Genomic DNA, 56,271 nt, shown 5'->3' on the forward strand with positions numbered 1-56,271 from the left:
GTCTAAAGCAGTGGCTAGCTCTATGGCAAGCTCTGTCTTACCACTTGCGGTGGGGGCGACTAGGGCTAGGATCGTGGGGGTGTGGGGGGCAAAAGTGGATTCTAGGGGCTTGCTTTGAGACATAAGCTAGGACTTTTCGTATTGGGCTTTTTGACTGATACTTAGCACAAGCCCTATGGCAAGGCAGTTTGCTAGCATAGAGCTACCCCCATAGCTAAGAAACGGCACGGCAATGCCTTTTAGCGGGATAAGCCCAGCTACGCCTAGGGCGTTTATGATAAAGCTCACGCCTACAAGCATAGATACCCCTATGCAAAAGAGATAATACACATCATTTTGCACGCGATTGGCGATTTTAAGCACGCGAAAGACTACAAGCATTAGCAGCCCCACACACACGCAAAGCCCTAGGAATCCTAGCTCTTCAGTAATGCCTGCTAGCACCATATCAGTATGCACCTCACTTAAAAACCCTAGCTTTATGCTGCCATTGCCTAGCCCCTGCCCTAGCAAGCCGCCATTGTGTATGGCATTGGTAGCGTGGTAGATTTGGTAAGGCTCTGGGAGATTCTCCACGCGCAAATACTGCTCAAACCTCTGGGGCAAAATCGCTAGCACAGAGTCTTGGGCGTTTGCCCACCATAGCTTAAGCCGTAGAATCCTATGCGGCGATATAGCGATAAATATACTAGCAAGCACAGAGCTTACAAGCAGCAAAATCCCAAATAGCCCCACGCTCCCACCAGCAGCGATAAGCATCACCACAAGTGTGAGAGCTAGCAGCACCACCTGCCCCAAGTCATTTTGCAGCACGGCAATAAGCAGCACCGCGATAAAAAATACAGCGATATAAGGCAAGATCACTAGGATTTCTTGCGTGATTGTGCGCTTGTGATTATCGACAAACTTGCGTGAGAAGCTCCACGCTAGGAAAAATACAAAGCCGATCTTAAAAAACTCGCTTGGCGCGATAGAGATAAAGGGCAGGCGTATCCACCGCTTCGCCCCGCCCGCGGAAGTCGCTAGACTCTCTGGCAAAAATGGCATAAGCAGCATAAGGATAAATGCCACAAAAAAGAGCAAGAACCCAAACTTTAAGAAGTATTTTTCTGGGGGGATTTGCGCGATCATCCACATAAGCAAAATCCCAAGCACAGCACTCGCAAATTCTCTTTGGAAAAAGTGTGATGTGCCATAATGATAAGCAAGTGTGGTGTAGGCAGGCAGAGAGTAGCTCATCACCACGCCGATAATCACCAAAGCACTGACATAAAAAAACAGCTTTGTATCTGCGCGAGAATCCATACATAATCCTAGTGAAAAGTAAAAGTGGATTCTAGCTAAAAAAGGATTAGTCAAGCTTTAAGGCTTGGGGTAGTGTGGGTGGCTACAATGTTTTACAAAAAGTGCGATGTAGTAGAATTAGTAGTGCATTCAAGCGTGCGTAATGCACACATAAAGGAGCTGTATGCAACACCCACATATCCGGTCGTTGATGATGTATCTAGGGCTAGCTTTTGTGCTGCTTTTGGTCGTGGCAAGTGTGGCAAGTGGCTTTAGTCTCTCAAAGCCAAAAACACGCGATCTCTCAATCCCAGCACATTGGTGTGCCAAAGGCGATGGCATAGCGTGCTTGTATGTCGCCCAGAATCTACTCTTTGGCGATAAAAAGTCAAGCGATCTTATGCGTGCTAGGGCATTTTACTCTAGGGCTTGTGTGCTTGGGGTTAGCAATGCGTGCTATGAGCTTAGCAAGCTTCAAGCCTATCCTGCTACGATGTATGCACGATATTGGCGACTATGGGAGAGAGAAGCAAGCTTGCCCAACGATCTTTATGGCGGTCTTTATGGCACAACAAGCACGCATTACAAAAGTGGATTCTAGTATGGATCGCCACGCCTTGCTACCGCACCGCTGGCGATAACAAAGAAAGTCGCCTACTTTGTCATTGCGAGTCTTTCGGTAGTAAGGCGCGGCGATCCATAAGCTACGCTAGCAGAATAATCGTTCCTAGAATCCACTTTTTACAATTAGATTCTAGGTTTGTTTTATGGATACTAAAGAAGCTGCGCTTTGCCACGCCGACTTCATCGGCTCGCGAGTGAGAGAAAATGGGCTTTTTCGCAAAGCCTGTTTTACTTCAAAAAGCTTGGTTTGCTTTACAAAACCTGCTTTACTGCCACACGATTCTAAGAGTTGCGGTGGGGCTGCGGTAGCTTTGCGGCTTATGGTAAAGGTTAGCGAACTCGGCGTTCGTGCCTTTGCCATAAGCCGCAACACTGCCGCATTGCTCACCCAAGGCTGAATCGCCTACCCCTAGAATCCACTTTTAAGAGCTCATCTAGCTATCAGCCTGCAGCACTTTTGCTTGTTTGAGTCTTTGGCGTAGGTTGGCGAAATTTTCTACACCAAAGATGATAAACACACTTATCATAATGCTACAAACGATCATAAATACCCAGATTTTATTGCTATTAAGGCTTTGGTGGTGCTTGATGATCTCTGTGGAAGTTATGCTATATCCTTTTTGTGAGAGTCTTTCTTTGTCAAGGTGTATGTAGTGCTTGTTGATCGGTCTTTGCGTTGGGTCTTCAATGTAGTGTGGTATATCAGCAATCTTGAAAAATCCATTGCTAATAAGCATTTTTGCATAGGCTGCTTGCTCTTTGTCCTTAAAGGCTGGTAGCAGTGCGGCAAGGGTTGATTTGACCTCTTGGGTAACGGGGTGGGATTCTAGGGCTTGGATAATTGCAGGAAGCGGATTATCGTGTGTATAAAAAACAACATAGATAGAGAAAAATGGTGTCGCAAGGTGGCTGCGAAAATCCGTGATTTTGTCTTCTTGTGCGAATTGCGCAAGTGTGTCTTGGATCACTTTGTCTGCTATTTGGATTTGTTTAGTTCTGTTGTATTGTATAAAGCCATATTGCAATGCCTTTTCTTGTGTGCTACTTTGTGAGTCGTGGTAGAGTGCGCGCTCTTGCTTGATGGCTTTGATTTGGCTTTGCACCCAAAATGCACCTAAAATCAAGCAAACACACAAAGAAATAAAAAAAAGCTTTTTACGCTTGATAAACACCGCCACAATGGCAAAATCATCATAATATCTCATAGCAATGCTCCTTGGAAAAAGTAATAAAACGGATATAGACTTGCCTCTGGATAGGAGAAAAATAGCTCCATAGCTCTAGTCTCAGGGTGATCGCCTGAAAACAAATAGTTATACATAAGCTTAAGAAAGTAAGGGAAGAAAAATACTAGTGTGAGATGAAAAAAATGCCTAAAAACAACAAAAACAATAAAGCAAAACAATGTATCACACACAAGCATCATACTCCTGCCCGGGATAATGTTTGTGATATATATGACAAATGCTATAACAATCACGACCCTAAAGCGTTTAAGCAGTGTGTCATTAGGCGTGATGACAAAGAGTGTGAAAACAATGCAGAGCATAATGATGCTTTTCATAATGTTGGTGTAGATGAGATAGTAGGGGTTGTAGCCATTGGCATTGACATAATGGAGAATGTATTCCACTATTCTGCTAGGAAAATGTTTATATAAAAATGTCGCACTCTCCACTAGATGTGTATTGATAAAAGAAGCCCCTATAATAAACGCGATAAAAAATGCCACAAAGACAGCTAGCGTGAGCCTAGGAAAATAGTATGCAATATAGCAAAGGGCGATAATGCCAATGGAGCTTAGGTGAAAACTAGCTGCGATAATGAAAAAGAGCAATTTTATGTGCATAGGCTTAGCAAAAAAGCCATAGAGCAAAAATATGCTTGCAAGCCCCTGTCGAGTAAGCCCAAGTGTCTCCATAAACACGCCGATATACAAGCTAAAGGCGATCAATGCGGCTTTTTGTTTATCTGTAACAAAATTTTGCCCATAGATTTCAAGCCATATATACATCAATGTGGTTGCAAATAATGCAGTGCAAAATAGGACATATTGCGGCGGAAGCTTTGGCAGCAATATCGAAAGGAGCTTATAGAATATAGGCAGTCCAACTTCATAGCCCCCACCCCATAGTGTCATAGCCCCAGAGAGTCCATCATAGACATCAAGATAGTTTTGATAATAGCGCGAAAAATCATCATCAAAATCTGTGGCGAGATTAAAATACAAGCGACTTGCATAAATTAGCGCGATAGATAAACACAGCGTTATGCTAAGTAAGATTCTAAAATTTTTAGGAATATATGCAGAAAAACCGACCATAATAAATAGCCCAAATATATAGGCATAAAATGGCGTAAATGGCAGCAAAACAACAGGAAGCAAAAATAGCGCAGTGCAATAAAGTGGCAATGCACAGCTAGAATAGAAGCCACTAGGATTAGAATCGTGTAGATATGCTACTTGGCTATTAGATAGCTTGAACTTAGGAGAAGTGTTTCCCCCCCCCCCCCCTCATCTCCACGAGATTTATATATGCGTAAATTTGCAATAAGAGCTCGTAGCATTTCTAATTAAATCTCCATTTCTAGCGACTAAGTGTGATAAAAGTTATATGTTGGTTAGGTGGCGGAGCGGACGGGGCTCGAACCCGCGACCCCCTGCGTGACAGGCAGGTATTCTAACCGGCTGAACTACCGCTCCATTTTGCGCTTCATATCTGCGCCTTACATTGTAGCTCAATATGAAAGTTTATCATCAATGGTGGTCGCTACAAGACTCGAACTTGTGACATCCACCTTGTAAGGGTGGCGCTCTACCAACTGAGCTAAGCGACCAAACACTACACAAATAAACTAAAATAAGAATAGCAAGAGAGAAAAAGTGGTGACCCCTAGGGGATTTGAACCCCTGTAGCCACCGTGAAAGGGTGGTATCCTAACCACTAGATGAAGGGGCCACTACTTAATCATACTGGTGACCCGCGTTGGATTCGAACCAACGGCCCATTCCTTAAAAGGGAATTGCTCTACCAGCTGAGCTAGCGGGTCAAAATAAAAAGCGAGATTATAGGGTTTTTATCATTGTTTGTCAAGAGTATTTTACATTGTGTTTAAATATTTAATGAGCATTTCTAGGGCTTTGGTCGAGGCTTCAAGCTGGATATATTCTCGGGCGGTGAGATGATAGGAGATAGTGGTTTGCGTGTAGTCAATGGGGTGGTGCTTGCTAGCTAGATTAAGATTATTGGTTGCGAAAAAGTGCTGCTCTATCATAGGCGGCTTGCCGGCAGCTTGCACGCCTAAAAATACCGACCCAACAGGCTTTTGCACACTTCCGCCACTAGGTCCTGCTACGCCAGAGCTAGCTATGGCAATATCTGCGCCACATTGCTTTAAGACTCCGCGTAGCATTTGCCCTACCACCGGCTCACTAACTGCGCCAAAATCTCGCAAATCATCGTGTGCCACCCCTAAAATCCGCTCTTTAATCACATTAGCATAGCTAGTAATCCCCCCAACAAAGACACTAGAAGCCCCAGCAATACGCGTGAAGCGATAGCTTAGCAGCCCTCCAGTGCAGCTCTCTGCGGTTGCTAGGGTGAGATTTTGCGCTGTAAGTCTCTCTAGCGCGATAGATTCTAGGCATTCTCCAAGGATTACACCCTGCTTGAAAAACCCTTTCACCCACAGCTCAAATGCATCGATATGCGCCTGCTTGCCTTGCAGAAGTGCATAAGAGCCTTTGTCTTCCCAGATGAGATGCAGTGTGTCAATCATCTCTGCACAAAGCACCCTAGCAGAATCCATATCTATATGAAGAAACATAATCATCTTGCTTGCTGCAGCGTCCATTGTGATCCTTTGTGAGTTGTGGGATTTAAGAAGATAGGATTCTAGCAAATTTGCTTAAAATTTTTAAAGTATCTTTCAAGTTAATCCCATATAATAGTAGCTTTACATTTGCTTAAGGAGTGGCTATGCAGCAAGGCAAAAAAGAGTCCAAAAAGGCAATCACCATTCGCCCAGAGTCCGACAAATCTCGCGCCAAAGAGATCTATAAGAAAAAGAATGGACGCTTGCGCGAGGAATTTTATCTCAAAGAGATAGAGAAGCTTCAAGTCGAGCTACTGAAGTTGCAAAATTGGGTCAAAAAGACCAATCAAAAAATTGTCATTATCCTAGAGGGGCGCGATGCAGCGGGCAAAGGCGGGACGATCAAAGCTCTCACAGAGCATTTGAATCAACGAGGATTTCGTATCGTGGCGTTGCCAAAGCCCACAGAAATTGAAAAAACGCAATGGTATTTCACACGCTACATTAGCACACTGCCAAGTGGAGGGGAGATTGTGTTTTTTGATAGGAGCTGGTATAACCGCGCGGGTGTGGAGCGTGTAATGGGCTTTTGCACGCAAGAAGAATATAAGCAGTTTATCTATCAAGTAAGCAATCTTGAGCAAATGCTCATCTCTAGCGGGACGATGATTTTCAAATACTTCCTTGATGTGGGGCAAGATGAGCAAAAGCGCAGAATCAAGCGCAGGAAGACTGATCCGCTTAGAATGTGGAAGCTAAGCCCGATTGACTCTAAGTCCCTTGACTTATGGGATGAATACACCTCCGTATTTGAAAAGATGTTTTCACGCACACATACGCCTTTTGCACCTTGGATCATTGTAAATTCTAATGACAAAAAGGCTGCTAGGCTCAATATCGCACGCGATTTGCTTAGCAAGATTGACTATGAGGGCAAGGATCCTTCGGCTGTGTGTATGCTCCCAGATCCTGCGATCTTGCACCCATACTCTCAATCTCCACAGGTATAGCTAGCCTAGATCAAAAGTGGATTCTAGCCTAGAATCCACTTTTGCAATCTCTGCCCACATCTCGCGCAATCCACTCGCGCCACACCTTAGCGGCATAATACTTTTGCCACATAGCAATCCACTCACGCCACTCTCTTGACTTGTTTTTTTTTTTTTTTTTGTTAGAGTCTCAAGCCGCATTTTTTTTGCGAGTTATTTCATAGGAGATACCAATGACACAATCAGTAGCACTAACAGAGCTAGTGAAGTTTGATGATACGAGCTTCACGCCAAAAGAATCCAATGTCTTAATTGAGAAAATCATAAGCGGGCTAAATCTACCTGCCCCTATCGCAGCAGAATTTAGACGCAAGATGGGCGCGCTCTTTGAGACGACAAAAATTATAGGCGGCAAGCTTGTCTATATCGGCAGGATTGTTTGCATAAAGCTTTGGGACTTTATCTGCCAGAATCCAAATATGGCACTAGGCACGCTTATTGGCGCGCTATTTGGGCTGTTTCTTAGCGCGGTGCCGCTTATTGGCGGGATTTTGGCACTACTATCGACATTTCTTGGAGCGACTATCGGCAGCTATCTTGACCAGCTGCAAAAAGGTGGCACACAAGTAGATGGCACGCTTTCTAAGGTGCTTGTAGGCGCGACAAATGCGACAAAAGAGTTTTTCAAGCTTATTAGAGAAATTTTAGCGGCGTTGAAAAACGACTTCAAATAACGACAAAGGAGACAAAATGGCTGAACTAAAAGCAGGAGATCTAGGACTCACGCCAAGAAATACGCAGTGGAAAGACAACTACAAAACGCTTGTTATGTCTAAAAATATTAAAACACTTATTAAGATTCTTAGCAAAGCAAGTGCTGAAGAGCGAAGCTACTACTACAATGAGGCTTACTCGGCAGTTTTTCACAAATCATTAGGCGATCAAGTAGGGGTATTGGAATACGCAGGAGCGACAGCAGCAATAGGGCTTGGCGGAGTAGCTGGAGCAGGAGCTGCTGCGACACTAGGGGCGACTACGACAAGCTGGGGGCTCTTTGGCGTTACGCTATTTACTACAATCACTGCTGCGCCTGTGGCATTGGTAGCTGGAGCAGCAGCAAGCACAGCAGCTATCGGCTATGGTGCGTATAAGCTTATAAGCAGCTCGGCAAAAGATAGGGGCAAAGAGCAAAAGACTGATGAATTCATACAGCAAGGGCAATTTGAAGTGCAGCCCACAAGAATGCTAAACTCTTTCATCTTTCCAGCGGCTGATGAGATAGTAAGTGCTTATGAGTTTTTACAAACACAGCATAATCCAAATTGGCAGGAGTTTTTGGAGCTATTTGACTCTGCTATCCTTGATCCAACGCTAGTAGAAGAAATACGCAAAAGCGATAAAGACAAAGAGCTAAGGCTATCTGCGCAATTGCGTGGGCAGTTTATCGCACACACCAAGCGATATTTAAACAATGTCAAAAGCCAATACAATCAAGAAAACAGCAAGCTTATCTCCGCTTGTGTGGCGTTTATGGAGATCAATAATGAATTTGCCCTCCCGCGACTTGTGCAAGAAGAGCGAAAAGCACTCATCGACACTATCCGCAAAGGAGATATTCCCATCAGTCAAGAGGCAATAGCGTATGAAGAGTTTTTAGCCCTCTTTAGTCTGTATAAAATGCTTTTAAACCACCCGCAAAACTCCAAAGAGCAGCAGCAACTCCAGAGGGCAAAAATGCACGAGCGAGCAAGAGAGCTTGGCGATATGGCGGAAAAAGTCTTTGATAGCATAGTGAATGATACGCGTATCATCAAGCTTGATCACACCAATTATCTGCGCTATTTGCGAGAAATCATCGATGTGCTAGAGGCTGAACAAGCGCGTGCGTTTATTGAGACCTTGCTTAAAGATCTAGCGGCGTGTATGCTTATTGACAACAAGTTAGAATCCTATGAGCAAGAGCTTTTGCAAGGCATTATAGATTCTACGCATTTGCAAGGCACAGATCTTACCACCCTACTTGAATCATACAAATAGCTCTAGGGCTGCTCCAAGCCCTAGCTAGATACGCAGTAGGCGGCTTGCCATCTGCGTGGCAAGCCAGCGCAAAGCTTCTTTAGTAACAGCGCAAAGCAATCCATAGCATTAGAATCCACTTTAAAAAAGTGGATTCTAGATCAAACACGGATTCTAGGGGGCGTTATCAAAGATTTGCTAGAATCCTACTTTGGCATCAAATTTAAACTTAAGGATTTTCTATGCAAAGCAGCTTTGATACGACACTAATCCACGGGGGTGCTACCACAGATCCACACACAGGGGCGGTAAATACGCCCATTTTCCAAACCTCCACTTACGCTCAAGATGAGCTAGGTAAGCACAATGGCTATGAATACTCTCGCACCAAAAACCCCACAAGAGATGGGATTGAGAGCCTTATTGCCGAATGTGAGGGCGGGAAATATGGCTTTGCCTTTGCCTCTGGTATGGCGGCTCTTGGCACGATTTTAAGCTTATTTAAAAGCGGTGATTCTATCATCATCTCACAAAATGTCTATGGTGGGACTTTTAGAATCTTAGATAAAGTCTTTAAAAACTTTGGCATTACCTATAAAATCACAGATACAAGGGATTTAGACACACTCAATGCTGCGATCACCCCTGAAGTCAAAGCCGTGCTGATTGAAAGCCCGGCAAACCCACTTCTAAGCGTTACGCCTTTGGCAAAAGTAGCCGAGCTTTGCCGACAAAAAGGTGTGCTAAGCATTGTGGATAATACCTTTATGACGCCCTATCTGCAGCAGCCCTTAAGGCTAGGCATTGACATTGTGGTGCATTCTGCGACAAAGTATCTTGGCGGACATAGCGACCTTGTAGCCGGGCTTGTGGTGGTAGATGATGAGGGCTTGGCTGAACGCATAGGATTCTTGCAAAATAGCATTGGTGGAGTGCTTGCGCCATTTGATAGCTTTTTGCTTATCCGTGGCATGAAAACGCTAGGCTTACGAATGCAGCGACATTGTGAAAACGCCCTGTTTTTAGCGGAGGCTTTAAGCGAACACAAAGCGGTTGAAAAAGTGTATTACCCCGGGCTACAAAGCGATAGTGAATATGAAGTGCAAAGCTCTCAAGCGCGTGGTGGCGGGGGAATGCTAAGCTTTATCCTAAAGCCAGAATATGATTATAGGATCTTTTTTAAATCCACGCGTATTATCGTTTTAGCTGAAAGTTTGGGGGGCGTGGAGAGTCTGCTCTGCCACCCTGCGAGTATGACTCACGCCTCTATCCCTAAAGATCTGCGTGAATCTATGGGGATAGCTGAAAATCTTATCCGCCTATCCGTTGGCGTTGAATATAGCAAAGACCTGCTTGAAGATATACATCAAGCGATTGAAAAAAGTCGTGTGTAACATATAGCCTTGATATTAGATTCTAGCCACTTGCTTTTAGATTCTTTTTAGAATCTACTTAGCACTCTTTGCCCTATTACACTTTACGCACAGCATTTGACAATTTTCTTTCTCCGTTTTTCCGCCTTTGCTCCAAGGGATTATATGATCTGCCTCCATTTGCTCAATATCAAGCTTTTGCTTTTCGTGTGGGCATTTCACGCCTTTTATATGTCCATCACTATTGGCACACACGCCCCCTTGCTTCTCATACACCGCCCTTTTTACACTATCGCTAAACGCCCTTAGACTTAAATGCTTTTCATCACCACTTAGCAAGTATGGATACACACCCTTTTTACTTCCCACCTCATCATCTTGCATAAGCTCTATAATTTTAGATTCTAGCTCTTTAGCATCTAGTGGCTTATCTTTATATGTATTATAGAAAAACCCCCATTCTAAGCCTTTCATCTCTTTGCGATATTTTTCAAACTTCATCTCCACCCAGTCTATCACCTTTGCAAAATACTCCCACAGCCCATCAGCATTTTTAGAATCCTTAGCATTTTTAGCCATATACTCGCAAATCTTTTCATCTTTCCTAGAATCCACTTTCCAAGCAATAGCACTCTCTAAAAACTCCTGCCGCAATGCACTGCCACTTAGATACTTAGCTCCCCTTTGCACTGCTAGTCCATTAGGCTTAGAAAATCGTCTCTTTGCATCACTTAGCCACACACTCGCATATACTGCATTTCTTAGCTCTTGGCTAGTTAGTGTCTCTCCTGCGATATTGATAGTCTTAAACCACTCTAGCTTCTCGCTCTCACTCCCCTGACACACATACACATCAAGCTTGTAGTCTAAAAATTTCTCTTGCAAGTCTTTGGATAAAGTATGAAAATACTGCGATTTATCATTCCACTGGATAGAAAAGCTCCCTTTAATATATTCGCATATACTTATAGTCCTTTGCTGTCCATCTAGCACTTCATATTCACACTCCGCACTAGAATCCACATTTTTCACCCAATACATTATATTTAAAGGAAAGCCCTTTAGTATCGTATCTATCACGGCATTTCTTTGGGCTTCTTTATACACAAACTCCCTTTGATATTTGGGGCGTATGTTAAGCCTTGCTACTCCGCTAGAATCTGCATAGGCGACTATTTGGCTACTCTCCTCATCTCTTGTATAGCCATTTGTTAGCTCTTTTATTTTGATTTCTGTTTTGTCTATTTGCATTGTTGCCCCTTATTACATTTTTTCAAATTCAAGTTTTCTTAGCTCATCGACTTCGGCGATTTTGCGGATTAGGATTCTGGCGTAAATCTCTCTGCCGTTAATGCTAAATCTCTTACCATAATTTGGGTTGTCTGCCACATATCTATCAATGCCCACTATCTCAAACTGCTTAGGATTATGTTTATCTAAGAAAGTTATCGGCACGCCCATAATGCCATCATAATCTAGCGGAATCTCAATGGTTTTATCCACATTGATAGCGTCATAATTATCATACTTTGGGTATTGCTCTGGATTCTTTTTGTAACTAGCGATAGTCTCTAAAATTTCATTGCGTTTTTTGTGTGTTAAATTTGTGAACCAACAAATATTGCCAAAACTTCGCCACTTCTGCCCATTTTCATCAATCCAAAATCTATTGCTTCTTTCTTCATAGTAGTTTGGCACTTTAAAAGCAGCATAAGATAAAGTCCTGCCCAGCCACAGCTTATTTTCTTTAATGAGTTTAAAAATTTCTTTATAGGTAATAGCGTTTTGATTTCCCAATATCACAAAATTTAATTCTTTCCCACTCTCTTTTTTCTTTTTCTCTCCATACTCAACTAACTGTGCGACATACTCACGGAAGAGTGAAAAAGGCGGATTTGTTACCACAATATCTGCAAGTTTAAGCAGCTCTATGCAGTCTTTGCTTCTAAAATCCCCTGCATTATTTAGCCCTTTATCTTCAGTTATCTCAAAAAGTTTTGGGTGCTTGGGGGATTTCGTGCTTTTTTGTGTGGATTCTTTGGGCAGTCCAGATTCTAGCTCGGCTCTAAAGTTTTCAAAAAGCTTGTGTTTATTAGCTTCAAAGGCTTTTAGTGTTTCTTGTGATTGTGTTTGGCTATTAGAGAGAGAGAGAGAGAGAGAACGGCTTCTACATCTTTTAGTGGGTGCATTGATGATAAAACTTTATCTACATCATCAATGGAGTGCTTTTGTGGGTTTATCAGCTCATCTTTTATCACATCATCTCTATGGATTTTGATCGCATAGGCTTTTTTGGGGGAATCTTCTGTGCTTACTTCTCTGTAATTTTGACTTTTATAGCAAGTGGTAATGAGAGCCTTTAAGTCAAGCCATTTGAAATTTTTGAAAAAGTATTCAAAAAAGGCACTTTGCAGTGGGTCATCGCAGTTGCAATAGACAATTTTATCTTTGAAATGCTCTTTGTAGTGTTGCAATTCATTTTCTATATCGCTTAGTTGCGTGTAGAACTCATCTTTTTTATTTTTCTTGGCATCGTGGAGATTGGTGTTAGCTACTTTTGTTTTTGCCATTGTGTAACCTTAAGTTTGTTTGCGTAAATCGTGTAAAAGTGGATTCTATCTTGTTTGTTTTAAGTTTTGCTTTATTGCATTGATATTTATCATACAATTAAAAATCTTATTTACTATCCCCCCACAAAGCCTAATCCTAGAATCCGCGTTTTGCGTATGGATCGCCACGCCTTGTTGGCACAAGGCTCGCGATGACAGATAGGGAGTTGGCTTACTAGAATCCACTTTTTGTGATTATGCGTTTTATTGTCTATGGATTACTAAAGAAGCGCGGTTGCGCCTTGCTTATGGATTGCCACGCTCGTTTCACTCGCTCGCAATGACGATAAAAGGTGTTTTCACAAAGCCTGTTTTACTTCAAAAAGCTTGGTTTGCTTTACAAAGCCTGCTTTACTGCCGAACGATTCTAAGCATTGCGGTGGGGCTTTGCGTGCTTTGAAAAAATTTAGGGCAGGAGCTATCTTGGCGATAGTGACTGCCCTAAATTTTTTCAATGGCGTGAATTGCTCACTCAAGGCTGAATCGCCCACCCCCTAGAATCCACTTTTTGTGCGTTTGCAAAAGTGGATTCTAGGCACTGCACTATGCCACTTATGCTATAATCGCGCGCTTTAAGCTTAGACACTTCAGCAAGCATTCAAGGAGAGATTATGCTTGATTTTGCGTTTATGTGGGAGCATATCGGGCTTTTTACAAGCGGCGTGATCCTGACACTTGAAATATCACTTTGCGGTATTGCCCTAGCTATCATCATCGGACTTGTGTGTGCTTGCGTGCTTGTGGAATGTGAGCGTGAGATCGCCCATAGTAGCAAGATAAAAGCCTTTTTCCTGCGGGCTTTACACGCGCTTATCACAAGCTATGTCGAGCTTGCGCGAAATACCCCCTTGCTTATCCAGCTCTTTTTCCTCTACTTTGCTTTGCCAAAAGTTGGCATAACGCTCTCTGCCTTTACTTGCGCGACTTCAGCACTTGCATTTCTAGGAGGCGGATATATGTGCGAGAGCTTTCGCGCAGGACTTAGTAGTATCCACAAAGCCCAAGTAGAATCCGCCCTTAGCATAGGGCTATCGCGCTTTGGGATACTGCGCTTTGTAGTCTTGCCCCAAGCCCTAGGTGTAGCCCTGCCCGGGATCACGGCAAATGTCATCTTCCTCATCAAAGAAACTTCTGTCGTTGGGATTTTGGCACTAGCAGATATTTTATACATTAGCAAAGATATTATTGATCTATATGGCAAAACTTACGAGGCATTGAGTATGCTGCTTATCGTATATATCGCGATACTTTTGCCCATATCGCTAGCAGCAAGCGCGCTAGAAGCGCATTTGCAAAAACGACTATAAGGATAGCTATGGAAGTGTTATTTGCTGGGAATAATCTTTTGCGTTTATTACAGGGGCTTGGGGTGAGCTTTTCTATCGCGCTTGTGGCGATTGCTTGCTCGATTGTCATTGGCATAGTTGTGGGGTTTATGATGCTATCGCGCTTTATGATCTTGCGCATAGCCTGCAAGCTCTATTTAGAATCGGTGCGCATTATCCCTATTCTAGCCTTGCTGTATGTCTGCTACTTTGGCTTGCCGCAACTCCTCCATATAAGCCTATCAAACATCGCCGTAGCGGTGCTAGTCTTTAGCTTCTGGGGTGGAGCGGAGATGGCAGATCTCGTGCGAGGGGCATTATCAAGTGTCGATAAACACCAAAGAGAATCCGCCCTATCCCTTGGGCTATCGCCACTGCAAGCACAGATTTTCATCATCTTGCCCATTGCTAGCAAGCGACTTTTGCCCGGGCTTATCAATCTCTTTACCCGTATGATTAAGACAACCGCTCTTTTGCTTTTCATCGGTATTGCCGATATGCTACAAGTCGGTCGCCAGATCATCGAAGCCAACCGCTCTATCCCCACTGCGGCTTTTAGCGTATATGGCGCATTACTTGTAGGGTATTTTGCGATGTGCTTTCCGCTCTCACGCCTAGCCAAATCCCTAGAAAATCGCGCCAAAGCCTAGAATCTAAAGGATCACTAAATGCTTCAAATCACACATTTATGCAAATCTTATGGCAATCACCTAGTCCTAGATGACATCACGCTAAAGCTTGAGAAAGGCTGCGTGCTGACCCTGCTAGGACCTAGCGGCTGCGGCAAATCCACGCTTCTGCGCTGTATCAACGGACTAGAATCCACGCAAAAAGGCGAGATCTACCTAGAATCCAAGCAGATCAACACCAAGCACACAGACTACACAAAAGTGCGCCAAGACATTGGTATGGTGTTTCAAAACTATGAGCTATTCCCACACTTAAGCGTAGAAGAAAACATTATGCTAGGACCCATAAAGGTGCAAAAACGCGCGCGCGATGAAGTGCTAGACCAAGCCAAAAGCCTGCTAAAGCGCGTAGGACTAGAATCCAAATCACGCTACTACCCCAAGGAGCTAAGCGGCGGGCAAAAGCAGCGCGTAGCGATCGTGCGGGCATTGTGTATGAACCCAAAGCTTATGCTCTTTGATGAAGTAACCGCCTCGCTTGATCCAGAAATGGTAAGAGAGGTGCTTGATGTGATATTAGAGCTAGCAGATTCTGGTATGACGATGATGATCGTAACGCACGAAATGGGCTTTGCCAAGGCGGTGAGCGATAAAATCGTGTTTTTGGATTATGGGAAGATCGTGCAAGAAAGCACGCCTAATGAGTTTTTCACCAATCCTGCCACCGAGCGCGCACGCAAATTTCTCCATACATTTGACTTCAAGCGCAAATCCCACTAACGCAGCCTAGCAAGAGCTGGATTCTAGCCATATTTACCAAAACTCGTTACAATCCGCTCGCCTTTAAGGCAGTAGCGTAGCTTATCCCCTCCAAAGCTGCGCTACTTGGGCTACTGCACCCCCCTCCAGCAGTAGCCCTTCTCTTTCACTCTTTGCAAATCTTTATCCATTATTTAAACTATTTTTGATACGATACGCCCCACAATAGCTATCCAAAGGAATACTATGCTAGAAGTCTTGATGATAGAAGATGATGTAGAGCTTGCAGAGATTTTGAGCGAGTATCTCTCCCAACACGACATAAATGTAACAAGCTATGATGAGCCCTACACTGGTATGAGCGCGATCAATGCCAAGCATTTTGATCTATTGCTGCTTGATTTGACTCTGCCTAATCTTGATGGACTTGAAGTGTGCAAGCGAGTCGCCAAGCAAAAAAATATCCCCATTATCATCTCTTCAGCCCGCAGTGATGTCGATGACAAAGTGCGGGCATTAGAGAGTGGGGCTGATGACTATCTGCCAAAGCCCTATGACCCCAAAGAGCTTCTAGCTAGGATCCAATCACTCCTGCGCCGCTACAACAACAAACCCCAAAAAGATGAGATCAAAGAAGCAAGCCCAACTTTCCGTATCGATAAAAATAGCCGTGAAATCTACTTCCACGATAAAAAGCTTAGTCTCACTCGCGCAGAATACGAGATTTTGACACTGCTCATTAGCAAAAAGGGCAATGTCTTTACCCGTGAAGCCATCGCCATAGAATCCGAATCCATAAACCCAGAAAGCTCTAATAAAAGCATTGATGTGATCATCGGGCGACTGCGTGCCAAAATCGAAGATGACCCCAAAAAGCCAAAGCATATCATCTCTGTGCGTGGCGTGGGCTATAAGCTTGAATTTTAAACGCCACGCCCCTACTCTATGAAACACTCAATATTTTTTAAAATCTCTATGCTATTTTTGTTTGCTATGGGGAGTTTTTTTGCCTTTTCATTTTACTTCTTAAAATTTCAAGCCGAGCGATATGATAATACTAATGAAAAAGAAAAATACGAGAAAATCAGCATTGTCTTTAACCGCATAATCTCCCAAGAAAACAACCTTGAAACCATACAAAACTACCTAAAAGAAGTGGGCTTTATACAAATCAACGACAATCGCTTGCGACAAGCCATTATCCAATCAATCCCGATCCCCTATGACACGCCCGGGATCTTTCTGCGATCTGTGGAGATCCAAGATGATTTGCTGATCTTGGTCGTGAGTGAGGGCGAAGTGTATTTATATAAGGATTCTATGCGTAGTTTTTATGTTAATTACTACTTAGTCATTTTAATAGGATCAGTGATTTTGGTGCTACTTTTTGCCCTAGTGATACGCTCACTGCTACCGATGATTTATCTACGCAGACAGATTAGGAAATTTGCCAAAGGCGATGTGCAGGTAGATTGCAGGATCCCACAAAAAGATGAGATAGGTGAGCTTGCAAACGAATTTCACAAGGCGATTAAGCGCATAAATGCGCTTAATAATTCTCGCACGCTTTTTTTGCGCTCCATTATGCACGAGCTAAAGACCCCCATCACCAAGGGCAGAATCACTGCTGAAATGGTAGAAAACCCCACACAAAAGCAACGCCTAGTCTCTGCCTTTGATCGGCTAAATTTCTTAATCGATGAATTTGCCAAAATCGAGCAGCTCTCTTCGCACAATTACAATCTCCAAAAAAGTGAATTTAGCGTGCAAGAGCTTGTAAGCTATGTAGAAAAAATGCTTCTCATTGATAGGCTAGAATGCTCTCCCATAGCAAACCACTGCCCCAATGACCTAATCAAAGCTGATTTTGATCTCTTTGCAATGTCAGTAAAAAACCTCATCGATAATGCCATTAAATACAGCACCGATGGCAAAGTATCCCTAGAATCCGATGGACGCAATCTCATCATCTCCAACTACGGCGCACCACTTACAATGCCCTTTGAAGACTACTGCAAGCCCTACTTCAAGGACTCTACCAAGCCTAGCTCGCAGGGCTTTGGACTTGGAATGTATATCATCAAAAACACCCTTGATGCGCAAAATTTTAATATCACTTACACGCATAGTGATAGGGTCAATAGTTTTACTATCGAGGGCTGCATTATCGAGAGTTTTTGCCCTCTGCCTATCCACCACACTTAAGGAGTCATTATGTGTCCATCAAAACTAGCAGATTTTAAAGAAAAATGCGCGGTCGTTGGCGTGTATAATGCGCCAAATGCCAATATCCTAGCTTACTATGGGCTATTTGCTATGCAGCACAGAGGGCAAGAAGCCAGCGGGATAGCCGTAAGCAATGCCCAAAAAATCTCCCTATATAAAAACAACGGACTTGTAACCCAAGTCTTTGAGCCAGAGATTTTGGCAAATCTCACGGGCTTTGCTGCTATCGGGCATAATCGCTACTCCACCGCAGGCGAAGATAGTATCAATGAGTGCCAGCCTATTTTCGCTCGCTATTCCCTTGGGCAAATCGCTATCGCCCACAATGGCAATCTCACCAACGCCGATATACTGCGCGATGATCTCACCATACAAGGCTCAATCTTCCAAAGCCACCTTGATACAGAAGTGCTAATCCACCTAATCGCCAAATCCCAGCGTGCCACGCTAAGTGAGCGCATTATAGAATCCATCCGCCAAATCGATGGGGCATTCGCCCTAGTGATTTTATCGCGCACCAAGATGTTTGCTATCCGTGATCCCTATGGCTTGCGCCCCTTAAGCCTAGGCAAGATAGAAAATGATGATGGCACGCAGGGCTACATTGTGGCAAGTGAGACGAGTGCTTTTGATCTAATCGGTGCGCAATTTGTGCGCGATATTGAGCCCGGAGAAATGCTAGTCTTTGAAAAAAGCGCGACAAACCCCACCTACAAATCCTATCACTACAAAGCCCCCACACCATTTCCCTGCGTGTTTGAATATGTGTATTTCGCGCGTCCTGATAGCGTGGTATTCTCGCGCAATGTCTATGAAGTGCGCAAAAATCTCGGCAAGCAGCTAGCAAAAGAGCATAAGCTCAAAGCTGATATGGTGATCCCGGTGCCAGACTCTGGCGTGGCAGCAGCCCTAGGCTATGCGAAAGAAAGTGGCATAGACTTTGAGCTAGGCATTATCCGCAATCACTATGTAGGGCGGACCTTTATCGAGCCAACGCAACAAGCAAGGGAGCTAAAAGTAAAGCTTAAATTAAATCCCATAGCCGGACTCATCAAAGGCAGAGATATTATCGTGATTGATGACTCTTTGGTGCGAGGCACCACAAGCAAGCAGATCATCAAAATCCTGCGCCAAGCCGGTGCGCGTAAAATCTACCTACTAATCTCCGCGCCCCCCACAATCGCTCCTTGCTACTATGGCGTAGATACCCCAGAAAAAGAGCAACTCATCTGTGCAAGCCATAGCTTAAAGGAAGTGCAGAGCTTCATCGGCGCGGATTATCTAGGCTTTTTATCCCTAGAAGGCTTGCAAAAAAGCATAGAATCTAGCGCGGTAGTAGGCAAGCCAAAGCAAGAAAAGCTCTCCTACTGCCAAGCCTGCTTTGATGGCTGCTATGTGGATTCTATCTATAAGCGATAATCCCAGCGATGCTAGAATCCACTTTTGACTCTGCGCGCTCTCGTAGCCTAGAATCCACTTTTGACCAATCCCAAGTCTCGCCACACACACTCTCGCAAGCTAGAGAGCTACTAACACTTGGGCGATATTTCAAGGCACGCTTTGGGCAGCGCGTGCGTAAAATCCCCATAACCCTGCAAGGCTTCACCTGCCCTAATATCGATGGCACGCTGGCTAAAGGCGGCTGCATCTACTGCTGTAATGAGAGCTTCTCGCCAAGTGCGATCAAAGTGCCAAAAGTGGATTCTAGCCCCACAATGCGCCCAAATCTCTCCACAAACCCCTTGCTACCTAAGCAGCTAAGCCAGCTAGAAGAGCAATTTTTGTGGCATACAGAATTTCACAAGCGCAAATTTAGCGTGCAAAAATATATGGTGTATTTCCAATCTTATACCAACACCTACGCGCCTTTAGAGACCTTGCAAGCACTCTTTAGCAAGGCTTTGGGCTTTGCTAATGTCGTGGGGCTAAGTATCGGCACGCGCGTGGATTGTGTGGATTCTAGGGTGCTTGCTATGCTAGGGAAGTTTGTCAAAAATGGCGCGGAGATCTGGCTGGAGTATGGGGTGCAATCAGTCTTTGATGAAACTTTGCGCAAGATCAATCGCGCCCACACAAGCAAGGGGATCAAAGAGCTATTTGCTGCAACAAGAGCAAATGGGATCAAAGTATGTGCGCATTTGATCTATGGGCTGCCTGATGAGAGTAGCGAGATGATGCTACACTCTTTACAAAAGGTGCTTGAGTGGGGGATTGATGGCATTAAAATCCACCCGCTCTATGTCATAGAAGGCACACCTTTAGCGCGTATGTATCACGCTAATCGCTATATCCCAATCGACTTAGAATCCTATGCGGATTTAATCATCAAATCTATCCAAATGCTCCCGCCTGAAGTGGTGATCCACCGCATTAGTGCTGGTGCGCACGAAGAGAGCCTGCTCGCACCTAAATGGTGCTTTGACAAAAATATCCAAATGCGCCTTTTGCGCGAGAGACTGCGAGAGATCGGCGTGGAGTATTAAGCCTAATAATCCATTTCAAGTAGTCCGCAAATACTATGGATCACAAGGATATGTGCTTCTTGGATTCTAGGGGTGTTATCGCTTGGGATTACGAGATTTTCACTAAGCTCATTCATCTTGCCTCCACCCTTGCCACTTAGCCCCACGCAGTAGCACCCAAGCCTTCGCCCTACTTCAAAGGCTTTTAGCACATTAGCAGAATTCCCGCTTGTGCTAATACCAAAGAGCGCGTCCCCTTTGTGCGCAAGTGCTTCGACTTGACGAGAAAACACAAACTCAAACCCATAGTCATTGCCTATGGCAGTGAGTGCTGAAGTATCTGTGGTGATAGAAATCCCAGCCAAGGCTTTGCGCTCCTTTTTATACCGCCCACTAAGCTCCGCGGCAAAATGCTGCGCATCTGCTGCGCTGCCACCATTGCCAAAGGCGATAATTTTCCCGCCAGAATCCAGCACCGCCTTAAGCTTCCTTGCTACTTGCTCGATTTGTGGCTGTAATGCAAGCGTGGCTTGCAGTGTGGCGATACTCTCAGTGATTTCATTATGGATAAAGCTCTGCATAGATTCTCCTTAAATAGCTCTATAAAGATCGGATTTTTTCAATAATACTTGTGCTAGATCTGCCTTGCACAAACTCTATGAGCTTGACTTCTTTAGCAAACTCACTGCCTACAACCTCTTTGCCCACATAGTCCGCACCTTTTACAAGCACAGCAGGCTTAATGAGCTTAATAAGCTCTAAAGGCGTGTCCTCTTCAAAGATCACGACAAAATCCACGCACTCTAGCCCAGCTAGCACTGCGGCGCGATCTTCTTGGGGGATTATGGGGCGGCTCTCGCCCTTTAGCCTTTTTACCGAGCTATCACTATTTAGCCCCACAATAAGCAAATCCCCAAGCTCCCTTGCCTTTTGCAAATACGAAATATGCCCCGCGTGCAAAATATCAAAGCAGCCATTGGTGAATATGATCTTTTTCTCGTGTAGGCTCTTTAGCAGTGCGTGTAACTCTTGCTGGCTGATGACCTTAGAATCCGCATATACCCCATCGTGCAAAAAGCTTATAATCTCACTCAAGCTTGCGCTCGCACTACCGATCTTGCCGATCACCACCGCCGCAGCCGCATTGGCAAAATCACTTGCTTGATAAATATCAAGCCCACTACTAAGCCCAAAGGCTAAGGCGGCTATAACCGTATCGCCAGCCCCTGTTACATCATAGACTTCTTTAGCAATGGTAGGGGATTTGACTAGGCTATCATCACGCAAAATAGCAATCCCATCTTCACTAAGTGTAACCAAGCAAATATCAAGCTTGCATAGGGCTTGGAGCTTTTTCATCGCAGCTTTTAGGCTTGTATCATCAGTGATTTGTATCTGTGTAGCAAGGCTTGCTTCAAGCTTATTGGGCGTGAGTAGTGTGGCGTTTTTGTATTTGGCATAATCGCTCCCCTTTGGATCGACAAGCACAAGGCGATTGCAGCTTCTAGCAAGGGTGATGACCCGCTTTGTGAAGCTTGGAGTAAGCAAGCCCTTAGCATAATCACTCACAATAATCGCATCAAAATTATGTAGCTTATGGCATAGCAGCTCAAATAGCTCATCTTCTAGCTGGGGCGTTATGGGGGCGGATTCTTCCCTATCGACACGCAAAACTTGCTGATGAGAGATTAGAATCCTACTTTTTTGCGTGGTGGGGCGGTTAGTTGGGATAATGTAAGAGACATCAATCCCTAGCCGATCTAGCTCGCCAACAAGCCATTTGCCTAAGCTATCATCGCCGATGATCCCACACATACTCACCCTTGCCCCAAGGGCGTTAAGGTTTGCCCCTACATTGCACGCCCCACCTAGGCGATTGCTCTCGGTCTTGACATTGACTACTTGCACAGGGGCTTCTGGGGAGATTCTATTACACGACCCCCAGATATAGTGATCTACCATCAAATCCCCTATGACAAGGATTCTAGGGGTTTTATTATGCAGTCTTAGCATAGCAAGTCCTTTGCTTGAGATAAGGCATAAATTGCCTGTATATAGTCTTTTATGCCATCTTCTAGGCTATATGCTGGGGTATAGCCTAGATCGTTGGTTGTTTGCGTGATGTCTGCTTGGGTGTGGGTTTGGAAAAATGTGTAAGGGTTTTTGATATATTCAAGCGTGAAATCCCCTAGGGGTGCTAGATTTTTATGCACACTTAGGGCAGCTAGCTCCTTGCGCAAAATCGCAATAATGTCATTAAAGCTACGGCTTACCCCAAAGCCCACATTATAGATCCCGCCTTTTTGCGCATTCATCGCTAGCACATTTGCCGCTACCACATCATCGATATACACAAAATCTCTCATCTGCTCACCAAACTCAAAGAGCCTAACACGCCCAGAATGTATCGCCTGTAAGCCTAGCTGCAAAATCATCGAAGCGGTTTTGCCCTTGTAGCATTCTCTCCTGCCATAGACATTGAAGTAGCGTAGCCCCACGATTGGCGTGCTTGGGGCATCTGCTAGGATTTTACGCACGCTATTATCCATAAGCAATTTTGAGTAGCCATAGATATTTTCTGGATTCTCGCCAGAGCCTATGATATTTGGGGCAGGCGTGTTGCCATAAGTGCCTGCCGAGCTTGCATAAATCATCTTCGCGCCCTTTTGTAGCGCGATATGCAAAAGCTCTAAAAACGCGTGGTGATTGGTCTCTATCATTAGCTTTTGATTGCTTACAGTGGTATCGCTTATGGCAGCTTGGTGGAAGACATAGTCAAAGTGGATTTTCTCTAAAATCTCTAAGCCTTTGGTAATATCAAGGGCTAGCACATCGCCATTAAAGCCTAAGAGATTTTTAAAATGCCCTAGCGAAGTGGGATTCCCACTTGGGAAGCACTCGCCATCGCGGAATTTATCTAGCACGATTATGCGTGTATCTTTATGATGAGCTTGGAAGTAAGCAGCAAGTGAGCTGCCGATAAAGCCCGCGCCACCGGTGATAAGGACGCTCTTGCCAGCTAGATCAGGGAGCAAATGCTCGGGGATTTTTGGATTGGGGATAGACATTTTACACTCCTATATAGAAAGGATAGTTTGCATACTTTCACAAATTGCCAAGGTGTTTGGGATTATGTGGAGATGATCGATTTTGGCGAAGCGTTCTTTAGGGAGCTTGCCTACAAGGAGTTTATGGCGGATCCCACCTGCTTGCCCTGCTTGCATATCAGTGATCTTATCACCGATGATAAAGCACTCAGTAAGCTTTAGATCATAGTCCTTTTTGGCTTGGTCTATCATACCAGCTCTAGGCTTGCGGCATAGGCAGTCTTCTTCTTCTGTATGGGGGCAGAAGTAGATACTATCAAAGCCAAATCCAAGCTTCTTTTTTAGCTCATTTTGCATATATGTAGTGATCGCGCGGAAATCATCTAGCGTGTAGTATCCCCTGCCTATGCCGCTTTGATTCGTTATGACAAAAAGCAAGAACCCCTGCTCCTTGCAAAAGCGCAGCGCGTCAAAAATACCATCATTAAAGACAAAGTCTTCTTGCCTATACACATAGCCTAGATCTTTATTGATCACGCCATCTCTGTCAAAAAACACCGCCTTTTTCATCACACTCCTTTAGCCCTGCATTATAGTAATGCCTGTATAAATATTCCATAAACCAAGCCCTAGCATCGCCACAAGACTCGCCCAAAATGCCTGCTTTTGATAGGCTTGAAGCACGCTAGCTAATGTGCCTAGCCCTAGCATACTAGGCAAGCTCCCTAGCCAAAACACCCCCATCACACACACCGCCCCCATCACGCCACTAAGCCCTAAAATCTGCTCATTTAGCGTATAAAGAGCGAAAAAATACACCAGCCCACAGGGCAGAAAACCATTTAGCACCCCAATGCCAAAAAAGCTCCATAAAGAGCGCGAATGCAGCAATGTGCCAAAAGCCCTGCCAAGCCACCTAGAATCCACTTTTGGCTCTAAGAAGCGCAAGATCCTTGGGAAAAAGCCATAGCATAGCGCGTAGATGATAAGCAGCACCCCCACAAGCACGCTCGCCCACTCACGCCACACATAGCTTAGAGCAAATGCCCTGCCAAGCAGCGCAAAGCCTATGCCAATGCACTCATAGCTACACAATCGCCCCACACTATATGCCAAATGCCCCACCCAGCTAGGCTTTTTCATCTGTGTGAAAGCTAGCACAATGCCTCCGCACATACCCACGCAATGCCCCAAAGACAATGCCAGCGCACTAGTAAATACCAAAAACAGCGGGATAAAAGTGGATTCTACTAGCTCCATTGCTAGATCTGGCTAGACCATTCGCTTGACTAGATCGCGCCTATCAAGCCCCTTTTTCACACTTGCTTCAAGCTCTTTGGCTATGCTAGGGTTTAGGTTGCTCATATCATCAAGCGTTTGTAGCACGAGATCTGCTTGGACATTTGGGTGCTTGCTAAGGCAGTAGAGGAAAAATCGCTTTTGCGTGGTGGTCATCGCTAGCTCATCATAATGCTCAAACATCTTTGCCACAGCTTGGGCTAATTGATCATTTGAGCTAGAAGAAAACTCAAGCGGCAAAAGCATTGTCTCAAAATTGATGATCTCATACTCATCACTAGAATCCCTTGCAGGAGCGGGCTTGCTAAAACGCGCTACGACAATAATGCAGGCTAAAATCACAAAGATAAACAAACTAAGATAAAAGAGCAGTTCTTCCATATACTCGACCTTACACACCTAACTTTTCATAATTTTGGTAGAATTTTAGCTTATTTTTTGTCGTTTTACTCGCAACATTACGCGTGTAGCATAGCCACAAAGTTTTACCAAATAGGATAGATAATGACTGCAAAAAGCCACCTTAGCCCTGAGAGAATCCAGCTTCTACAAGAGCTAGCACGCACTTATGGCACACCGCTTTATGTCTATGATATGGAGCAAATCAAGCGCAATTTTCTTAGCTTTAAGCAAGCCTTTAACGCGCGTAAATCGCTTATTTGCTACGCATTGAAAGCAAACTCCAACCTTAGCGTCCTGCGCCTTTTAGCCGAGCTTGGCAGCGGGGCAGACTGCGTGTCGATCGGCGAGGTCAAGCGCGCACTGCTAGCTGGAATCCCTAAGTATAAAATCATCTTCTCTGGTGTGGGCAAAAAAGATGATGAGATAAAAGAAGCATTGGAGCTTGGGATTTTGTTTATCAATGTGGAGTCGTTTGAGGAGCTAAAGCGTGTAGAGGCGATAGCTAAATCGCTCGTGGATTCGGCTTTGGGTAGTCATTCCGCAGATTTTGGGGATTTGGAGGCAACCGCAGACCATCAGTCTAGCTCTGCCCCCAAAACAAGCGAAGCGGTGCAAGGCGAAGCCGAAGCAGGTTTCTTTAGTAAATCCCCAAAAAACTACGCAAGCCCCACCGCAATTCCTAGAATCCTTAAAGAAGAAAGCCAAGCCGAGTGTGAAACCTCCTGCCGCGAGCAAACTGCCCTAGAATCCACTTTTTCGCAAAGCCCCACCGCAATTCTTAGAATCCTTGAAGAAGAAAAACAGGGCGGTTTGGAAAAATCCGCCGCAAATAAAAAAGTGGATTCTAGTGGCAACGCCCAAAATGTGAGCGAGCCACAAAGTGCAAAAACTGAAAGTGCGTTTGATAACCACGCCGCAGGCGGCAGGATTTTTGATGAAAAAGTGGGGTTGTGCAGTGGCGAGCAAGGAGATAAGACTTGCGGTCTATCGACGCAGCGAGCCACAAACTCCCCACTTTTTCGCAAAAAGCCAACGCCAGAAACACAAAAAGCCAGAATCTCTATCCGTGTCAATCCCAATATCGACGCCAAAACCCACCCCTACATCTCCACAGGCTTACACGAAAACAAATTTGGCGTGGATATGGAGAGTGCCAAGCAAATGTATCTCTACGCCCATAAATCTGCATTTTTAGAGCCTGTGGGGATACATTTTCACATAGGTAGTCAGCTCACAGATCTAGAGCCACTCACCCAAGCTGCGCGTAAGATCGCCGATCTTGCGCGCAGCTTGCTAGCCCTAGGGATCAACTTGCGCTTTTTTGACATCGGCGGAGGGCTTGGGATACGCTATGAAGATGAAAAACCCATTGATTTATATAGCTATGCGCAAGGCATTTTAAGCACGCTTAGTGGCTGTGATTGGACTATTATTTGCGAGCCGGGCAGAAGGATTGTGGGCGATAGCGGGCTGCTGCTTACGCGAGTCATTAGCCAAAAGCTCACAGAGTCAAAGCGATTTGTCATTGTCGATGCGGGTATGAATGATCTTGTGAGACCGGCGTTGTATGGTGCATATCATCAGCCTATCATTTTACAGAATTCGGCTTGTAGTGATCGCGTTGGCTTTTTGGCTAAAAATGGCGATTGCGGCGGCGATTCTGCGCTCATTACCACGCAAGGTAAATCCCTTGAATCGCCTTGCAAAGCCCCATTTTTAGCTCAAAACAAGGGATACCGCTCGCCGACAGGCGATGTTTCTTTAGAAAAATCCTGCCGCGAGGATATTGCCCTAGAATCCACTTTTTCCCACAGCCCCACCGCAAAGCGAAGCTTCTTTAGAAAACAAGCGACAGCGGTGCAAGGCGAAGCCGAAGCAGGTTTCTTTAGAATTCCTAGAATCCTAGAAGAAGAAAGCCAAGCCGAGTGTGAAACCTCCGTCTCATTGTCATTGCGAGACACTGCACCAGCAGTGGCGTGGCAATCCACAAGCACAAAAAACAAAAAAGCGGATTCTAAGCAAAACGCCCACAAAGTAGAACCCCTAGAATCCACTTTTGAAACTTCCGCTAACTCACAAGCACAAAGCGTAGCTTCTTTAGAAAAAGTGGATTCTAGCACCGCCACAACTCTAAGCGAGCCAGCAAAGGATTCTAGGATTTTGGAGAAAAATGCAGAAAGTGTGTTTGATAAAAAACCACAGGCGGCAGCAGTTGAGATGAGAAATCGTGGCTTTCAAGGCGCGGGCGAAGGGATTTATCTAGGCGATAATGAGCAAGCCCGCGCCGCAGAATCCACGATTTATCGCTCAAATGCAACGCCAAAACCAATGCCAAAAGCTGACATTGTAGGACCTGTGTGTGAGAGCAGCGACACCTTTTGCAAAAATATCGCCCTGCCCCCCTTGCACAATGGCGCATTGCTAGGCTTTAGCAATGCTGGGGCGTATGGCTACTCTATGGCTAGCACCTATAATGCCAGAATGCGCCCAGCAGAAGTGGGGATTTATGCTGATGGGGCGAGACTGATTAAGCCTAGGGAGAGCTTTGAAGCAAGCGTGGCAGATGAGCTAGCCCTGCTAGATTCTAGCAAGTAGCTTTGCAAGAGATTATTGTGTAAATCTCGCCTTGCACGCGCGATACACAAAGCCTAGAGGGTTTTTGAGTAGGGCTATGATTTTATCCACTCGCAGCTGCATTGCTTGCAAGTCCTTGCTTAGTGCGTGGGCGTAGCCTTCTAGCACAGTGCTTGCAAAGCTGGATTCTAGCTCTATAAGCTCTTTGGCAAAGGGCTTTGTTTTCCGCGCTAGATCCCACCAGATCGCACGCTCATAGCCAAACATCGGCAAATGCGTAGAATCTAGCGCGAGATAGGGGGAGTCCCACGGCTTTGGCTCGCAGACATAGTGGATAAGCTTTCTATTATGAAAGCTTTGTGCTAGGGGATTGGTGCGTGATAGTCCTTGTGCTATGCGGTATTCATAGAATCTATATTGATTATAAAACTGCATTTGAAAATTCCAGCATATATCAAGCAAGGTGATTTGATCGCTAATTATGGCATTTAGCACATCTTGATCAAAGTATATAGGGCTATATGCTTGCAAAAATGCCAATGCCTGCTGCTCGATCTTGCACGCACGCCACTTGGGGAGATTGACTAGCATCATTCCAGAGTTGAAGTAGCAGTGCTTTTTGCCAAAGACATAGGGGGCTTTGGAGCGATCTTTGGCTGGTAGTGGGGCTTGTGTGCTTACTACATCTCTTGCTACTGCGATGATAGAGTCTTGCAAATCATTTGCAAAAATCTCCCTTATATCCCCAAGTGCTAGCATATCTACATCAAGATATAAGCACTTCTCCACACACAAATCAACAAAACGCGCGAGAAATAGCCTGCTATAAATCACGCGAGAGGGATTTACCTCCACAGGCAAGGTATCTAAAAGCGCGGCGCAATCGTGCGTGATAATCGCGCAAGAATGCACGCTATTTAGCAAGGATTCTAGGGCAGGTAGCTTGGCTAGCTCTTGGGGGCTATATTCATCAAAGCCCCTAGAATCTAGCAAAATATGGAAGCTAAAAGGCGTGCTATCAGCGGCATTGGCGTGGGCTACAATGCTATGCAAAAGCACGGATAGATATTTGAGGTAGGGGGTGGAGGCGTTAAAAAAGATATGAAATTTGGGTGCGATCAATTCAGCTTTGGGCGAGCAATTTGACGCGATTGGGGCAGTTTGGGGGCAGTCATTACCGCTTAGGTAACTCCCACCCCCAAACTGCCCCAAAGCCCGCAAAGCCCCACCGCAATTCTTAGAATCGTTTGGCTGCTTGTCATCGCAAAACGCAGTTTCTTTAGAAAACGAGCAACGCGAAGTTTCTTTAGAAAACAAGGGATACCGCTTAGGCGTAGCCGATGTTTCTTTAGAATCCACAAATTCTGCGCTAGCACAATCATCACTCCTAGAATCCGCTTTCACGCCTTTATGGATCGCCACGACTTCCTTGCGGAAGTCGTGGCGATGACAAAAGGTAGAGTCAGCTTGCTTATGTAGATTTTGCGCGTTCCTAGAATCCACTTTTGATATTTCTTGTGCGTTTGTAGAATCCACTTTTTCACAAAGGCTGTTTTCATCACCATTGCAAGCGGTGCTTATGCTTGTGTAAGCGTTTTGTGTGCTGTCATTGCGAGCCGCTGCGCTAGCAGTGGCGTGGCAATCCATTTTTTCTTTAGAATCCACTTTTGCCGCCTGCAGCTCGCTTACATTTTGGGCGTTTTCAAAAGTGGATTCTAGGCTAGGCTTCATCAACTGCCCCTAGCACACACTGCTTGCAAATAGCACTTTTCGCAAATCCCCCTGCCTTATGCAAGGCGCGAAGCTCTTGCATTTTCTCCCCTAGCCAGAAGCCCTCTATATCCACGCGCCCATTTTGCTTATAAGACTCTAGGATATTGCCTAAAGCTAGCTTCTCACCCCAAAAGGTGCAGCAAGGCAGCACACTGCCCTCGGCAGTGATGACAAGCTGCTTATAGGGGAAGGAGCAGGAGAAATTATGCTTTTTTTGCGTGGTTTTGGAGCGTATGGTCTCTTTGGATTTCGTGGGTAGCACCATCTCTTGCACGCCGATCATATCTGCCTTATCTTGCCAAAATGCTAGGAAATCTTGCAGCTCAAATTCATTGCGCTGTGTGCGGACAAAATTCACCCGCACAAGCGGTGTTAGCGAGTCTCTTTGCTTTTTGTAGGCTAAAAGAGCTAGGACATTTTCTACCACGCGCTTATAGTCCCCACCCGGGCGGATAATGTCATAGATGTCTTTGGAATTAGCATCAATAGAGATCTGCAAGCGATCTAGCCCAGAATCCACCAAAGAGCGTATGCGATTTTCATTTAGCAAAAGTCCATTGCTAGAGAAATACACATCAAGCACGCCCGCCTTTTTGGCATAGGTGATGAAGCGTTCTAAATCCTTGCGCAGCAGTGGCTCATTTAGGTAGTTTAGCTTGATCGCCTTTAAGCCCTTTGGCACGCCATCATCGATGATTTTGCAAAACAGCTCATAGGGGAAATTGATATGGGATTTTTCTGCGTTATGCTCCATTGATAGCGGGCACATAGGGCAGGCGAGATTGCAAGTAGCATTGAGCTCAAAATCTATCTGCAAGGGATAGGGTGTAAGCACCTCTAGCTTTTGCGCTTTGGCGTAAGTATCGCGGTAGCTGCGCCACTTGGCTGTATTGTTGATAGCTTGCAGAAGCTCTATTTTCTCCGCCCCTAGAATCCCTGTAAGCTCGCTTGCGTTGCGTTGTAGTTCCATACTAGTCCTTTGTGGTGGTGTGCTGCCATAGTGCCCAAGGAGCTTTGCCGCTGCTCCATAGCTCTACAAGCTTATGCTTATCACGCAAAGTATCCATACACTGCCAGAATCCATAGTGCTTATAGGCATAGAGATTGCGCGAAGCAGCTAGATTGTGCAGTGGCTCTTGCTCAAAGATACAAGATTCATCACTTGAGAGATACTCAAACACACTAGGCTCACAGATGAAAAACCCAGCATTGATCCAGCCTTGCTGCGCGCTAGTATCTTTGCTCATCGCATTTCCGCTCATCACATCACCTCTAGGCTTTTCATAAAATGAGCTGACCCTATCTCCACTCTCATCAAAGTGCAGTGCGCCAAATCGCCCCTCAGGTAGCACAGAAGTCATCGTTACCGCGCCTTTGTGCTTCTTGTGAAAATCTAGCAGCGCGTGTAAGTCAATATCCCCTAGCCCATCGCCATAAGTGAGCGCGAAGCACTCATTGCCTACATAGTCTCTTGCTTGGTGGATTCTAGAGCCTGTCATATTTGCTTGTCCGGTGTAGAGTATGGTGATTTTCCAAGGCTCGGCATTGCTGCTATGGATTTGCAGGGAGTTTGTGGAGAGATCGATGGTTACATTGCTATATCGCATAGTGTAGCTTGTGAAGTATTCTTTAATGATGTGGGATTTGTAGCCTGTTAGGATAATAAAGTCATTAAACCCATAGAATCCATAAAGCTTCATAATATGCCACAAAATAGGATAGCCGCCGATCTCTACCATAGGCTTTGGCTTTATATCCGTCTCTTCTGCGAGCCTTGTCCCAAGCCCACCAGCTAGAATCACTACTTTCATACCGCACCTTTGCCCTATATTTGCGCCCTGCGCCTTGTCAAAATCCTTTGGGAGTGTATCGGTAAAAAGTTTTAACTACACTTAATAATCAGTAATAATTACCTATAAAAGTAATATATCAAGTAAATATTACTTTGTTTATTTTTATGCTAAGAGTTTATATCCTTGCAAAAATTCAATGAAGGTCGCTTATGCCAAGCCCCACGCTAGAGACTCCCACGCCACGCACCACCAAGGCTACAAGCAGCAAGCAGCTCTCCCAGCGTGATATGGCGGGGATTTTGGGCATTGATACTAAAACACTCTATAATTGGAAAAAGCATAAGCCTAATCTTTACCGCATTGTTATGCTAGGCTTTAAGTTTGATGAGCTGCTAGAGTGCAGCAAGAGAAATTACGACAAGCTCCTAGAGCTAGAAGCCCAAGCTATGGCACAACCCCACAAGCAGCCCTAGCACTAAATCCTAGAATCCACTTTTGACACAACGCCAAAAAGCACAAAGCAAAGCTTCTTTAGAAAAAGTGGATTCTAGTATAGAGAGTAGATTGCCACGCGGATTTTCAATCCGCTCGCAATGACAGAAAAAGGGCATTATCGCTAGAATCCACTTTTTCAAAGGATTCAGCTTGCGGGCTAGAATCGCGGATTTCTGCGTCTCGCTGTGTCGATAGACCGCAAGTCTTATCTCCTTGCAAGCCTTGAAAAGCCACGATTCTAGCCGCGCAATCTTAGAATCCCAAAGCGGTGATAAAAATCACCCTCTTAGAATCCACTTTTCACACCTTGCGCCTTTTCTCTCACTCGCGAGCGAGTGCAGTGAGCGTGGCGATCCATTTTCAAAAAGTGGATTCTAGTGCAAACGCCTCTTTTTCTGTCATTGCGAGATTTTGCGCCGTGGTAAAGCGTAGCTTCTTTAGTATCCACACCTACTAGAATCTAGTATTTTTACAAAGGCTTTGCATATCTCCATTGCTTAAAAAATATTTTCTCTTTTCCATTAAGTATGTGAAATATTGTTTTTATAGTTTGATAGAATTTTATAGTATTTATAGCTGTGCTTTTAGTATTAAGTTTTAAAAATATTTTCTCTGTGAAAGGCTAGATATTTTTCTCTACCACTAACAGCAAGGTTAGGATAAACTTTAGATCCTACTAAACCCAAATTTTTATAAGTTGCTTTTGAAATCCACGGACTAAGTAGCATTTGTTTAGAATCTGAAAAACTTATAAATCCTCTATCAAAGAGAAAGTCAATATGTGGTGTTAGCATAAATCCATTTTTCGGGTCAGTTTTCTCAAAATCATTACTCATTCGCCAAGGTTTAATATGACTTGCAATAAGCAATCTATCATCACTAACCATAGTAATGGGGCAAAAAGGACATTCGTTTAAAAGTCCTTCTCTGTATTTTCCTTGTCCTATTCTAGCATTAGAAATTTTTTCTTTTTCTTGCGTGTTAATATTTGCATTATTATTGATAGAACTTAAAATATTCTCTTCTTCTTTGGCAAGGCTTAAATAGCTCAAGTCTGCAAAAATCCTAAAATAATAAACAATTTCTTTACTATGTTTGTTCTGTAATTTAAGGCAAGAAAGATAACTAATATTTGCTAAAGCCACTTCTCTAATAAGATTATAATTTTTATCTTTTTCTATGGTGTTAAAATAAATTCTAGGCGGTTGAAGCTGGTCTTGATCTTTGAGCGTAAAATATAAAACTTCATCAAGTGAGCTAACTTTCAAAAATCGTTCTTTCCAAACATTTGGCAATTCAAGTTTATTTTGATATTCCTGTGTTGGATTGAAATATTCTACTTTAATATCATCTAAATAATTTAACAAATCCTTTTTTAAAACAAAACACTTAAATTCCTTGCCTCTTTGCTTTTGTATATCAAAAAATTGCATTGTATGGTCATCAGTAATTTGTCCTATATAAAGTTTAGATTCTCCGTGTCCAATACCGATTTTATTTTTGCCTTTTATAAAACTATCTGCGATTGTAATTTTTTCCATTGTATCTATTATTGTAAAGTCTCGCAACATCTATTGCCTCCTATTTTTTAAAATCAATTTCTTTAATAATCTCACTAAGCACATTAACAACAATGCTATTTCCCGCTTGTCTATATGCTTGAATATCGCTCACTACGATTTTAAAATCATCAGCAAAGCCCATAAGCCTTAAACATTCTCTAGGCGTTAATTTACGAATTCTACCTTTATGCGTTACATAATTATCTACTCCCGCCCTGTGCATTTTGTGCATAGTTTGCAAAAGTGGTCTTGCCACTTCTAAATCTGTTTTTGTGCTAGTTTTAAATGTTTTTGTTCCACCAGCTAAAACATAATTTTTTACTTTTTCACTTAAATAATACTTTTCTTCTACTTCACTTACATTAAAAATAAACTCATCGGCTTCCAAAGATTCTGCACTTTCAAACACAAAATCTCCGTGCCAATTAAACTGCTGGTTTGCTCTTTGACACAATGCTACCTTGCCGTTAATCTGCGTGTATTGCTTCAATCTATTCTTAGACTTTGTTACAAACTTCACGCCCTTTTCTTTAAGATAATATTTAGAATCTGTATAATCTTCTAAAAAATCTTGCATTGTGCTTTGTAGCTTTATGGGTTTAGGAAAAGAAAAATTTGCTTTTTTGTCCTTAAAGCCAACGACAAAAATCCGCTCCCTATTTTGCGGGATTCCATAATCTTTTGCATTTAACACTTGATGATAGATTTTATAGCCTAGTTTATTAAAGCATTCTTGCACGATTTCCCAAGTTTTACCGCTATCGTGGCTTAAAAGTCCTTTTACATTTTCATAAATAAAAACTTTTGGCTTACATTCTTTAATCACTCTAGCAAAGTCATAAAAGAGTGTGCCTCTAGCATCTTCTAGTCCCTTGCGTTTGCCAACCATAGAAAAGGCTTGACAAGGTGAGCCACCTACTAAAATATCTATTTTGTCCTTATAAGGTTTTGCATTAAATTCTGTAATATCGTTATGCCAATGTGTCTCATCTAGCTCATAATTTGCAAAATAACTTTTTTTGACAAAAGGGCAAATATCCCCAGCAAAAATAATTTTATGTGGAATCTTAAGCCTTTTAAATGCTTGTTCCACCGCACCAATACCGCTAAAAGTTGTTGCTAAATGAATTTGTTTCAATGTTAAGCCTCCTTAATCTTAATCAATGTTATTTTCAAAAGTCTTGTATGTAAAAGTTCATAAGATTTAATTATTTGTAGTGGATACACCTCCGCATTTGCGTGGGTAGAATTGTCACTTTCGCCCCGATTTTCTTCTTCAAGGATTCTAAGATTTGCGGTGGTTTTGTTTTCAGCTTGTTCTGTAAAGCCATTTTGGGATTCTAGGATTTGCGATGAGAAATCTTTGCTTTGCGAGCCGCGCAAGGAGATAAGACTTGGTTGTCTATCGACACCGCGCGGCAAAGCTTTCAAAGATTTATCGCGCAAAGCCGAATCCCCACCAAGCAAAACGCAATCCCCTCTCACTACTGAGCTAAAAAGCGCACCATCTTTGGCATTAGGATAGACTATCTCACTCAGCTGTGCCCTTAACTTAAGCGGCGAGTTCAACGCCCTCTCCACCTGCCTTCTACTCTCTTCTAAAATCTTTGGAAGCTGCTCTAACATTACAATCCTTATCTAGTAAATTTGGCATAAACTCTAGCACAACCCTTTAAATACGCTCCTTTTAGGGCTTTATTTTTCAAATAAATTTAGAGTTTCTTCCCGTCTTTGACCCCATAGGCAAACTTCACATATATGGCAAGAGCTATGAGCAAAAACGCCACGCCACCGATGAGATACACCGCATAGAGTAGCTGCTCGGGAGCTGAAAAGGTGAATTTAAACACAAGCATTAAGGCTTCAATGGCAAGGGCTATGATGATAGAGCCAAGGAAGCGGATCATTGTCTTATGCACGGTGTAGCTTCTACCGACATTTTTGCCTAGCACTTCTTCTTCAAAAATCGCTTTGACTAGATCAAAAATCGCTAGGGCAAGGGTCAGCAAAATCGTAGATTCAAAAATATCTTTAATATCAAAGCTTTGAAACTGCAAAATATCTTCTGACCAAAACCTTACCACCCCTTCTACCACAAGCAAGATAGCGATAAAACTAAGCGCGAGTGAAAGCACGCAATACATTCCCACACTTAGCATTGAAAAAATGTGAAACAAGCGATTGGGCGAGCTGATTTTAAGCGCATCACGCAGATGAATATCAATACACACTACAAAGAGCAGCTCATGGCTTTGATTATACACAGGATAGGCAGCCGTTACGACAAGATTGCCATCGATCTTTGAGGGGTAGGGATTTGTGATGATACATCGCTGCTCATCTAATGCTTCATAGTAGTAGGCACGATTTGAGAAGTTTTTCCCCGTATTTTCGATGATACCATTGCTTTGTAGCACATCGCTCATTTGCGTGCCATTTTTATCCAAAATATACATCGCATCAAAGACCTTAATCTCATCTTTTATGCGTTTTAGCCCACTTAGCACGACTTCAAAGCTAGGCTCTGGCATAAAGTTTTTAATATTTTGTGTGAAAAGAAAGGTGAGATACGCACGCAATTCATAGCGCATTTTCGCATAGGTAACAATATCTTTTGACAGCATTTTTGCTCCTTGATATGTGATAGGCTAGATTCTAGCAGCTTTTCTTGTAAAGCTCTGTAAATCCTAGCCCTAGAATCCATAGTATAAGACATAGCATAAAGCCAAGCCCTTTACAAAGCCTCTTTACAAAGCTAGCCAATCCACCCCCCTAAGCGCATTTAAAATTATCCGCGCCGTGTCGATATAGCTAGCATTACTTATATGTAAGGAGATCCAATGACAAACCACAACAATCGCGCCCTATCACGCGCGCTATCCATAGTCGCAAGCCTATATCTAGCAAGTGCTTGCACGCTAATGGCTGCAAAGAGCAAGCCCGCCCCAGATCTTGAGCAAGCCAGCACACAGCAAGAAGATACTAATGTCGCTATCGTTGAGACCCCTGCTTATGAGAATCCAGCCGTTGTCTCTGTGCCAGAGCAAGATGTCCTTGAGATAGAGGCAGTGGGGATCGGCGTAGCTCCTAATGAGTCTTGCTCCCCAGCCCAAGCAGTAGCCCTTGCCAAGCGAGCAGCGATCATCGATGCGTATAGGCATTTGGGTGAGCAGATGTATGGGATCAAGCTAAACGCCAATGACACAGTGCAAAATATGATGCTAAAAAACTCTAGTATCAAAACAAAGCTAAACGCCCTTATACGAGGTGCCAAAGTGCGCGAGAGCGCGTGCGAGCAAGGGATCTGCCAAGTAACAATGGAGCTAAGGCTTGATGGCAGGGTCTGGGCAAAAGTGCTAGGCATTTAGCCTAGCTAGCATAAGCTTGCTACCGCCTACTAGAATCCACTTTTTGCATTACTATTACCGCGCATTCTAGGAAGTTTAAGCAAACTATCGCTACAATCCGCGCTTATTTCACTGCAAAGGACACAGAATGCTTGAAGGACAAATTAGAGAGAGTATTTCAAAGGCAAATGCAAAAGCCTTGAGGAAAGATGGCTATCTAATTGCCAATATCTATGCAAAAGGTGTGGAGAATATCCACTGCGCGTTTAAGATCAATGACTTTATCCGCACGATCAAGACAAAGACTTCTCTAGTCTTCCCTGTCAAAGTCGGTGGCAAGACCCTTGATGTCGTGATCCAAGAGTATCAAAAAGACCCCGTGTATGGCACGATTTTGCATATCGATCTTATGGTAGCCCAAAAGGGCGTGGTAGCAAACTACAAAATCCCCGTGCAAGCACAAGGCACAGCCGTGGGGCTGAAAAACAAGGGCGTGATACTCATCGCTAAAAAGCGCGTGCGTGTCAAAGCCGCTCCAGAAAATCTCCCATCATCTTACACGCTTGATGTAAGCGCGCTTGATGTGGGGCACTCTATCCTTGTGCGCGATCTCCCGCAAATTGATGGCGTGAAAATCACCGAGAACGAATCTGTCGCTGTCATTAGCTGTATCAAAGCAAAATAGCCTTGCCCACAAGGTAGGCTATGCCTGCACACACAAAGCACCTAATCTCCACAATACAAAGCCTGCCCATCTCTAGAGGCAGCGCGCGATCTTTGCTTGCAGAGTATCTCCCACAAATACAAAAGCAGGGTCCTTTACTCATCGCTGGGCTTGGGAATCCGGGCGAGAAATACGCCCAAAACCGCCATAATATCGGCTTCATCATCATCGATCGCTTGTGCGAGTGCTTGGGGCTTGAAATGCGCGATACAAGTAGGTTTCACGCGCATATCGCCACGCTTGCCCCACATATCCATATCGCAAAGCCCCAGACCTTTATGAATCATTCAGGCAGCTCCATCGCTGCTATCACAAGCTTTTACAAAATCAATCAGCTTTGTATCGCCCACGATGAGCTAGACCTCCCCCTTAGCACGATCCGCTACAAGCTTGGCGGCAGTAGCGGCGGACACAATGGGCTAAAGTCCATTGATAGCGCACTGCATCGGCAGGATTATGTGCGCTTGCGCTTTGGGATCAAAGAAGCCCCCGCACAAGACCAAGCACAAATCCCCAAACACAAGCAGGTGATAGACTTTGTGCTAGGGGATTTCACGCTACCGCACACCACGCTAATGGAGCTTGTTGATAAAAGCGTGAGGGGCTTGCTATTTTTCATCATCACAAGGGATTTTGCCGCCACACAAAGCCACTTTAGCCATTCTACAAAGAGTCAATCCGCAGCAAGCAAGCACCCTAGCCCCAGATCTCAAGCACACGCCATAGCCACGCGAGCGACTAAATCAGCCTTATTCTTCCCTCTAGATTCTAGCCCAAATGTGAAAAATGTAGAATCCACTTTTGAAAATGTCTCAACTCTCAACGAGCAAGCAAAGGATTCTAGGGAAAATGCCGCAAGTGAAAAAACGCCGCAGGCGGCAAAACAAACGCTAGAGATAAGCCCCAGCGATTCTAAGATTTCGAGGCTAGAATCGGGGCTTTTACTAAAGAAACCTGCTTGCGTGCCCCCGCCTTGCACCGCTTCGCTTGTTTTCAAGCCGCGCAAGGAGATAAGACTTGGGCGTCTATCGCGTGAGCTAGGCGATGAAATCCACGATTCTAGCCCGAAAGCTGAATCGCCACAGCAAAAAGTGGATTCTAGTAATGAAGCCTTTTTATCGTCATCGCGAGACTTGCGACAGCAAGGCGTGGCGATCCATAGAAATAACACCCACACCCTAGAATCCACTTTTGATAAAAACGCACAAAAAATACAGAAATTACAAAAAGTGGATTCTAGTGTGAAGTTGGATTCTAGCCCTAACGCCTCTTTTCTGTCATTGCGAGCCGATGAAATCGGCGTGGCAATCCATAAATCCGCGCAAGCGGATTCTAAGAGTGATGATTCTGCTAGCGCAGAATTTGTGGATTGCCACGCGGTGCAAGCACCGCTCGCAATGACAGAAAATAATGCCGCTAGTGAAAACGAGGATTCTAGGAATGAAGCAAAAAATCTAAACAACTCGGCACAGGATTCTAGGGAAAACGCCCAAAATATAGAAACACCGCAAAACGAAAAAACTGAAAGCGTGTTTGATAAAAATCTCGTAGGCATTGATGAAAACGCAGGATTACAAAAAGTGGATTCTAGTGATGAAGTTCAAAATTTAACCAACTCGGCACAGGATTCTAGGATTTTGGAGCTAGAATCGGGGTTTTTCAAGCCGCGCAAGGAGATAAGACTCGAGTGTCTATCGACACAGCGCGGCGATGAAATCCACGATTCTAGCCCAAAAGCCGAATCCACCCAAGAAAACCCAACACCCACGCAAAGTCCTAACTATGCCCACTAGACTCTTTCTCTTCATCGCCTCCTCCTACCTGCGCTATTTTGTGGTGATTTTCCTAGCATTGGGGCTGTTTTTTGTGAGTATTGATAGCTTGCAGTATATCGATCACTTTGCCGATTCTGCCAATCTTTTGATCCTCTTTTTTGTCTATGACTTTTTATACGCGATGAATTTCACCCTGCCCATCTCCTTGCTACTTGCTATGGCGATTTGCTATTTGTTTTTGATCAAGACCAATCAATACACCGCCCTGCTCGCCCTAGGCTACTCAAAGCGCACGCTTTTGCGCCCGGTGCTACTGCTAAGTGTGCTTATCTCGTGTATCCATATTGGGCTAAATGCCACGCCCTTTGCCTATGCGCAAGAAAAGGTGGAGAAGTTTTTCGCCAAGGATTCTAGCGCGCCTACGACAGATCTCTTTGTCAAATACAACAACGACTATGTCTATTTTGGCTCGATCAATCTTATCCGCCAAGCGAGCAATATCCGCATCTTTGGGCTAGATCCTAGCCAGAATCTCACGCGCTTCACGCAAGCCAGAAACGCCGTGTTTGAAGATGAGCATTGGATCCTTTATAATGCCATTACCCAAGATGTGCCAGAGCTTTGGGAGCTAGGAGGCAAGGGCTTAGAGATAAAGACCTTTTCCAAGCTCCCCATACTCAAAAACTTCAACCCAAAGGTGCTAGACTCTTTCTCTCAAGCAAAGCCATCGATTTCTATCGTTGATGCCCTGCAATCTTTGCAGCTTTTAAAGGAGCAGAAAATCGGCAGCGAGAAGATCCGCGCGGTGCTTTACGCGCTTATCATTGTGCCGCTGTTTGTGCCATTTGTGGCGATCATCATCACCTACTATATCCCAAGCCTTGCACGCTATGGGAATCTCTACTTGCTGGGATTTGCCTTTATCGTGTTTGCTTTGCTTGTGTGGGGGAGCTTTTTTTCACTTAGTCAGTTTTCTATCACAGGTGTAGTCTTGCCAGAAGTGGGCGTGCTAGTGCCATTTGCCCTGCTTGTGTGCGTGGCGTGTGGCTACTATGCAATGCTAAACAAAAAATAAGGAGTCAAAATGGGCGCAAAAATCCTCTACAATCTAAAAGGCATATACAGAATGCTCCTGCCACGAGCGATCCCCCAAGCGTTGCTACGCTCCAAGATTCAAGCAATCTTTACCCTAGATCGCGCCACGCTAGAGACTATCGCCCTGCGTGTAGCTCACTACCATAAGCTAAACTCCCACTTTAGCCCGCAGCCCTTTGCCCTGCCTAGCCACAAGCCTGTGCGCGATACGATCGTGCCGCCGCACTTTGGGGCTTTGCGCGATAATAAACTCACCAAAGAGCACTCTAGCGTGTATTTTTATGACTCTTATGAATGGACGCGCTACTTCCCAGATCATTTTGTGTGGAATTATGAATTTAGCGATGTGAATTATTATCTTAGCTCGCCGGCGATTACTAAGACGAGACCGATACATTCAGTTAGGGGGGGGGCGGGACAAGGGCGCGTTGGCTTTTTGGCTAAAAATGGCGATTGCTTCGGCGAGTCTGCGCTCATTACCACTCAAGGTAAATCCCAAGTCTGCCCTTGCAAAGCCCCATTTTTAGCGCAAAAATCCTGCCGCGAGGATACTTACGGAGAATCAATCCTAGAATCCCAAAGTGGCTTTACAAAACAAACTGAAAACAAAACCACCGCCCTAGAATCCACTTTTGAAAAAACCGAAAAAATGGATTCTAGCCCTAACGCCTCTTTTCTGTCATTGCGAGCCGATGAAATCGGCGTGGCGATCCATAAATCCGCGAACGAGGATTCTAGGAGTGATGATTCTGCTAGCGCAAAAAATATGGATTGCCACGCGGTGCAAGCACCGCTCGCAATGACAGAAAACAACGCCGCAAATGTAAAAGTGGATTCTACAAACACGCAAGAAATATCAAAAGTGGATTCTAGGGAAAACGCTCAAAATATAGAAACACCGCAAAACGAAAAAACTGAAAGCGTGTTTGATAACCACGCTGCAGGCGGAAGGATTTTTCTAAAGAAACATCGGCTAACGCCGAGCGGTATCCCTTGTTTTGATGAAAAAGCGGGGTTGTGCAGTGGCGAGCAAGGAGATAAGACTTGGGTGTCTATCGACGAAGCGAGCCACAAACTCCCCGCTTTTTCGCAAAAAGCCAACGCCCAAACCAGCCAAAACCCAACGCCCACGCAAGAAAACAGCATCCTCCTCCAGCTCGAAAAAAACCGCCACTTCAGCTTTATCCACGACCCTATCCCCTATGACAAAAAGCGCGACCTACTCTTTTTCCGTGGGGCGTGTCCGCAGGAGCATAGAAGCCGCTTTTTGCACCAATATTTCTCCCACCCACTCTGCGACATTGGGCATACAGGCGCAGTGAGCGAGCACCCAGAATTCACCACGCCCAAAGTCCCTAAAACAGAGCATTTACACTATAAATTTCTCCTAAGCCTAGAGGGCAATGATGTAGCTAGCAACTTAAAGTGGATCCTAGGGAGCAATAGTCTTTGCATAATGCCAAAGCCGCGCTATGAAAGCTGGTTTATGGAAGAAAAGCTAGAGGCAAATGTGCATTACGCTCTGCTTGATGATGACTATGGCAATCTTGATGCCTTGCTGGAGTTTTTCATCGCCCACCCAAAAGACGCAAAGGAGATTATCCACAATGCCAACACCTACTGCCAAGCTTTCCAAAATCCGCGCATAGAAGAAGCCTGCAATCTGCTTGTGCTGCGCAAATACTTCTACCTAAGCGACCAAGGCGATTTGAGCCCAGATGAGCGCGCCCTGCTAGGACTCTAGCTCTTGCAGCGCGGCTAGATCGCCTTGTATATGGAGTGTTACGGCATTTTGCCCAAACTCCTCCCCCACCACTCTAAGCCCTAGCTTTTTCACGCGATAGTGCATAGCCCTAAGCTCGCCATATCCCACACACACCGCCCTCTCCCCGCGCTCTATGTATGGCACGATCTCGCCTAGCTCCTTGGCAGACTCTAGGGCAAGCTTGGCAGCTTTGGTATAGGCACGCACAAGCCCGCCCACACCCAGCTTCACCCCGCCAAAATATCGCACCACCACCACCGCGCTATCAATCATCTCCCACCCGCGCAAGACATTGAGCACCGGCACGCCAGAGCTGCCCTTAGGCTCGCCATCATCGCTACTGCGCTCGATAATCTGCCCCCCTTGATACGCACGCAAAGCATAGACAAAATGCACTGCCTTTGGGTGCAAGCCTTTAAGCTCGCTTAAAGTGGATTCTAGCGCACTCTCACGCACAACAAAGCCCAAAAACCTAGAGCCTTTGCACTCGTGCTGGGCTTGTGGCACACGCGCATTGAAACCAGAATCGCAAAAAGTCATAGAAGCCATTTTATACCTGCTTGTAGGAGATTGCGCTTTGGGCGTTGCGCTTTTCTAAAGAAACTTCGCTTCGCTTGTTTTGCGCGCTTTTGCGGGAGTCTGCGGCGGGGGCTTGGCTCTCCGCTTAGGTAAATCCCTTCGCCCACACCTCGCCACGCGCAACCCACAAAACGAAGTTTCTTTAGAAAATCATCGCAAAACGAAGTTTCTTTAGAAAATCCTGCCGCCTGCGAGTTGGTTAAATTTTGGACTTCATCGCTAGAATCCACTTTTACACATCTTTGGTCTTTGGAGAGCCGCAGATATGGTAGCGGTGCAGCAGCTCATCATCAATCCTAAAGCCCTTTGCCCTAAGGGCTTCAATCACCGCCCTTGAGCAGTCTGTCTCCTTAGGCCAAGCCCTTGGGTGCGCGGGACTCTCTGGCTTATCTCTTGCATCGATGAATACTTGCTCCCCTTGGATCAGCACATCGCGCTTGGCATCGATATTATTGACAATACGCCACACAAGCATATAGGGGTTGTCTAAGTCATTTTTCCACGCATCAACTAAGATCGCGATCCTCATCACATCGCTTAAGTCGCTGCACGCACGCGCGAAGTTTTGTAGTGTGATCGCACCTTCTGCCTTGTGTCTCATAGAATTTAGTCCAATGATAGCGATAGGCACGCACGCTTCCACGCCATATTGGCGCACTAGGGAGATTGTTTCATCACCCATAGAAACTGCGTTTTCACTTGCGGCATTTTTTGCTGTCATTGCGAGCGGTGCTTGCACCGCGTGGCAAAGCGTAGCTTCTTTAGAAAACAAGGGATACCGCTCGGCGTTAGCCGATGTTTCTTTAGAATCCATAAGTTCTGCGGTAGCAGAATAATCATTACTAGAATCCACTTTGTGCGTTTTTGTGGTGGGATTATCAAAAGTGGATTCTAGGGTGTTGGTAGAGTTTGTGGATTGCCACGCCGATAAATCGGCTCGCAATGACGAGGGGGGCGATTTTTCACACCCAGCCCCTTTTTCTTCTTCAAGGATTCTAGGAGTTGCGGTGGGGATCGTGTAGCTTTGCTCAAAAGTGGATTCTAGGGCAGTTTGCTCGCGGCAGGAGGTTTCACACTCGACTTGGTTTTCTTCTTCTAGGATTCTAGGAATTGCGGTGGGGCTGTGGGAGCTTTGGCGTTTTTGTGGAAGGTTAGCGAACTTGGCGTTCGTGCCTTCCGCAAAAACGCCAACACTGCCGCATTGCCTACCCAAGACCGAATCCCCCCCAGAAAAAGCAAGATTAAGCCTACCTAGCAGCTCACAATCACTCACCCTCTCCACCCCCTCCACCAGCTCCGCCTGCGCCACATCAAGCCCCAGCTTGCCGCCATAGGCGTATTGTGGGCTTGCGTGATCGAGCGCATCGCACACGCCCTCACTTAGCACGATCCCTTTCACACTAAAGCGATCTAGCACATATTTAAGCACCTTTTCATACTCCCCAAGCTCCGGGGCATCTTCGCCCACAAATATCGCGTGCTTCACAAAGCTCATCTGCCCCACCCCCCAAAATGCGTGCATAAGCTGCCGCGCGTGTCCGGGGTATTGTGGAGAAAGCTTTGCTAGGATAAGGTTATGAAACACGCCATTTTCTGGCATATTGTAGTCTAGCAGTCCGTGCGCGCTTGTCTGCAGCAGTGGTAAGAACACCCGCTCTGTCAAATACCCCATATACTTATCCTCTAGCGGTGGCTTGCCCACAATGGTCGCGGGGTAAATGGGGCTAGATCTATGCGTGATAGCCGTGATCTCTAGCACAGGATAGCTCTCAATAGGCGTGTAAAAGCCCGTATGATCGCCAAATGGTCCCTCATCTTTTAGCCGCGAAGTATCCACAAAGCCCTCAATGATTATATCCACGCTAGATGGCACGCTTAAAGGGTTTGTGAGACAGCGCACCACTTCTACGCGCTTATCTTTGATCACCCCATAGAGCATAAGCTCATACGCGCCGTGTGGCAGGGGGGCTTGCGCACACCAAGTATAGAGCGGATCACCGCCAAGCGCGATTGTTACAGGCATTTTCTTATCCGCCTTTTTATACTCGTGGAAAAAGTGCGTAGAGTCTTTATGTATCTGCCAGTGCAGTCCTAGCTCATTGCGTGAATGCACCTGCAAGCGATAAAGCCCTAAGTTTTTCTTGCTCCCATCAAGACTCTGCGTATAGACCTGCCCCATTGTGATAAACGGCGCGCTATCCCCCTCCCAAGTGGTCAAAATCGGCAGCTTGAAGAGGTCGACCTCCTCGCCTAGGTAGCGCACTTCTTGCGCGCTTGATTTGCTCACATATTTTGGGATAGCAAAGCGCAGCACACTATATCGCTTAAACGCAGCTAGCAGTCCCTTTAGCCCCTTTGGTGGGGCGAGATTTAGGAGGTCTTTGATCCTTGTGGCGATTGCTTCTGGCGTTTTAGTGGCGATAAGCTCCACACGCCTAAAAGAGCCAAAGACATTCATAAGCACCGGCATCGCACAAGCCTCCTCCCCGCGCATAGGTTTGGTAAAAAGCAGTGCCTTGCCGCCATCTGCCCTCTTTGCCTCGATGTAGGCAAGCTGCGGGATCTCTAGGTAAATATCTAGCGGTGTATCGATGATCTCTAGCTCATTATGCTTGGCTAAAAGTGCGATTGTCGCTTCCGTTGTCGCTTCCATAATAGTGCCTTGATAGAGAGATAGCGCATTGTAGCATATCGTAGCTTTTAGGCTAGATCTCCCCTATCTACGCCGCTTCTACGCCACATCTCTAGCACCTGCCAAGATCGCAGAAATCTAAACAAATTGTAATCTTTGACAAGATTTTTACAAATTTTGTGTGGATTTTTGCAAAAAATATATTACACTACCCACCAGCAAGTGATTGCTAAATAATCTAAAGGAGTTTTTATGAAAGGTTTTAACAAACTGCTTCTCGTGAGTGCTGTGCTAAGTGCCGCTCTCTCTCAAGTGTCTGCCTACAAGGTGATCGATGAAGATGACAAAGTCGTCGATGTGTATGGATCTGTGCGCGGCTATGTGGGGTATGGAGCTGCTGCCGCTGGGGTAGATACGCTTAATAATGGCTCTACAACTTCATCTATCGGGTATGGTCCTTATGGCGGGGCATTCTACGGCTTGCAGACAAACTCTCGCCTAGGTGTCAAAGCCAAAGTAGGAAACTTCCAAGCGCAAACTGAGCTAGGACTTAGCGAGACTGATGGCTTCCGCCAAATGTGGGGATCTTATACATTTGGCTCGGCTGGGACCCTACTCTTTGGTAAGGCAGACTCACCATCAGTAGCTAAATCTTCTTTCTCCTCTGATGTGTCAAACACTGACCAAGGGCATCAAGGCTTCAGTGGTCCAAACACCGCAAACCGCCGATTCCAAGTTACTTACTCTATCGCGGGGCTTTCTATCGGGCTTGTAAGCGACCAACCCACAGTGATCGATGCGCAAGTCCAAAGAGGCGAGACTATCCCACGCATCGCTGCTAACTACAACTACCAAAACGAAGATAAAACCCTAGACTTCCAAGTCGGTGGTGCTTATAAATACTTCAATAAAGGTAGCCTTGGCTTGGGTGATGATGGACTAGCAAAAGGTCGCTTCCTAAATGGCAGCGGCTCGGCGTTCCACATCTTTGCCGCGCTTAAGTCTCAAGCTATGGATAAAAGGCTCTTCTTCTCCGGTATGCTCCACTATGGTGTGAATGGCGATCTCTACAATGAGCAAGCAACAAAGTTCAACGATGGCGGCTACAAGCATAGTGATTTGATCACAAGCAATATGTCAGTAGCTAGCAATGTCCATAGAGCAGGTATCTATGCAGAGAGCGGCTATCAATTCTCTGATATGCTAAGTGGTGTGCTAGGTCTAGGCTATCAATACACTTCAGTTATCAGCAGCATAAGCAACCAAAAGACCGCAGCTGCTCAAACATATATGGTAATGGCACAGCTCCCTATCAAATTTGACAAGGGCTTTAGGCTGACACCACAGATCGGCTACTATGGCGGTGTGCTAGGGCAAGACAGCGATAATTCTAACGCTTCTACAATCGAAGTCAAGCACGGCTTGATCGCATTTGTCCAAGCTCGATACGACTTCTAAGATCTAAGATCTAGGCTCCCCCTAGATCACCTAGCGCAAGCGCGCTAGGGGCTTTGTCTCTTGCTACTTTTCCTTGCTGCTTTATCTTGCCTTTTATCTTGCCTTTTATCTTGCCTTTTTGGCTTGCGTTTTTGGCTTGCGTTTTATCTTGTGTTTTTTGCGCGATTGTCTTATAGTATTTATAGCTAGCGTGGATTCTAAGCATAGTAGAATCTAATGGGCTTTTTGCTATGATTTGCACCAAATGACCAAAGCACCCAAAGGCACACTATGAAAACTATCGCTATCATCGGCAGACCAAATGTCGGCAAATCCTCTCTCTTTAACCGCTTGGCAAAGAGCCGCATAGCCATAACCTCCCATATCGCAGGCACCACGCGCGATACCAACGCCACGCACATCACCTTGCACAACGACCAAAGCGTGCGCATAGTCGATACCGGCGGCATTGAAGATAGAAGCGATGAGCTATTCTCCAATGTGGCGGACAAGGCAAAGCAAGCGGCAAAGGCGGCAGACCTCATCATCTACCTAGTCGATGGCAAGCAGCTCCCCACGCAAGAAGATAGAAAGCTCTTTTTCACCCTGCACAAAGCCACCCCTACCCTGCTTGTGGTCAATAAAATCGATAATGACTCACAAAAGGAGCTAGGCTACAACTTCGCGGAGTTTGGCACAAGGGAGATGTATTTCATCTCTGTGTCGCATAATCGCGGCATAAGCATTTTGCTCCGCGCGATAGAGGCGGCACTTTTCCCAGCGGTGAAGGAGGTGGAGCAGGATATGGAAGAGGAGCTGCTAGAAGCCCTAGAATCCAACTTTTCTAAGGGGGATTTTGCTTGTGAGCTAGAATCCCAAACATACAACGCAAATGCCCAAATCCTAGAATCCCAAAGCGGCTTTACAAAACAAGCCCAACCCCTAGAATCCACTTTTGACAAAAACGCAAACGCGGATTCTAGTGATGAAGCTTTTTCATCGTCATTGCGAGCTTTGGCGCAAGACAAAGCGTGGCAATCCACAAAATCCACGCAAGTGGATTCTAGCAATGCTGCTGATTCTACTGCCGCAAAAACTATGGATTGCCACGCGGATTTTCAATCCGCTCGCAATGACAGCATAAACGCGGATTCTAGCAACGCCCTGTCATCGCGAGCCGACTCTCCTGTCCCTCATCTGTCATCTCAAGGCGATGAAATCCGCGATTCTAGCCCAAAAGCCGAATCCCCCCAAGACCCAATCCAAGTGGGCATCATCGGTCGCGTCAATGTCGGCAAATCCTCCCTCCTAAACGCCCTTGTAGGCTATGATCGTAGCGTAGTGAGCGCGCAAGCTGGCACGACAATCGACCCTGTCGATGAGCAAATCACCTTTGAGTCTCACACCTTGCGCTTTGTCGATACTGCTGGGATCCGCCGCAAAGGCAAGATAGAGTCCCTAGAGAAATTCGCCCTAGATCGCACGACCAAGATCCTAGAGCAAGCTGATATAGCGATTTTGGTGCTGGATTCTAGCGCGCCGCTTGTCGAGCTTGATGAGAAGATCTTCTCCCTTGTGCAGAAGCACGCCCTAGGCGTCATAGTCGTGTGGAACAAATGGGATATAGCGCACGCGGATTTTAGCAGTATCCGCGCGGAGTTTTTGCGGCGATTTCGCTTCTTAGAATACGCGCCGTTTTTGACCCTAAGCGCACTTACAGGGCGACACATCAAAGATCTCAAGCACAAAATCCTAGAAGTCTATAATAACTACACCTCTAGGATCCCCACCGCTAGACTTAATGCCACGATAGAAAAAGCCCTGCGCACCCACCCTATCCCAAGCGATCGCGGCAAGCTTGTCAAGATCTACTACGCCACGCAATACGCCACCAAGCCCCCGCAAATCGCGCTTATCAGCAATCGCCCCAAATCCCTGCACTTTAGCTATAAGCGGTATTTGATCAATTGCCTTAGGAAAGAGTTTGGCTTAAGCGGCACGCCGATCCTGCTAGCCCCCCGCCCCAAATCACAAAGCAACCCAGAGTCCATAGAGCCTAGAGCCTAGCCACTATCAAGGATCAGCTTGCGTGGATTTATGGATCGCCACGACTTCCTTGCGGAAGTCTCGCGATGACAAAGGTGGAGTCGGCTTGCTGGTGTAGATTTTGCGCGTTCCTAGAATCCACTTTTTCACGCATATCCACACAAATCCTAGAATCCACTTTTGAGACTTTTGCGGCGTTTTTCTGTCATCGCGAGCCTTGCGCTACGCTGCCCCCTCTGTCATCGCGAGCGAGTGCAACGAGCGTGGCGATCCATAAAAACACTGCTCAATCACAAATCCTAAAATCCACTTTTTTGCTCTATGTGATTATGATCTATTGTAAAGCGTTTTTTTTTTTTTTTGTATAATCGCGCAATTTTTCCACTTATAATATAATTAAAACTCTAAGGAGCTATCGATGAAAGGCTTGCGTATTTCCATAGCACTATCCGCCCTGCTTTTAGCCCAAGCCGATGCGCAGATTATCTACGCTGATACCTTTTTCTACCGCGATTTTTTGGACCTAGGGCAGAATAAGGGGGCGTTTGCCGCTGGGGCGCAAGGCGTGGTGATAGAGTCTAGCAAGCAGCCCGGCGTCTCTATGCGCTTTGAAGCCCCTATCATCGATCAATCCGCCAGAAGTAATAATGGCAACTCCACTTCCCTTGGGCGCAACTTCGTCATCACCGCTACCCATGTGGTAGGGAGTAGCGGTAGCAGCAGCGACTCGCTTGCTAATGCGTCAAATGTAGAGATAAGACGCTGGGGGCAGACTTCTTACACTATCGACACAAATAATAAATCTCAAAATAAGGGCTTTGATGTGTCTTTTGCGCGGTTTAATAAATATATCGTAGAGGGCGAGACAGAGATTTTTGACGCGGGGTTAGAATCAGATCAAGGTATCACCGCTAGTAGTCCTAACCCGGCAAAAGAAGCAGAGAATTTAAAAAAGCTAAAAGATTATTTACAGAAGAATGCGACAGATTCTAATGGCAATCTTATCGTGTTTCAAGCAGGGTCGGGGAGACTGAGCCTTTTTAACGCTCCGGGCGGTGGCTTTAAAGAAGCAGGGATTGCTGCGATTACCGGGACGCGTGGCGGGAGCTTGAGCGGTGCGATTGATTTTGAGAAAATCACTTATCAAAATTCAAAGGCGAATGAAAATGTCGATGCTAGGGGACTCCAAATAGTAGAGCGCACCGATCTTACTTGGGTCAATGCTATAAGCCCGGGAGATAGCGGAAGTGGATTCTATATCTATGATAAGACGAAGCAGAAATGGCTACTACTTGGCGTAACTGCCCAAGCGGATTTTGTAGGGGGTGGGACTTCTGCTATTGCCGTGGCGACTAAAAAGGATTTTGAGAAGTTTAAAGAGAGTAATGAGCAAAATATTGATTTAGGGGGATTGCATACTTGGACTTTTGATGGGAATGGATTCCAAAATGGAAGCTGGATAGGCAAGCAGCAAAACAAAGACATCGTGTTTAGCAGTGGTGGGAGCATGCAAGTTACAGGAAACATACGCTTGCTTGATAGCGGGCAAACCGGTGGCTTTGTCTTTAAAGCCGGAAGCAACGCAACTGCTAGCAATCCCACAACCTACAAAATCACAAGCAAAAATGGTCAGCTCTATGGCTTTGACGGGGCGGGGCTTGATATCGAGGAAAATGTCAAAGTAGAGTGGGGACTAGGCTTTATCAAGGGTAATGGCACTGGCGATAAAAGGGGTGTCAATGACGCCCTGCATAAAGTCGGTAAAGGCACACTGGTCATAACCACAAAGTATGATACGCCGCCAGATGATGGCAAATACGGCTACCTGCGCGTGGGCGATGGGAAAGTGGTCTTTGATACCGAGTCTCAAGCCTTTAATGGCGTGTATCTCACAAGTGGGCGCGGGACTTTGGAGCTGGTAAATGGCAAGGCGCAAGCCTTTGGCGCGGTGAAAGATCCTTCACAGCTAGATTCTACGCTCCCAAATCACTTCATACTAAACCAAGAGCATAGAGACAAGCTAGGAATCTACTTTGGCAATGGTGGTGGGAACTTAGACCTAAAGGGCAATAGCCTAACGCTCAATGCCATCTCTAGCAATGACGCGCGCGCAAATATTATCAACACTGATGAGAAACACACAAGCACGATGACTATCGAGGGCTTGGGCTACGATAAGGATAAAAAGACAAAGACAAACGAGAAAGCAGATACTATTATCCACGCGAGCTTTGGGCAAAGCACAGATTCTAAAAAAGATAACTCAAGCACAAATGGGAATCTCAATCTTGTCTATAAAGGCGATGAGAAAGCTGCCACTGATGAAAACAAAGCCGCGCTCGTCTTTGACGGCAATGTCAATGCCAAGGGCTTGCAGGTAGATAGCGGCAAAGTCGTGCTGCAAGGACACCCCACAACGCATGCGTATATACGAAATCAAGATATAATGACAAACTTGGGAAAAAAGAATTTTTTAGATCTTGTCATAAAAGCCGAGGGCAGCAAACTGCCTGACTGGATGGACCTAAGTCGCCCTAGCACACTAGAGCAGCCCGACTGGGACCACAGAGTGTTTAAGATTGGCAAGATTGATTTACAAAGCTCAAGGCTTGATGTGGGGCGTGAAGCGACTTTGGAGGGTAATATTACAGCGGATTCTAGCTCGGCGATTAACTTTGGCGGGGATATAGACCATTACATCGATAAAAAGGACGGCGAAAACACCACGGGCAATGGCTTTGAATACCAGCAAGAAGTAGAAAAAAAGAAGCTAAAAGAAGCAACACAGAAGCTCGCCAATCAAACTATCCACTTCAAAGGCAGTATTGATGCCACAGGCACGACAATAAACTCACACATTTATGACTTCAACGCCAAGCTTGATTTGAAAAATAGCGCGAAGCTTAATGCAGATTTTCTAACCCTTGATAGAGAGACGCACGCAAGCGGCGCGATTCTTACAATGAATACTAACAGCAGTGCAAATGTGAAAAATCTTATTTTCAAAGGGCTTAATGGCAGTGCGAATGACATCGTAAATATCACAGGCGGCTCGAGGCTTAAGGTTACAGAATCTCTAGGCTTTGAGAAATCGACTTTTGATTTGAAAAATCTTAGCTCTATTGGTGGAAGCAGCTTCACAAAGCCCACAAACTACGATATTTTTGTCAAAGATAGCTCCCAGATCACAGGAGATAGCACAGACATCACCGGCAATGTCGGCGTGATGAATGAATCTAGCCTTACGCTAAAATCTATCACGCTAAAAGATATTAGCTCGACAACAGGGGCAGACTCTACACAAGCGCAATCCACCCCAGAATCTAGCAAGCATAAAAACTCTATTCTCGTAGATGGCAAAAACTCTAGCCTAAGTGTGAGCGGCAAGATCAGCTCTACAGCCCAAGATGACACGCTGATTGTCGTTAGTGGCTTTAGAGAGACCACTGCCCAAGGCACACGCGATAGAGTAGAGGGGCAAAGGCAAGAAGTGGTGCATTCCGCGACTTTAAGCACGAGTGGGGGCATAGAGCTACAAGGCACAACGCAGCGCGGACTAGAGACAAGATGCGATGGCGATAAAGTCGGCGTGGGCTGCTTTGCTGATAAATCTATGCAGGGCAAGGTTAGCAATATCGTGCTAAGCACCGGAGGCAAGCTAGATTCTAACCTTAAGGCGACAAATTTACAGCTCAATGTCGATGTGGATAAGGACTCTAGCTTTTTGGGCAGTGGCAAAACTTTAGAATCTAATGCTTCAAGCGTGGCATTAAACTTCGAGCTAGGCGGAGCAAGGCAGCAGGAGTTTGACATCACCGCCAAGCAGAAAAGCCACATCACGCTAAGCGCTTACGCTAAAGAGTCTTTGGCAAAGGATTCTAAGCCTTTGAAGCAAGCCCTAGAAGCCTCGCAGTATCAGGGCAAAATCACCGCAGATGACTCGCAAATAGATTCTACCCTAAGCAATATCACCGCAAGCGTGGATCTAAAAAACGGCGCGAAGCTCACAACCAGCGGAATCCTAACGCTTAAAGACACTTTCAATAGCATTAAGCTAGATGGCAAAGATACTGCCCTTAATGTCGGCACGATTATCGCGGAAGATTTGAAAAATCTCACGCTAAGCGTGGGAAGTGAATCAAAGTTTAATGTTACAAACTTTGTGTTTAAAAAGGGAAATGTCAGCAGTAATCAATTCTATGGGCAAAATGTCTGGCTACAAGAGGGAGCAAAAGTAACGCTTGCAAATGGAGGCACGCTTAATCACAATCTCTACATCGATGGCAAATCCACCTTTAGCACCACGCCAAATGAAGCGATACTAAGCGGGGGCAAAAAGCTCTCAATCGGCGGAGAATCTAGCTTTAGCATAGCAAGTGGCAATGGGACTTTGGGCGTGAATGAAAGCGGAGATACCATAATCCAAACAGAGATAGGCTCAAAGCTAGAGATTAAAAAGCTCCTAGCCAAAGGCGGAAGCAAGGTAATCATCGCGCTAGATTTGGACAAAGTGGAAAAGGACTCCAGCGCGCAAAAGCCCGCAAGCCAGCAGAAAAACTTCAGCATTGAAGCCCAAAATGGCAGCAATGTCTATGTCAATAGCTGGGATATGAACCGCGCTGGGTTTGATAATGGTAAGACAAGCCTAACTACTGATGAGAATTCTAGAATCCACTTTGGGACACTAAAGCACGATATGGCACAGACAAACTACATCGCCCAGCCCATCAAGGCAAATCTCTCTATCTCCCAGCACCTAAGCCTAGAGAATGTCGGCAGACCCACAGCGAGTGCTGGGAATAAAGCCGCGCCAAGTGGCACAGCTACAAATATGATGACTAGGGAAATCACAAGCGAGAGTGCCCCCACGCCCACCAATCAAGTAGAATCTAACTCCGATCCGCTAAAGCTCGCTGCACAAGCTGGCACGAGTGATGATAGATTCCACGCGCTAAAGCTAGAGGGCAACACTATGCAGGGCGGCGAAGTGCAAAACACAGGCAAAAATCTCACTCTAGAGAATGGCACGCGCATTGATGTCAAGCTTGATCAAAGTATCAAAGCAGAGTCTAGCGGCAAGCCCGGCGACTTCCAGCTCAATAAATACTACACGCTTATTTCAGCTGGAAGCATTACGGATAATCGCACGGATAAGCGGATCTACTTTAGCTTTGCCGGGGGCAATACGCCACTTTACTGGGTAACGCTTGTGGAAAATGGCGAAGTCAAAGTGAAATTTACCAAAGAAGATCCTAGTAGCTACAATGAGCTAAAGGGCTATATTGCAGATGATAAATTGCTAGAGATCCTAATCCAGCACAACCCCAAAGATGACTTTATCCAAATGGCAGGCACGGCAAATCAGCATAAAGAGCTAGATGGGTATCTAGCGCGTATCGATAATGACTTAGGCGAGATAGCACGCCACAGCGAGCTAGGCTTAAGCGATCAAATCCTGCTCGCCAATGACCAGAGCATAAATGCTAGAATCGCCCAAGTGCAATACGCCCAAAGCCGCTTCAATGCTACACCTCTAGCTGGGCTTGCGCGCCTTGCTAGCAATGATAGCAAAGACATCGCCCTAGCTCTAAAATCCGCCCAAGAATCCGCCAAAGCCGCCCAAGAAGCGAGAAAGAAAAACGGCGCGTGGCTAAGCGTGGCTGGAGGTGGCTTTGCCAAGGGTGGGGAGAGCAAGGCAGCTATGGGATTTTATGGCACAAATGTGGGCTATGATAGGACATTTAGCTTTGGTGATGATAGCTTGATTATCGGGGCTATGGCTGGGTTTGGCGGCTCAAACTACTATGCCAAATCCCTAAATGACATCGCCAAGGTTGTGAATCTAGGACTTTATGGGCTCTACCAAAAAGGCGGCAATGAGATCCAAAGCAACTTGTCTATAAGTATGATTATGGGCGAGCGCAGTCTAAGCGGCGTGCTAGGGAGCGAAAATCTCAAAGCCAACTCTCTAGGAGTGCTCTCACACACCTACTACAAATACCGCTTCGTGCTCAAAAAGGGCGAGAGATTTGACTCTATACTAAAGCCTGTGGGGCTACTAAGCTTTGGGCATAATGGCATTGGCGCATACACAGGGACAAACTACAAGCAGCAAGCACTAAACGCCTTTAATCTAGGGCTAGGAGCTGGGGTAGAATACGCCATACTTGGCAGGAAGCAGTCCTATACACTCTCTTTCCTTGCTAGGCAGAATGTCTATAGCTCCGCAGATCAAATCTTTGTAAGCCTTAGCAATGCGCAAAACTCTATCGGCTATGAGATAAATCCTATCAATCTCACTTTCCAGCTAGGCTTTATGGGCTCTGCACAGCTGGGGCGTGGATTTACCCTGCAATATGGGCTAGCTGGCGTAGCAGACATCAAAGGCGGCTATGGCGGCAAGGCAGATGTGAAGCTGGAGTATAAATTCTAGCTTGACTCTGTGCTTGCGTGGATTTTATAGGTGGATATGCGTGAAAAGTGGATTCTAGTAAGCTATGGATTGCCACGCCACTGCTTCGCAGCGGCTCGCAAGTGAGAGAAAAAAGCTTGCAGACTAGAATCCACTTTTTTGTGTTTTGCTCATTAGGGGTATTGTCCAAAAGTGGATTCTAGGTGTTTTGTATGGATCGCCACGCTCGTTTCACTCGCTAGCAAATGACAGAAAATGGGCTTCATCACTAGAATCCACTTTTTGCTAGCGGCGTTTTTCTCTCACTTGCGAGCCAAGACAGCGGCGCGGCAACCCACTCTCCCTATCTCCCCATCTCGTCATCGCGAGACTTCCGCAAGGAAGTCGTGGCGATCCATAAATCCGCGAAAGCGGATTCTAGGGCGTGTGGTAAAAAAGTGGATTCTAGTAAGCTATGGATCACCACGCCGCTACTTCGCAGCGGCTCGCAAGTGAGAGAAAAAAGCTTGCGGACTAGAATCCACTTTTTTGTGTTTTGCTCGTTAGGGGTATTGTCCAAAAATGGATTCTAGGTGTGCATATCCACAAGCGACAAAGAAAGGGGGAATAACTCCTTAGGCGACTTATCGCTAGCTACTTGCATACTATCAAGCCCAAGCTCATCGCTATGCTCTTCTAAAAGCTCTTTTACGCGCGTATTCATCACAGCAAAATACGCACAAACTCTCTGGCTCTTAGCAGTGCCTTGCTGGCTAGATTCTGCTGGGCTAGATTCTTGCCAGATATAGCCGCTAATTGGTCCTAAATGCGGGAAAATCGCATAAAATTCAAGGCGGTTGCGCTTGGGTCTTGGAGCAAGCTGGACTAGATGATCTGCGCCATCTTGACTAACAACAAGCGATATGACACCTTGCGTAAGAGACAGGGCTAGGGTGGCTAGCTCTTTGAAGTCATCTTTATGCGCACTAGCAAGCTGGGTGAGTAGAAAATCTTTTAACTCCTGTGTGAATGCCTGTGGGTTGCTGGAGAGCAGGCGCAAGTCATTTGCTTGGAGCTTTAGGGGGGCGTTTTTTAGCAGTGTGTCAATCTGGGGCTTTTGCACGAGATTGCTTATCACAATCTGCCCTGCGTGATTGCGCTGCATATTTGCATAGTAGCTTCTGCCTATTTCAAGCTTTGTGTGCGCAGTAGTCTGCAAGGTGGTATTGCCAAGCTTTAGGAGATAGGAGTTGCCTTGAGATTTGGCTAGGACTTTTAGCAGCACAGGGAGATTGGCATTAAAATGCTTAATGCCTTTGGATTCTAGCTTAGAATCCACCTTGCTGCCTGCTAGCTTATCGATTTGGCTAAGTTTATGGAGCATAGCACACCTATTTGGCTACTAGGCTCTCTTGGACAAAGC

57 protein-coding genes, 4 tRNA genes and 2 pseudogenes (2 of these 63 cut by a window edge) are annotated in these 56,271 nt (G+C 45.4%); 26 read left to right on the forward strand and 37 right to left on the reverse strand.

The window, feature by feature from the left end; translation table 11 throughout:
• On the reverse strand, nt 1-123 hold the start of the coding sequence (gene miaA / locus NYG90_RS03885; RefSeq protein WP_285264728.1) for a tRNA (adenosine(37)-N6)-dimethylallyltransferase MiaA. 807 nt of this gene lie to the left of the window's left edge; 123 of the gene's 930 nt are visible here — the first part of the coding sequence; its start codon is at nt 121-123; its stop codon lies beyond the left edge, outside the window.
• Nucleotides 124-126: 3 nt separating this feature from the next.
• Entirely contained in the window at nt 127-1,305 is a 1,179-nt protein-coding gene (locus NYG90_RS03890) for an FtsW/RodA/SpoVE family cell cycle protein (RefSeq protein WP_285256990.1), read from the reverse strand.
• A gap of 163 nt (nt 1,306-1,468) precedes the next feature.
• Between NYG90_RS03890 and NYG90_RS03895 the strand changes: the two genes are divergently transcribed.
• Together NYG90_RS03895 and NYG90_RS03900 are read left to right on the forward strand one after the other, a co-directional pair.
• The gene (locus NYG90_RS03895) at nt 1,469-1,885 is read left to right on the forward strand and encodes an SEL1-like repeat protein (RefSeq protein ID WP_285256991.1); all 417 of its coding nucleotides are present in this window, start codon (nt 1,469-1,471) and stop codon (nt 1,883-1,885) included.
• Nucleotides 1,886-2,051: 166 nt separating this feature from the next.
• Nucleotides 2,052-2,306 carry a hypothetical protein gene (locus tag NYG90_RS03900; protein ID WP_285256992.1) on the forward strand — a complete coding sequence of 85 codons (255 nt, stop codon included), beginning with the start codon at nt 2,052-2,054 and terminating at the stop codon, nt 2,304-2,306.
• Between the two features lie 36 nt (nt 2,307-2,342).
• On the opposite strand, the gene NYG90_RS03905 is transcribed toward NYG90_RS03900, so the two are convergent.
• From NYG90_RS03905 to NYG90_RS03935, 7 genes are all read right to left on the reverse strand, one after another.
• On the reverse strand, nt 2,343-3,113 hold the full coding sequence (locus tag NYG90_RS03905) for a hypothetical protein (protein ID WP_285256993.1): 771 nt from the start codon (nt 3,111-3,113) through the stop codon (nt 2,343-2,345).
• Nucleotides 3,110-4,321, reverse strand: a complete 1,212-nt coding sequence (locus NYG90_RS03910; protein WP_285256994.1) for an EpsG family protein — start codon at nt 4,319-4,321, stop codon at nt 3,110-3,112. The genes NYG90_RS03905 and NYG90_RS03910 overlap by 4 nt, the downstream gene beginning before the upstream one ends.
• A 214-nt stretch (nt 4,322-4,535) precedes the next feature.
• Nucleotides 4,536-4,612 (reverse strand) — tRNA-Asp (locus NYG90_RS03915).
• A gap of 58 nt (nt 4,613-4,670) precedes the next feature.
• Nucleotides 4,671-4,746: transfer RNA gene (locus NYG90_RS03920), tRNA-Val, on the reverse strand.
• 47 nt (nt 4,747-4,793) lie between these two features.
• Nucleotides 4,794-4,868 (reverse strand) — tRNA-Glu (locus NYG90_RS03925).
• A gap of 15 nt (nt 4,869-4,883) precedes the next feature.
• Nucleotides 4,884-4,959 (reverse strand) — tRNA-Lys (locus NYG90_RS03930).
• A 51-nt stretch (nt 4,960-5,010) separates the two neighbouring features.
• The gene (locus tag NYG90_RS03935) at nt 5,011-5,763 is read right to left on the reverse strand and encodes a CinA family protein (protein WP_285256995.1); all 753 of its coding nucleotides are present in this window, start codon (nt 5,761-5,763) and stop codon (nt 5,011-5,013) included.
• A 125-nt stretch (nt 5,764-5,888) separates the two neighbouring features.
• Between NYG90_RS03935 and ppk2 the strand changes: the two genes are divergently transcribed.
• Nucleotides 5,889-6,734, forward strand: a complete 846-nt coding sequence (gene ppk2 / locus NYG90_RS03940; RefSeq protein ID WP_115012133.1) for a polyphosphate kinase 2 — start codon at nt 5,889-5,891, stop codon at nt 6,732-6,734.
• Here ppk2 and NYG90_RS03945 read toward each other — a convergent pair whose 3' ends face one another.
• The gene (locus NYG90_RS03945; RefSeq protein ID WP_285256996.1) at nt 6,735-6,860 is read right to left on the reverse strand and encodes a hypothetical protein; all 126 of its coding nucleotides are present in this window, start codon (nt 6,858-6,860) and stop codon (nt 6,735-6,737) included. It abuts the gene before it with no gap.
• Between the two features lie 86 nt (nt 6,861-6,946).
• On the opposite strand from NYG90_RS03945, the gene NYG90_RS03950 reads away from it, so the two are divergent.
• The 3 genes from NYG90_RS03950 to NYG90_RS03960 all read left to right on the forward strand — a co-directional run bounded on the left by NYG90_RS03950 (nt 6,947) and on the right by NYG90_RS03960 (nt 10,123).
• On the forward strand, nt 6,947-7,447 hold the full coding sequence (locus NYG90_RS03950) for a DUF2273 domain-containing protein (RefSeq protein WP_285256997.1): 501 nt from the start codon (nt 6,947-6,949) through the stop codon (nt 7,445-7,447).
• A 16-nt stretch (nt 7,448-7,463) separates the two neighbouring features.
• Complete coding sequence (locus NYG90_RS03955) at nt 7,464-8,750, forward strand: hypothetical protein (protein WP_285256998.1); 1,287 nt, start codon at nt 7,464-7,466, stop codon at nt 8,748-8,750.
• Nucleotides 8,751-8,971: 221 nt separating this feature from the next.
• The gene (locus tag NYG90_RS03960) at nt 8,972-10,123 is read left to right on the forward strand and encodes a trans-sulfuration enzyme family protein (RefSeq protein ID WP_285256999.1); all 1,152 of its coding nucleotides are present in this window, start codon (nt 8,972-8,974) and stop codon (nt 10,121-10,123) included.
• A gap of 54 nt (nt 10,124-10,177) precedes the next feature.
• Here the strand turns inward: NYG90_RS03960 and NYG90_RS03965 are convergent, their stop codons facing one another.
• The 5 genes from NYG90_RS03965 to NYG90_RS03985 form a co-directional block, all read right to left on the reverse strand.
• On the reverse strand, nt 10,178-11,353 hold the full coding sequence (locus NYG90_RS03965) for an HNH endonuclease family protein (protein ID WP_285264729.1): 1,176 nt from the start codon (nt 11,351-11,353) through the stop codon (nt 10,178-10,180).
• A 12-nt stretch (nt 11,354-11,365) separates the two neighbouring features.
• Nucleotides 11,366-12,298 (reverse strand): adenine-specific methyltransferase EcoRI family protein, encoded by a 933-nt coding sequence (locus NYG90_RS03970; RefSeq protein ID WP_350338545.1) that lies wholly within the window; start codon nt 12,296-12,298, stop codon nt 11,366-11,368.
• Nucleotides 12,211-12,672: an adenine-specific methyltransferase EcoRI family protein gene (locus NYG90_RS03975; RefSeq protein WP_285264730.1), complete on the reverse strand. Its 462-nt coding sequence runs from the start codon at nt 12,670-12,672 to the stop codon at nt 12,211-12,213. The genes NYG90_RS03970 and NYG90_RS03975 overlap by 88 nt, the downstream gene beginning before the upstream one ends.
• 45 nt (nt 12,673-12,717) lie before the next feature.
• Nucleotides 12,718-12,897, reverse strand: coding sequence for a hypothetical protein (locus NYG90_RS03980; RefSeq protein WP_285257003.1), 180 nt, complete (start codon nt 12,895-12,897; stop codon nt 12,718-12,720).
• Between the two features lie 286 nt (nt 12,898-13,183).
• Nucleotides 13,184-13,309: a hypothetical protein gene (locus NYG90_RS03985; RefSeq protein WP_285257004.1), complete on the reverse strand. Its 126-nt coding sequence runs from the start codon at nt 13,307-13,309 to the stop codon at nt 13,184-13,186.
• Between the two features lie 13 nt (nt 13,310-13,322).
• On the opposite strand from NYG90_RS03985, the gene NYG90_RS03990 reads away from it, so the two are divergent.
• From NYG90_RS03990 to mnmL, 7 genes are all read left to right on the forward strand, one after another.
• The gene (locus tag NYG90_RS03990) at nt 13,323-14,018 is read left to right on the forward strand and encodes an amino acid ABC transporter permease (RefSeq protein ID WP_285257005.1); all 696 of its coding nucleotides are present in this window, start codon (nt 13,323-13,325) and stop codon (nt 14,016-14,018) included.
• A gap of 8 nt (nt 14,019-14,026) precedes the next feature.
• Nucleotides 14,027-14,686, forward strand: coding sequence for an amino acid ABC transporter permease (locus NYG90_RS03995; RefSeq protein WP_285257006.1), 660 nt, complete (start codon nt 14,027-14,029; stop codon nt 14,684-14,686).
• Nucleotides 14,687-14,704: 18 nt separating this feature from the next.
• Nucleotides 14,705-15,445 (forward strand): amino acid ABC transporter ATP-binding protein, encoded by a 741-nt coding sequence (locus NYG90_RS04000; protein ID WP_285257007.1) that lies wholly within the window; start codon nt 14,705-14,707, stop codon nt 15,443-15,445.
• A 225-nt stretch (nt 15,446-15,670) separates the two neighbouring features.
• Entirely contained in the window at nt 15,671-16,351 is a 681-nt protein-coding gene (gene arsR, locus NYG90_RS04005) for an acid response regulator transcription factor ArsR (RefSeq protein ID WP_115012143.1), read from the forward strand.
• Between the two features lie 18 nt (nt 16,352-16,369).
• Complete coding sequence (locus tag NYG90_RS04010) at nt 16,370-17,629, forward strand: ArsS family sensor histidine kinase (RefSeq protein ID WP_285257008.1); 1,260 nt, start codon at nt 16,370-16,372, stop codon at nt 17,627-17,629.
• Between the two features lie 9 nt (nt 17,630-17,638).
• Nucleotides 17,639-19,069, forward strand: coding sequence for an amidophosphoribosyltransferase (purF, locus tag NYG90_RS04015; RefSeq protein ID WP_285257009.1), 1,431 nt, complete (start codon nt 17,639-17,641; stop codon nt 19,067-19,069).
• An 8-nt stretch (nt 19,070-19,077) separates the two neighbouring features.
• Nucleotides 19,078-20,133: a tRNA modification radical SAM protein MnmL/YtqA gene (gene mnmL / locus NYG90_RS04020; protein ID WP_285257010.1), complete on the forward strand. Its 1,056-nt coding sequence runs from the start codon at nt 19,078-19,080 to the stop codon at nt 20,131-20,133.
• Between the two features lie 2 nt (nt 20,134-20,135).
• Here mnmL and NYG90_RS04025 read toward each other — a convergent pair whose 3' ends face one another.
• From NYG90_RS04025 to NYG90_RS04050, 6 genes are read right to left on the reverse strand one after another with little or no spacing between them, the layout of a single operon-like run.
• Entirely contained in the window at nt 20,136-20,693 is a 558-nt protein-coding gene (locus NYG90_RS04025; RefSeq protein ID WP_285257011.1) for a D-sedoheptulose 7-phosphate isomerase, read from the reverse strand.
• Between the two features lie 19 nt (nt 20,694-20,712).
• Nucleotides 20,713-22,125 (reverse strand): D-glycero-beta-D-manno-heptose-7-phosphate kinase, encoded by a 1,413-nt coding sequence (rfaE1, locus tag NYG90_RS04030; protein WP_285257012.1) that lies wholly within the window; start codon nt 22,123-22,125, stop codon nt 20,713-20,715.
• Nucleotides 22,119-23,180 carry an ADP-glyceromanno-heptose 6-epimerase gene (gene rfaD, locus NYG90_RS04035; RefSeq protein ID WP_285257013.1) on the reverse strand — a complete coding sequence of 354 codons (1,062 nt, stop codon included), beginning with the start codon at nt 23,178-23,180 and terminating at the stop codon, nt 22,119-22,121. The genes rfaE1 and rfaD overlap by 7 nt, the downstream gene beginning before the upstream one ends.
• 9 nt (nt 23,181-23,189) lie before the next feature.
• A complete protein-coding gene (locus NYG90_RS04040) occupies nt 23,190-23,729 on the reverse strand; it encodes a D-glycero-alpha-D-manno-heptose-1,7-bisphosphate 7-phosphatase (protein WP_115012150.1) in 540 nt (179 codons plus the stop codon).
• A 9-nt stretch (nt 23,730-23,738) separates the two neighbouring features.
• The gene (locus NYG90_RS04045) at nt 23,739-24,419 is read right to left on the reverse strand and encodes a sulfite exporter TauE/SafE family protein (RefSeq protein ID WP_285257014.1); all 681 of its coding nucleotides are present in this window, start codon (nt 24,417-24,419) and stop codon (nt 23,739-23,741) included.
• Between the two features lie 12 nt (nt 24,420-24,431).
• Nucleotides 24,432-24,839 (reverse strand): hypothetical protein, encoded by a 408-nt coding sequence (locus tag NYG90_RS04050; protein ID WP_285257015.1) that lies wholly within the window; start codon nt 24,837-24,839, stop codon nt 24,432-24,434.
• Between the two features lie 123 nt (nt 24,840-24,962).
• On the opposite strand from NYG90_RS04050, the pseudogene NYG90_RS04055 reads away from it, so the two are divergent.
• Nucleotides 24,963-26,444: pseudogene (locus tag NYG90_RS04055) on the forward strand (type III PLP-dependent enzyme domain-containing protein); the annotation flags it as partial.
• A 633-nt stretch (nt 26,445-27,077) separates the two neighbouring features.
• Nucleotides 27,078-27,455 (forward strand): hypothetical protein, encoded by a 378-nt coding sequence (locus NYG90_RS04060; RefSeq protein WP_350338546.1) that lies wholly within the window; start codon nt 27,078-27,080, stop codon nt 27,453-27,455.
• 12 nt (nt 27,456-27,467) lie between these two features.
• Here the strand turns inward: NYG90_RS04060 and NYG90_RS04065 are convergent, their stop codons facing one another.
• Genes NYG90_RS04065 through rfbF form a run of 3 tightly spaced genes read right to left on the reverse strand, consistent with a single transcriptional unit; the run spans nt 27,468 to nt 31,018 of the window.
• Nucleotides 27,468-29,165: a glycosyltransferase family 8 protein gene (locus NYG90_RS04065; RefSeq protein WP_285257016.1), complete on the reverse strand. Its 1,698-nt coding sequence runs from the start codon at nt 29,163-29,165 to the stop codon at nt 27,468-27,470.
• Nucleotides 29,155-30,177, reverse strand: a complete 1,023-nt coding sequence (locus tag NYG90_RS04070) for a radical SAM/SPASM domain-containing protein (RefSeq protein WP_285257017.1) — start codon at nt 30,175-30,177, stop codon at nt 29,155-29,157. Before NYG90_RS04070 ends, NYG90_RS04065 begins: the two co-directional genes overlap by 11 nt.
• Nucleotide 30,178: 1 nt before the next feature.
• A complete protein-coding gene (gene rfbF / locus NYG90_RS04075; protein ID WP_285257018.1) occupies nt 30,179-31,018 on the reverse strand; it encodes a glucose-1-phosphate cytidylyltransferase in 840 nt (279 codons plus the stop codon).
• A 269-nt stretch (nt 31,019-31,287) separates the two neighbouring features.
• Between rfbF and NYG90_RS04080 the strand changes: the two genes are divergently transcribed.
• Nucleotides 31,288-31,473, forward strand: coding sequence for a transcriptional regulator (locus tag NYG90_RS04080; RefSeq protein WP_115012365.1), 186 nt, complete (start codon nt 31,288-31,290; stop codon nt 31,471-31,473).
• Between the two features lie 106 nt (nt 31,474-31,579).
• Here NYG90_RS04080 and NYG90_RS04085 read toward each other — a convergent pair whose 3' ends face one another.
• Nucleotides 31,580-31,729 carry a hypothetical protein gene (locus NYG90_RS04085; RefSeq protein ID WP_285257019.1) on the reverse strand — a complete coding sequence of 50 codons (150 nt, stop codon included), beginning with the start codon at nt 31,727-31,729 and terminating at the stop codon, nt 31,580-31,582.
• Nucleotides 31,730-31,763: 34 nt separating this feature from the next.
• Between NYG90_RS04085 and NYG90_RS04090 the strand changes: the two genes are divergently transcribed.
• Nucleotides 31,764-31,952 (forward strand): hypothetical protein, encoded by a 189-nt coding sequence (locus NYG90_RS04090; RefSeq protein WP_285257020.1) that lies wholly within the window; start codon nt 31,764-31,766, stop codon nt 31,950-31,952.
• 133 nt (nt 31,953-32,085) lie between these two features.
• On the opposite strand, the gene NYG90_RS04095 is transcribed toward NYG90_RS04090, so the two are convergent.
• The 4 genes from NYG90_RS04095 to NYG90_RS04110 all read right to left on the reverse strand — a co-directional run bounded on the left by NYG90_RS04095 (nt 32,086) and on the right by NYG90_RS04110 (nt 35,681).
• Nucleotides 32,086-33,066 (reverse strand): HNH endonuclease, encoded by a 981-nt coding sequence (locus NYG90_RS04095; RefSeq protein ID WP_285257021.1) that lies wholly within the window; start codon nt 33,064-33,066, stop codon nt 32,086-32,088.
• A 10-nt stretch (nt 33,067-33,076) separates the two neighbouring features.
• The gene (locus NYG90_RS04100; RefSeq protein WP_285257022.1) at nt 33,077-34,195 is read right to left on the reverse strand and encodes a DNA cytosine methyltransferase; all 1,119 of its coding nucleotides are present in this window, start codon (nt 34,193-34,195) and stop codon (nt 33,077-33,079) included.
• A gap of 2 nt (nt 34,196-34,197) precedes the next feature.
• Nucleotides 34,198-34,683: a hypothetical protein gene (locus tag NYG90_RS04105; protein WP_285257023.1), complete on the reverse strand. Its 486-nt coding sequence runs from the start codon at nt 34,681-34,683 to the stop codon at nt 34,198-34,200.
• An 86-nt stretch (nt 34,684-34,769) separates the two neighbouring features.
• Nucleotides 34,770-35,681, reverse strand: coding sequence for a PDC sensor domain-containing protein (locus tag NYG90_RS04110; protein WP_285257024.1), 912 nt, complete (start codon nt 35,679-35,681; stop codon nt 34,770-34,772).
• A gap of 216 nt (nt 35,682-35,897) precedes the next feature.
• On the opposite strand from NYG90_RS04110, the gene NYG90_RS10590 reads away from it, so the two are divergent.
• From NYG90_RS10590 to NYG90_RS04135, 5 genes are all read left to right on the forward strand, one after another.
• Nucleotides 35,898-36,425 (forward strand): LPP20 family lipoprotein, encoded by a 528-nt coding sequence (locus NYG90_RS10590; RefSeq protein WP_115012157.1) that lies wholly within the window; start codon nt 35,898-35,900, stop codon nt 36,423-36,425.
• 127 nt (nt 36,426-36,552) lie between these two features.
• Nucleotides 36,553-37,089: a 50S ribosomal protein L25/general stress protein Ctc gene (locus NYG90_RS04120; RefSeq protein ID WP_115012158.1), complete on the forward strand. Its 537-nt coding sequence runs from the start codon at nt 36,553-36,555 to the stop codon at nt 37,087-37,089.
• A gap of 20 nt (nt 37,090-37,109) precedes the next feature.
• On the forward strand, nt 37,110-38,921 hold the full coding sequence (pth, locus tag NYG90_RS04125) for an aminoacyl-tRNA hydrolase (protein ID WP_285257025.1): 1,812 nt from the start codon (nt 37,110-37,112) through the stop codon (nt 38,919-38,921).
• A complete protein-coding gene (locus NYG90_RS04130) occupies nt 38,911-39,978 on the forward strand; it encodes an LptF/LptG family permease (protein WP_285264731.1) in 1,068 nt (355 codons plus the stop codon). Before pth ends, NYG90_RS04130 begins: the two co-directional genes overlap by 11 nt.
• A 9-nt stretch (nt 39,979-39,987) precedes the next feature.
• Nucleotides 39,988-41,742, forward strand: a complete 1,755-nt coding sequence (locus tag NYG90_RS04135) for a glycosyl transferase family 90 (RefSeq protein WP_285264732.1) — start codon at nt 39,988-39,990, stop codon at nt 41,740-41,742.
• Here the strand turns inward: NYG90_RS04135 and NYG90_RS04140 are convergent.
• From NYG90_RS04140 to NYG90_RS04150, 3 genes and pseudogenes are all read right to left on the reverse strand, one after another.
• The gene (locus tag NYG90_RS04140; protein WP_285257029.1) at nt 41,731-42,312 is read right to left on the reverse strand and encodes a YigZ family protein; all 582 of its coding nucleotides are present in this window, start codon (nt 42,310-42,312) and stop codon (nt 41,731-41,733) included. The genes NYG90_RS04135 and NYG90_RS04140 overlap by 12 nt on opposite strands.
• On the reverse strand, nt 42,300-42,572 hold the full coding sequence (locus tag NYG90_RS04145) for a hypothetical protein (protein WP_285257030.1): 273 nt from the start codon (nt 42,570-42,572) through the stop codon (nt 42,300-42,302). The genes NYG90_RS04140 and NYG90_RS04145 overlap by 13 nt, the downstream gene beginning before the upstream one ends.
• 1,013 nt (nt 42,573-43,585) lie before the next feature.
• A pseudogene (locus tag NYG90_RS04150) lies at nt 43,586-44,995 on the reverse strand (menaquinone biosynthesis decarboxylase); the annotation flags it as partial.
• Between the two features lie 231 nt (nt 44,996-45,226).
• On the opposite strand from NYG90_RS04150, the gene NYG90_RS04155 reads away from it, so the two are divergent.
• Complete coding sequence (locus NYG90_RS04155) at nt 45,227-46,432, forward strand: hypothetical protein (protein ID WP_285264733.1); 1,206 nt, start codon at nt 45,227-45,229, stop codon at nt 46,430-46,432.
• A gap of 10 nt (nt 46,433-46,442) precedes the next feature.
• On the opposite strand, the gene NYG90_RS04160 is transcribed toward NYG90_RS04155, so the two are convergent.
• Complete coding sequence (locus NYG90_RS04160; RefSeq protein WP_285264734.1) at nt 46,443-46,673, reverse strand: hypothetical protein; 231 nt, start codon at nt 46,671-46,673, stop codon at nt 46,443-46,445.
• 29 nt (nt 46,674-46,702) lie between these two features.
• Between NYG90_RS04160 and NYG90_RS04165 the strand changes: the two genes are divergently transcribed.
• From NYG90_RS04165 to NYG90_RS04175, 3 genes are all read left to right on the forward strand, one after another.
• The gene (locus NYG90_RS04165) at nt 46,703-48,478 is read left to right on the forward strand and encodes a ribosome biogenesis GTPase Der (protein ID WP_285264735.1); all 1,776 of its coding nucleotides are present in this window, start codon (nt 46,703-46,705) and stop codon (nt 48,476-48,478) included.
• Between the two features lie 65 nt (nt 48,479-48,543).
• Nucleotides 48,544-48,825, forward strand: a complete 282-nt coding sequence (locus NYG90_RS04170; protein WP_285264736.1) for a hypothetical protein — start codon at nt 48,544-48,546, stop codon at nt 48,823-48,825.
• A 50-nt stretch (nt 48,826-48,875) separates the two neighbouring features.
• Nucleotides 48,876-54,890 (forward strand): S6 family peptidase, encoded by a 6,015-nt coding sequence (locus NYG90_RS04175; RefSeq protein WP_285264737.1) that lies wholly within the window; start codon nt 48,876-48,878, stop codon nt 54,888-54,890.
• Here the strand turns inward: NYG90_RS04175 and NYG90_RS04180 are convergent.
• The 4 genes from NYG90_RS04180 to coaBC all read right to left on the reverse strand — a co-directional run.
• Nucleotides 54,838-55,059, reverse strand: coding sequence for a hypothetical protein (locus NYG90_RS04180; protein WP_285264738.1), 222 nt, complete (start codon nt 55,057-55,059; stop codon nt 54,838-54,840). The two genes, NYG90_RS04175 and NYG90_RS04180, sit on opposite strands and share 53 nt — an antisense overlap.
• A 153-nt stretch (nt 55,060-55,212) precedes the next feature.
• Complete coding sequence (locus NYG90_RS04185) at nt 55,213-55,428, reverse strand: hypothetical protein (RefSeq protein ID WP_285257036.1); 216 nt, start codon at nt 55,426-55,428, stop codon at nt 55,213-55,215.
• Nucleotides 55,429-55,437: 9 nt separating this feature from the next.
• Nucleotides 55,438-56,232, reverse strand: a complete 795-nt coding sequence (locus tag NYG90_RS04190) for a hypothetical protein (protein ID WP_285264739.1) — start codon at nt 56,230-56,232, stop codon at nt 55,438-55,440.
• A gap of 7 nt (nt 56,233-56,239) precedes the next feature.
• Nucleotides 56,240-56,271, reverse strand: the final stretch of a protein-coding gene (coaBC, locus tag NYG90_RS04195; protein WP_285257038.1) for a bifunctional phosphopantothenoylcysteine decarboxylase/phosphopantothenate--cysteine ligase CoaBC. 1,315 nt of this gene lie beyond the right edge of the window; the window shows 32 of its 1,347 coding nt (coding positions 1,316-1,347); its start codon lies beyond the right edge, outside the window — the gene reads right to left on this strand; its stop codon occupies nt 56,240-56,242.

Origin of the sequence: Helicobacter zhangjianzhongii (genome assembly GCF_030249855.1) — a bacterium.
In the GTDB taxonomy this organism is placed as follows: Bacteria; Campylobacterota; Campylobacteria; order Campylobacterales; family Helicobacteraceae; genus Helicobacter_B; species Helicobacter_B zhangjianzhongii.

What these genes read in the sequence shown, in the direction of transcription:
- NYG90_RS03890 (WP_285256990.1), bottom strand. Translation starts at nt 1,305, where the DNA reads ATGGATTCTCGCGCAGATACAAAGCTGTTTTTTTATGTCAGTGCTTTG.
- NYG90_RS03895 (WP_285256991.1), top strand. Translation starts at nt 1,469, where the DNA reads ATGCAACACCCACATATCCGGTCGTTGATGATGTATCTAGGGCTAGCT.
- NYG90_RS03900 (WP_285256992.1), top strand. Translation starts at nt 2,052, where the DNA reads ATGGATACTAAAGAAGCTGCGCTTTGCCACGCCGACTTCATCGGCTCG.
- NYG90_RS03905 (WP_285256993.1), bottom strand. Translation starts at nt 3,113, where the DNA reads ATGAGATATTATGATGATTTTGCCATTGTGGCGGTGTTTATCAAGCGT.
- NYG90_RS03935 (WP_285256995.1), bottom strand. Translation starts at nt 5,763, where the DNA reads ATGGACGCTGCAGCAAGCAAGATGATTATGTTTCTTCATATAGATATG.
- ppk2 (WP_115012133.1), top strand. Translation starts at nt 5,889, where the DNA reads ATGCAGCAAGGCAAAAAAGAGTCCAAAAAGGCAATCACCATTCGCCCA.
- NYG90_RS03950 (WP_285256997.1), top strand. Translation starts at nt 6,947, where the DNA reads ATGACACAATCAGTAGCACTAACAGAGCTAGTGAAGTTTGATGATACG.
- NYG90_RS03955 (WP_285256998.1), top strand. Translation starts at nt 7,464, where the DNA reads ATGGCTGAACTAAAAGCAGGAGATCTAGGACTCACGCCAAGAAATACG.
- NYG90_RS03960 (WP_285256999.1), top strand. Translation starts at nt 8,972, where the DNA reads ATGCAAAGCAGCTTTGATACGACACTAATCCACGGGGGTGCTACCACA.
- NYG90_RS03965 (WP_285264729.1), bottom strand. Translation starts at nt 11,353, where the DNA reads ATGCAAATAGACAAAACAGAAATCAAAATAAAAGAGCTAACAAATGGC.
- NYG90_RS03975 (WP_285264730.1), bottom strand. Translation starts at nt 12,672, where the DNA reads ATGGCAAAAACAAAAGTAGCTAACACCAATCTCCACGATGCCAAGAAA.
- NYG90_RS03985 (WP_285257004.1), bottom strand. Translation starts at nt 13,309, where the DNA reads ATGCTTGCTGAAGTGTCTAAGCTTAAAGCGCGCGATTATAGCATAAGT.
- NYG90_RS03990 (WP_285257005.1), top strand. Translation starts at nt 13,323, where the DNA reads ATGCTTGATTTTGCGTTTATGTGGGAGCATATCGGGCTTTTTACAAGC.
- NYG90_RS03995 (WP_285257006.1), top strand. Translation starts at nt 14,027, where the DNA reads ATGGAAGTGTTATTTGCTGGGAATAATCTTTTGCGTTTATTACAGGGG.
- NYG90_RS04000 (WP_285257007.1), top strand. Translation starts at nt 14,705, where the DNA reads ATGCTTCAAATCACACATTTATGCAAATCTTATGGCAATCACCTAGTC.
- arsR (WP_115012143.1), top strand. Translation starts at nt 15,671, where the DNA reads ATGCTAGAAGTCTTGATGATAGAAGATGATGTAGAGCTTGCAGAGATT.
- NYG90_RS04010 (WP_285257008.1), top strand. Translation starts at nt 16,370, where the DNA reads ATGAAACACTCAATATTTTTTAAAATCTCTATGCTATTTTTGTTTGCT.
- purF (WP_285257009.1), top strand. Translation starts at nt 17,639, where the DNA reads ATGTGTCCATCAAAACTAGCAGATTTTAAAGAAAAATGCGCGGTCGTT.
- mnmL (WP_285257010.1), top strand. Translation starts at nt 19,078, where the DNA reads ATGCTAGAATCCACTTTTGACTCTGCGCGCTCTCGTAGCCTAGAATCC.
- NYG90_RS04025 (WP_285257011.1), bottom strand. Translation starts at nt 20,693, where the DNA reads ATGCAGAGCTTTATCCATAATGAAATCACTGAGAGTATCGCCACACTG.
- rfaE1 (WP_285257012.1), bottom strand. Translation starts at nt 22,125, where the DNA reads ATGCTAAGACTGCATAATAAAACCCCTAGAATCCTTGTCATAGGGGAT.
- rfaD (WP_285257013.1), bottom strand. Translation starts at nt 23,180, where the DNA reads ATGTCTATCCCCAATCCAAAAATCCCCGAGCATTTGCTCCCTGATCTA.
- NYG90_RS04040 (WP_115012150.1), bottom strand. Translation starts at nt 23,729, where the DNA reads ATGAAAAAGGCGGTGTTTTTTGACAGAGATGGCGTGATCAATAAAGAT.
- NYG90_RS04045 (WP_285257014.1), bottom strand. Translation starts at nt 24,419, where the DNA reads ATGGAGCTAGTAGAATCCACTTTTATCCCGCTGTTTTTGGTATTTACT.
- NYG90_RS04050 (WP_285257015.1), bottom strand. Translation starts at nt 24,839, where the DNA reads ATGGAAGAACTGCTCTTTTATCTTAGTTTGTTTATCTTTGTGATTTTA.
- NYG90_RS04060 (WP_350338546.1), top strand. Translation starts at nt 27,078, where the DNA reads ATGAGAAATCGTGGCTTTCAAGGCGCGGGCGAAGGGATTTATCTAGGC.
- NYG90_RS04065 (WP_285257016.1), bottom strand. Translation starts at nt 29,165, where the DNA reads ATGAAGCCTAGCCTAGAATCCACTTTTGAAAACGCCCAAAATGTAAGC.
- NYG90_RS04070 (WP_285257017.1), bottom strand. Translation starts at nt 30,177, where the DNA reads ATGGAACTACAACGCAACGCAAGCGAGCTTACAGGGATTCTAGGGGCG.
- rfbF (WP_285257018.1), bottom strand. Translation starts at nt 31,018, where the DNA reads ATGAAAGTAGTGATTCTAGCTGGTGGGCTTGGGACAAGGCTCGCAGAA.
- NYG90_RS04080 (WP_115012365.1), top strand. Translation starts at nt 31,288, where the DNA reads ATGGCGGGGATTTTGGGCATTGATACTAAAACACTCTATAATTGGAAA.
- NYG90_RS04095 (WP_285257021.1), bottom strand. Translation starts at nt 33,066, where the DNA reads ATGTTGCGAGACTTTACAATAATAGATACAATGGAAAAAATTACAATC.
- NYG90_RS04105 (WP_285257023.1), bottom strand. Translation starts at nt 34,683, where the DNA reads ATGTTAGAGCAGCTTCCAAAGATTTTAGAAGAGAGTAGAAGGCAGGTG.
- NYG90_RS04110 (WP_285257024.1), bottom strand. Translation starts at nt 35,681, where the DNA reads ATGCTGTCAAAAGATATTGTTACCTATGCGAAAATGCGCTATGAATTG.
- NYG90_RS10590 (WP_115012157.1), top strand. Translation starts at nt 35,898, where the DNA reads ATGACAAACCACAACAATCGCGCCCTATCACGCGCGCTATCCATAGTC.
- NYG90_RS04120 (WP_115012158.1), top strand. Translation starts at nt 36,553, where the DNA reads ATGCTTGAAGGACAAATTAGAGAGAGTATTTCAAAGGCAAATGCAAAA.
- pth (WP_285257025.1), top strand. Translation starts at nt 37,110, where the DNA reads ATGCCTGCACACACAAAGCACCTAATCTCCACAATACAAAGCCTGCCC.
- NYG90_RS04130 (WP_285264731.1), top strand. Translation starts at nt 38,911, where the DNA reads ATGCCCACTAGACTCTTTCTCTTCATCGCCTCCTCCTACCTGCGCTAT.
- NYG90_RS04135 (WP_285264732.1), top strand. Translation starts at nt 39,988, where the DNA reads ATGGGCGCAAAAATCCTCTACAATCTAAAAGGCATATACAGAATGCTC.
- NYG90_RS04140 (WP_285257029.1), bottom strand. Translation starts at nt 42,312, where the DNA reads ATGGCTTCTATGACTTTTTGCGATTCTGGTTTCAATGCGCGTGTGCCA.
- NYG90_RS04155 (WP_285264733.1), top strand. Translation starts at nt 45,227, where the DNA reads ATGAAAGGTTTTAACAAACTGCTTCTCGTGAGTGCTGTGCTAAGTGCC.
- NYG90_RS04165 (WP_285264735.1), top strand. Translation starts at nt 46,703, where the DNA reads ATGAAAACTATCGCTATCATCGGCAGACCAAATGTCGGCAAATCCTCT.
- NYG90_RS04170 (WP_285264736.1), top strand. Translation starts at nt 48,544, where the DNA reads ATGACAAAGGTGGAGTCGGCTTGCTGGTGTAGATTTTGCGCGTTCCTA.
- NYG90_RS04175 (WP_285264737.1), top strand. Translation starts at nt 48,876, where the DNA reads ATGAAAGGCTTGCGTATTTCCATAGCACTATCCGCCCTGCTTTTAGCC.
- NYG90_RS04190 (WP_285264739.1), bottom strand. Translation starts at nt 56,232, where the DNA reads ATGCTCCATAAACTTAGCCAAATCGATAAGCTAGCAGGCAGCAAGGTG.